Origin of the sequence: Paraburkholderia sp. (assembly GCF_028283785.1) — a bacterium.
GTDB lineage: Bacteria > Pseudomonadota > Gammaproteobacteria > Burkholderiales > Burkholderiaceae > Paraburkholderia.
In genome coordinates, this window is record NZ_JAPWKB010000005.1 from 115,344 (window position 1) to 173,014 (window position 57,671).

The window sequence follows — 57,671 nt, forward strand, 5'->3', positions numbered from 1 at the left end:
TCACCGGCACCGAGCGCAAGTCCGGATCGTCGTACAACGCGGCGCACAATTGCGGCCCCGTCATCACGGACATCATGCAGTCGCTGAGGATCAGGTCGGGCCGGTTGTCGCGCACGAGTTGCAGCGCCACCGCGCCGTTCGACGCGGTCATCACTTCATAGCCCTGTTGCTCCAGCAACAGGCGCCAAACGGTCAGAATGTCGAATTCGTCGTCGACGACCAGGATGGTTTTCATGTCGGGCTAACCATCTGAGCGTGTTTTAAGGGTGGCGGGCAAGCCGTCGGTGGACGCGGGATCGACGTCGCTGTCGGCGTTGCCCAGACTGTCGATCACGTCGAGGCCGCCGGAGTCGATCACCAGTTCGCGCAACGATGCGTCGTGCGCGCTTTCCCGGACCTTGACCACGGCGATCGTATGACGCAACCGCGAACCGCTTTGCAGGTAGCGCAACAGCACGAGGTTTTCACTGAGCGCCGACAGACGCACGCCGCGCGCGCTGCCTGCATCGCCGTATAGCGGCAGTTCTTCCGTCATCAGGATCGTCACGCCGAGTTCGCGCAACTGGTTGCTGAACGCGTTCAAAAACAGACCGAAGCGCGCCGGACGCAGCGCGGAGTCGCGAAAGCCGTCGAGCCCGTCGATCACGAGACGCGTCGCGCCGGATTCGCCGACGGCTTGCACGACGGTCGCGGCTATCTCGTCGATCGACAGTTCGATCGACGGATGCCACTGGATCAGCAGACGGCCGTCTTCGATCGCGGCCGCGAGCGGAATCGACACGGCTTCGGCCTTGCCGGTCAGACGCTGCGGCGACTCGTAAAAGCCGAGATACACCGCCTTTTCGCCCTGTGCGAGCCCGGCCGCAAGAAATTGCAGGCACAGCAAGGTCTTGCCGACGCCCGACGGACCCATCAGCGTGGTCGTCGAGCCTTTGACAAAACCGCCGCCGAGCAGCGCATCCAGACGCGGCAAGCCGAAGCCGAGCCGCGTATGCAGTTCCATCGGCGCGGCGGACAACGTGTGTCCGGCTTCGAGCCGTGGGAACACCGACAGCCCGTGCGACGAAATCCGGAAGAAATGCTTGCCGAGCAGGTGATCGCGGCCGCGCATCTTGTGCACTTCGAGTTCGCGGGCGCGACGCATGCCGTCGGAGTACCTGCTCAGCTCGATCAGGCCATCGACCAGCGTATGTTCAGGCCGCGCCTCGTTGCCGGACAGCGGCGCGAGCAGCAGCGTCGTGCAGTCGAGCGCGGCGACCAGCGCATTCAGTTCGTGGATGAATTTCGACAGCACGAGATCGGTGCCGCTGAAATCGCGCGCGCTGCGAAAGCCGTCGATGATCATCATCCGCGGCCGGTATTCGGACAGGTTCGCGGCGATCAGCTTCAAAAAGCCGTCGAGACCGTCTTCGATCAGTTCGTGGTAGCCGGACACGAACAGCATCTGCTCGGCGACCGCCGCGTCGTTGAAGAACGACAGACTTTTGAGGTGGCTTAGGAGTTTGTCGTGCGATTCCGCGATCAGCGTCAGATACAGCACGCGCTCGCCCTGGCGAATCCGGTGAAAGCCGATCTGACTGGACAGGATCGTTTTGCCCGCGCCCGCCATGCCCTCGATCAGATACAAACCGCCGCTGACAAGCCCGCCGCCCAGCACATCGTCGAGACCGGGAACCCCGGTGTCGATGTCGGCTCGTGCTGAAACCGCAGAGGCGTGGATCGTCATGATGGCGTGTCGAAACCTGGAATCGTGGCTGGGTTGGCGAAAAGGCCGTCAACCGGCCAATCGGCAATATTTAGCAAGCCATGTGCCCGGGCAGAAACCATGCCAAAACCGCGCTCGCGACGCGTTTTCCGGGTTTGAGTCGGGTTTGAACACAATTTCGACACGTCGAAGCCGTCCGGATTTGTAGTTCTGACTTAACGAAAACGACGCATCCGCTTTTACACAAAAAGCGAACTTTTACAGACGGGAAAGAGTTTTGGCCCGGCAAAAGCCGCGCGTCGTGGAATCGCGGGGAGCTGGAAACGTCAGCGGGACGGCCGTTTAAAGCGGATTGCTGCATCGCGCCATCCGGCAAACCGTCGTGCGGCACGCAGTTTGCTCAGCCTGCTTGCCGAACAATTCCAACGAGAGAACTGCCATGCGCTTCCACACACTTGAAAACGACTGCCCCGCCGCCGACGTCCCGGCTTCCCTGCTTGCCGCCGACAGCGACGAGACCCGCGCCGTCGGCGCTGCGTCGGCTGCGGACGGCGACGCAGCGAAACCGGTTCGCGCGTTATCGATGATCACTTTCGGCTTTGCATGGCTGTTCGGCCTGGAGCCGTTCCTGTCGTCCGGCGATCCGTTTCCGGCGCGCCGCCGCAACGATATTCACTGAAACGCGGGCAGCATTGCGTCGTCGCGCCGGCCGTCCCGGCGACTTTCCGGACGATGATTTATTGCGGTGCCGCAGAACCCGAAGCGCAGCAGGACCGAATGCAACAGGCAGCGGAGCGAAGTACCCACAATAAAAACGGGGAACACCACGACAAATGGACGGTAAGGTCACGCGTGGCAATACGGACTCAAAAAACGTACGGTGCTGCCGATAAACAGGCTGGTAGGTTTATCGCATGACCGACCCCACCCGGACAGGTGACGCAACGCGGCGGACGGCGCCGCAGAGTACAACCGGGCGACACCTGCGCCGGAGCATTGATTGCGAGTGACCAGCGGCGAATCGGAGCATGCTTCGATTCGCCCCGGATCACCATCGAAAACCACGCCGAAGACACCGCTCTTCGTGCGCCACGGCAGGTCACATTCGTGACGTCCCTCTGCCGAACCTCGAAACCACCCTGAAAACCCAAGCCACGCTCCGCGACACGACGGCGCAGCCACGTCACGCGACACTTGCAGCACGCTCGCAGCACCTCCTTAGCTACCCGAACCAAGCCGGACACGCCGTGCTTCACCATCTCGTTAAAAAAAGTCCGGAGGATCGCTAACAGCCGTCAAACCCTTTCCCGACAACGCACCGAAAACTCAGACGAAAAGCTAAACACCGAAACTGGGCCGACTTTCCGCTCGGCGCCCCTGAACTTTCACCACCACGCGCCGATAACACTACCAAGCAGGGCACAACCTCGATCACGCACCCGCGACCGACATCACCGCCCAACAATCAGGAAACCCGGAGAACCCCGATGGCAGTCAACCCGCACGCAACCGACGAACGCACCAACCTGACAAGCACCAACCGCTTCGAACTGTTGCTGTTCCGACTCGGCTCCGTGCCCGGCAGCGACGCTCACGAGTTGTACGGCATCAATGTCTTCAAGGTTCGTGAAATTTCGACGATGCCCGCCGTCACGCCGATCGCCGGTTCGTCCGACTACGTGATGGGCGCCGTCAATATTCGCGGCCAGATCATTCCCGTGATCGACTTGCCGCGCCTGATGGGCTGCGAGCCGACGCGCGGTCGGAACATCCTGCTCGTGACCGAGTTCGCGCGTTCGACGCAGGCGTTCGCGGTCGAGGAAGTGGACGACATCGTGCGGCTGGAGTGGAACCAGGTGTTGTCGGCGGAAGGCGCGGTCGGCGGCAGTCTGGTGACCAGCATGGCGCGTATCGACGGTAATACCGGCGACTCGCGGCTCGCGCAGGTGATCGACGTCGAACAGGTGTTGCGCGACGTGTTCCCGGCACAGCATCCGAGCGTCGATCCGGCTTCCGTCGGCGAAACGCTGCTGCTGCCGCGCGGCTCGAAAATCCTCGCCGCCGACGACTCCGGCTTCGCACGCACGCTGATCGAACAGGCGCTGACGGCGATCGGCGCGGATTACGTGATGACGAAAACCGGCGAAGAAGCATGGAACGCGTTGCAGGATGTCGCGAAAGCCGCCGAGGAAGACGGCACGCGCGTGCGCGACAAGATCGCGCTGGTGCTGACCGACCTCGAAATGCCGGAAATGGACGGCTTCATGCTGACGCGCCGGATCAAAGGCGACGAACGCACCCGCGATCTGCCGGTGATCATCCACTCGTCGCTGACGGGCGCGGCCAACGAGGCGCATGTCCGCAACGCGGGCGCGAACGGCTACGTGGCGAAATTCCAGGCGAGCGAACTGGCGGAAGTGATCCGTCGCGCGCTTGCCGAAGTACCGGAACAAGCAGCGGCCTGAACGGAATAAGGGATTCGTTCCCGGCGTCTTCGACAACGCCGGGAACGGTCGTGGCAAAAAGGGCGGGTCTTCGATCGCGAAGGCTCGCCCTTTTTGCGTTATCGGGCGGTTCGAGGTTGCTCGTGTTCGCGCGTCGCGGCAATCCGGGCGCGTGCCGGAAAGCTGCTGAAAGAGTGGGCGTGCGGCGCGGTGCAAGTGCACCGTGCTACGCTTTCCGCGCGCCAGGCCGCCGCGCGCTGCGGCGGTTTGCGCCGCGAAGCCGTCATTCCAGAACCGCCCACCCGCCCCACTCGTCTCCATGCTCAAAAACCTCTGGTACGTCGTCGCCCCGTCCACGCAACTGACCGATGCGTTGATGCCGGTGCGCCTGCTCGGCCAGCCGTTCGTCGCGTTTCGCGATGCCGACGGCCGGCCCTGCGTTCTCTCCGACATCTGCGTGCATCGCGGCGGATCGCTGTCGGCGGGGGCGAAGGTCGGCGGCAGCGTCCAGTGTCCGTATCACGGCTGGCGCTTCGGCGGCGACGGCGTCTGCACCCACATTCCCGCGCAACCGGATCTGCGGATTCCCGCCAAGGCGCGCGTCGATGCGTATCCGGTCGAAGAGCGCTACGGCTGGATCTGGGCGTTTATCGGCGATCTGCCTGAAGCCGAACGCCCGCCGCTGCCGCAATTGGACTGGGTCGACGATCCGGCCGTGCGGGTCGTACGCGGCCATTTCGACTGGGACGCGAGCTGGGATCGCGTGATCGAAAACGGACTCGACTTCGCGCATGCGCCGTTTGTCCACGGCTCGACGTTCGGCGACCCGGATCATCCGGAAATCGACGCGTTCGAGATCGACAATCAGACATGGAGCGCGGTCGCGCGGATGACGATGCGCCGTCCGGTGCGCCGCGGCTGGTTGCGTCGTCAACCGACCGGCGAACACGTCGACGTCGCGACGACGCCCGGTTACCACCTGTCCGGGCCGTGCGCGACGCTGGAACTCAAGCCGCGCGACGGCTGGACGATCCATATCGTGTCCGCGCACGTGCCCGTCGATGCGAACCGGACGCGGACCTGGTGGATGATGGGACGCACGTTCCTGCGCTCGCCGCTGTTCGACCGCAACACGATCGCGCGCAATCTGCGGATCTTCGAACAGGATCACGAAGTCCTCAAACGCGTGCGGCCGGAGCGCGTGCCGGATTCGTGGCAGCAGGAAGTGTCGGTGAAATCCGACGCTCTGCAGATCGCGTTCCGCAAGCGCGTGAAAGAACTGGAAACGCGCGGCTGGCGGATCGACGAAGACCGGCTCGCGCGGGATTACACCGGCCGCGTCGCGTGTGCGGTGCCGGGCCCGGCGCGCCGCCAGGTCGTCAACTGGGCGATCGATCCGATCCCGACGCGGCCCGGCTCATCACGGGATGAGCATATTCAGAGCGAGCCTACATAACGCTTTCGATATAAACAAAATAACGTATACAAATATTTCCGGACAAATTGGCCTTCGAATATCGGGCTAGATCAGGACCGTTGTGCCGGTTTCGGCATCGCGGATTCCCGGCTGGCATCAATCGATTCATCCGAATCACATAAAACCCGACATTCCACTCGTTCACGGAGATCCCATGAAGGCCACGATGACTCGCGCGCTCAGCCAGTCGCTCAAGAACACAGTTGCCCGCTCAGTTGGCAAGTCATTCGGCAAGTCGCTGGTGCCGACTTCCCTCGTCGCCGCGTTGTGCGCGACGCTCGCGTTCAGCGCCGGCGCGGCCAGCGCCGCGACGACCGCGCCGATCGGGATCGCGTTCGTCTACCTCGGCAACCCCGGCGACGCCGGCTGGACCTATGCGCATGAACAGGGCGTGAAGGCGATCGAAGCGAAATACGGCGACAAGATCAAGGTGACGCGCGTCGAGAATGTGCCGGAATCGGCGGATTCGGAGCGCGTGTTCCGCGACCTCGCGAACAAGGGCAACAAGATCATCGTCGGCACGAGTTTCGGTTTCCAGGATTTCGAACTGAAGGTCGCGAAGGATTTCCCGGACACCGTGTTCGAACACGCGACCGGCTACAAGAAGGCGCCGAACTTCGGCACCTATGACGTCCGGACGTATCAGAGCGCGTATCTGGCGGGCGTGGTCGGCGGGTATACGTCGAAGAGCGGCGTGCTGGGCTTCGTCGGCTCGGTGCCGGTACCGGAAGTGGTCCGCAACATCAATGCATTCACGATGGGCGCGCGCTCGGTGAATCCGAACGCGAAGGTCAAGGTCGTGTGGATCAACAGCTGGTTCGATCCGGGCCTCGAAAAGCAGGCAGCCGAAACGCTGATCGGCCAGGGCGCCGACGTGCTGATCCAGAACACCGACTCGACCGCGACCATGCAGACCGCCGAACAGAAGCACGTTCACGCGTTCGGCTGGGATTCGAACATGAAGAAGTTCGGTCCGCATGCGCATCTGGGTTCGTGCGTCAGCTATTGGGACGTGTACTACTCGCATCTGGTCGATCAGGTTCAGTCGGGCAAATGGACCAACGCGCCGGTCTGGTGGGGCATGAAGGAAAAAGCGCTGGATCTGGAAGACATCAACAAGGACGCCGTGTCGGCAACCGCGCAGAAGGCCGAAGCGCAGAAGCATGACGACATCCGCACCGGCAAGTTCGACGTGTTCGCCGGTCCGATCAAGGATCAATCGGGCGCGATCAAGGTCGCCGCAGGCAAGTCGCTGAGCGACGCGGAACTGTCGCGACTGAACTGGTTCGTCGAAGGCGTCGACGGCACGCTGCCGAAGTAATCTGACGGACGGGCATTCCCCGCCAGCACAATCATCAGAATAGACACACGAGGAGACAGCATGAGCCTGACCATCGCGCCGACGGATTCCGACGGCACGCCGACGTACCCGCCACAAGGCCTGACACCGACGCGCGAGCAGATCGTGCGTCATCTTGGGCATGCGAGTCGGGTGGCGGAGCGGGCCACGTTGATGGGACACCATCCGTTCGGCGCGATTCTGGTTGGGCCGGATCAGGAGACCGTGTTGATGGAGCAGGGCAACGTCGACACGGTGAATCATGCGGAGTCGGTGCTGGCGCGGGTGGCCGCGATGAACTTCACGGCGGAGTATCTGTGGGGATGCACGTTGTACACGACGGTCGAGCCGTGTTGCATGTGCGCGGGCACGGCGTACTGGGCGAACATCGGCCGGGTGGTATACGGGATGACCGAAGAGCGGCTTCTGGCCGCGACCGGCGACCACAGCGAAAACCCGACGATGAGCGTCTCCTCGCGATATGTATTCGATCACTGCCAGAAGCCAGTCGAACTGATCGGCCCGATCGAGGAAGTGGAAGAAGAAGTCATGAGCGTGCAGCGCACCTTCTGGACAAAGCGAACCCAGTAAAAAGCAGCCCAAAAAGACCCAAAAGACCCCAAAGACCCAAAAGCCGCCCCACCCGTCCTACGAAGAGTCGGTTGGTTCCAGGCGGCTTTCTTTTGCCTACTTTTCTTTGCCAAGACAAAGAAAAGTAGGTGCGGTCCCGCACAGGGACGATGCGTGGGGTGGCGACGCGAACGCGGGACGAGCGCCAGAGGCGAGAAAACCGACCCAGCGCAGAGAGAAACGCGCGACGCCAGCCCCAAACAAAAAAACAAAAAACAAAAAATCCAACCCATGCTCCGCTGCGTGGAATCCCATTCCGAAATACAATACCGCCCGTACCAAATAAAAACGCCACCCACCGCGCCGTACCACAAGCGCGGCGCGCGTCGTGCAAAAAAGCATCAAGCCAAGCCGTTCGGCAATCAGCAAAAAAAGCAGATCAGGGAGAGTAAGACAATGGTCCTTCGCGACCAGGCACAGCAGCGTTACGACTTGCCGGCGGCGATCCACGCCACGCCGCGCACGCGCCACGCCCACGCGCGCCGCATTCGATGATCTACCCGTCCGTCCGCGACTGGCTGTTCTCGGTCAAAACCTTCGCCGCCGCGATGCTCGCGCTGTACATCGGGCTGAAGATGGAACTGCCGCGCCCTTACTGGGCGATGGCCAGCGTCTATATCGTGTCGAACCCGTTCGTCGGCGCGACCCGTTCCAAGGCGCTGTATCGCGCGCTCGGCACCGCGCTCGGCGCCGCCGGCGCGGTGCTGATCGTGCCGCCCTTCGTCGAATCGCCGTTCCTGTTTACGCTGATCGTCGGTGCATGGACCGGCACCCTGCTGTTTCTGGCGATGTCCGATCGCACCGCGCGCAGCTACGTATTCCTGCTGGCCGGTTATACGCTGCCCCTGATCGCTTTCCCCGCCGTCACGAATCCCACCGCCGTGTTCGACCTGGCGATCGCGCGGACCGAGGAAATCACGCTCGGCATCGTCTGCGCGAGCATCGTCGGCAGTGTGGTGTTGCCGAGCCGCCTTGCGCCGACGCTGATCGAACGCACCGACGCATGGTTCCGCGACGCCGCCTTCTACGCGCGCGAAACGCTGTCCGGGCGGATTTCGGGCAAGCAGATTTCGGCGACGCGGCAACGGCTTGCGGCTACCGTCAACGGCCTCGAATTCCTGCTCAGCCAACTGTCTTACGACCACACCCGCCCCGACATCCTGGCGCGCGCACAAGCGCTGCGCGGCCGGATGCAGATCCTGTTGCCGGTGATGTCGTCGCTGGCCGATCCGCTGATCGCGTTGCTGGCGGATCAACGCCGCCGTCCGCCTGAAATGGACGCGCTGGTCGCCGACGTCATCAAATGGTTCGACCAGCCGATTCCCAACGCAAGGTACGGCGACCAGCCCGACGCCGATGCCGACGCGCTGCGCACGCGCATCAACGCGATGCAACCGACCACGCCGCAACTCGCCACCTGGGAAGGCGCGTTGATCTCGAACGCGCTGTGGCGGCTGCGTCAGCTGATCGACATCTGGCAGGACTGCCGGACCTTGCGCGTGATCATCACGCGCGAACAGGGTTCGTGGCGGCCGCATTTCCGCCACTGGCGGCTCGGCGGCACCGAACGCTTCTTCGACCGCGGACTGATGCTGTTTTCGACCGTCACCGTGGTCGGTGCGATTCTGGTCGCGTGCGGGATCTGGATCAGCTCCGGCTGGGCCGACGGCGCCGGCGCGGCGACGCTCGCCGCCGTGGCGTGCTGCTTCTTCGCGTCGCTCGACGAACCCGCGCCGCAGGTGTTCAAGTTCTTCGCCGCGACCTCCGTCAGCGTCGTGCTGGCCGGGCTGTACCTATTTGTCGTGCTGCCGCACGTCCACGATTTCCCGATGCTCGTGCTGCTGTTCGCGGGGCCGTTCATCCTGGTCGGCACGATGATTCCGCGTCCGCAGTTCAATATGGTGACGATGCTGACCGCCGTGAACACGGCCACTTTTATCAGCATCCAGAACGCCTACGACGCCGATTTCCTGGTGTTTCTGAACAGCAATATCGCGGGCGTCGCCGGTTTGCTGTTTGCATTCCTGTGGACCAAGGTGACCCGCCCATTCGGCGCGGAACTCGCGGCCGCCCGGCTGCTGCGCTCCACGTGGGCGGACGTCGCGCTGAGCGCATCGACTGCGCCGCTTCTCGATCAACGCAACTTCTACGCGCGCATGCTCGACCGGTTGATGCAGCTGATTCCACGGCTCGCCGCGACCGACGATCACCGGCATCCGTCGATCGAAAGCTTTCGGGATATGCGCGTCGCGCTGAACGCGCTGGATCTGCGGCGCTCGCGGCGCAAGCTGAGCGGCGACGTGCCCGACGCGATCGACCGCGTGCTGGCCGATGTCAGCGCCTATTTCCAGCACAACGTCGAGCGGCGCAGCCGCCAGACCGTGCCGCCGGAACTGCTGACGACCATCGACCGCGCGGTGGCCCGCGTGACCGCCGAAGGTCTCGCCCGCGAAGCCGCAGGCGACAATCTGCCGACCGATGCCGACACCGGCCCCGGCACCCTCGATTACACCGACGCCGACGCGCCCGGCGCGACCAGCAACACGCAACGCTGGCTGCGCGACGCGCTGCATGCGCTGATCGGGATGCGTCTGTCGCTGTTCCCGGCCGCATCCGGCGCGCCGCTTCCGCCGAACGGAGGGACCGCCGCATGAAATCCCAGCCCGTCTATCCGATGTCCCTTCTGTCTTTAGCGTTACACACCCCCCGATGATCGGCGAAATCGATATCTTTGGCGTCTTTGTCCCCGCCGTGCTCGTGCTGATGCTGGTCGCGTACCTGATCAATATCGCCGTGCGCGCCGTGCTGGGGCGTGTCGGCCTGTACCGTTTCGTCTGGCATCGTTCCATTTTCGATCTCGGCATCTATGTTCTGGTGCTGGGCCTTGTCGTTGTCGTCTCGCATCGATTCTTAACGTGAAAAAAACCTGGTTCTCCGTCGGGCAGATTCTTCTGACCCTGATCGTCGTCGCGATCGCCGCCGTCGTGCTGTGGAAGATGGTCGACTACTACATGTACACGCCGTGGACGCGTGACGGTCACGTGCGCGCCGACGTGATTCAGGTCGCGCCCGACGTGTCCGGGCTGATCACCCGCGTCGATGTGGTGGACAACCAGCAGGTCAAGCGCGGCCAGATCCTGTTCGTGATCGATCAGGCGCGCTACGCGCTGGCGCTGCGTCAGGCGCAAGCCACGGCATTGCAACGGCACGCCACGCTCGATCAGGCACGCCGCGAAGATGCGCGCAACCGCACGCTCGGCAACCTGGTCGCGGCCGAAGTCGGCGAAGAAAGCCGCTCGCGCGTACAGACCGCCGAAGCCGCGCTGGCCGACGCCGACGTCGCGATCGACACCGCGAAGCTGAATCTGCAACGCACGACCATCGTGAGTCCGGTGGACGGCTATCTGAACGACCGCGCGCCGCGCGTCGGCGAATTCATCGCGGCCGGGCGAGCGGTGTTGTCGGTGGTGGATATGAACTCGTTCCGCGTCGACGGGTATTTCGAAGAAACCAAGCTGCGCGGCATCGATATCGGCCAGGCTGTCGATATCAAGGTGATGGGCGAGCCGAAAGTGTTGCGCGGTCACGTGCAGAGCATCGTCGCTGCAATCGAGGACCGCGACCGCAGCCAGAGTTCGAATCTGCTGCCGAACGTGAATCCGGCGTTCAGCTGGGTCCGGCTCGCACAACGGATTCCCGTGCGCGTCGCGCTCGACAAAATCCCGAGCGACTTCCGGATGATCGCCGGACGCACGGCGACGGTATCGGTGCGCGGTCTCGGACCGTCGATCGGTCATCAACCGGCGTCCGGCGCGGCCGCGTCGGGCGGCGCGAGCGCGAGCGCGGCTCAAGGTGCGAGCCAGCCTGCGACGATGGAATCGCCGGCGTCCGCCATGCGCGCGCCCGCGTCCGCCACCCACGCAACGTCGGGCGCTGCGCAATGAAGCGGACCGCCCTGCTGTCGAACCCGCCGGCCGGCGCAGCGTCGTCTGCACGCCGGTCGCGACCATCACGAACGGCACGAACGCCGTGGATGCCGGTCGCCGCGCTTGCGCCGCTGCTGGTTGCATTGAGCGCCTGCACGACCGTCGGGCCGAACTATTCGCTGCCGAACGACGCCGCCGTCAACGCGCCTTACGCGAACGCGCCGATCGTCGGTGCGGACAGCGCGCCCGTCACGCAACAGCCGGTGCCGGCGAACTGGTGGCAACTGTACGACGATCCCGCGCTCAACGAACTGGTCACCGACGCGCTCGCGTCGAACACCGACCTGCGCGTCGCCGCCGCCAATCTGGCGCGCTCGCGCGCCGCGCTGCAAGTGGCGGATTCGCAGGGCGGATTCTCCGGTAGCGCGTCGGCAACATTCGAGCGCGCTCAGGAATCGGCCGAGCAATATCTGGAATTCAGCAAGTTGCCGGTCGACAACCTCGGCGACGTCAACCTCAGCGTGTCGTACGAATTCGATCTGTTCGGCAAGCTGCGACGCGGCGTCGAAGCCGCGCGAGCGGACTCCGACGCGGTCGTCGCCGCTGGCGATCTGGCGCGCATCACGGTCGTCGCCGATGTGGTTCGCGCGTATATCGAATCGTGCTCGGCCGCCGAAGAACTGACGATCGCGCGGCAATCGCTGGCGTTGCAGAAGCAGCGCGTGTCGCTGTCGCAGCGTCTGCGCGACGTTGGACGCGGCAATCAGACCGAAGTGACGCGCGGACAGACGCAAAGCGACACGCTCGCCGCCGATATTCCGCGCTTCATCGCGCGCCGCCAGATCGCGCAATATCAACTGGCGATGCTGCTCGCGCGCGCGCCGGCCAATTTGCCGCCCGCCGCGCTGAGTTGCACGAAGCTGCCGCAGTTGCGTCAGCCGATTCCGGTCGGCGACGGCGCGGCGCTGCTCAAGCGCCGTCCCGATGTGCGCCAGGCGGAGCGCCAGCTGGCGGCCGCAACCGCGCGGATCGGCGTCGCGACCGGCGCGCTGTATCCGTCGATCTCGTTCGGTGCATCGACGGGCCTGGTCGGTTTGCTCGACGACTTAGGCACGTCGCCGACCGCGCGCTGGAGCTTCGGTCCGCTGCTTAGCTGGACCTTCCCGGCAAACGGTCAGCGCGCGCGCGTGCGTGAAGCGGAAGCATCGACCGCGGGCGCGCTCGCGCACTTCGACGGCGTCGTGCTGAACGCATTGCGCGAAACGCAGACCAGTCTCGCGACCTACGCCGCCGACGCGCAACGCGCCGATGCGCTGCAATCGGCGCACCGCTCGGCCATCCAGTCCGCCGACGAAACCCATCGTTTCTATCGCGCGGGCCGCGAATCGTATCTGTCCGATCTGGACGCGACGCGCACGCTGACGTCGGTCAGCGCGCAGGTTGCGGCCGCCGAAGGCCAGGTCGCCGTCGATCAGGTCAATCTGTTCCTCGCGCTCGGCGGCGGTTGGGAAAACAGCGCGGCGACGCCGGGCGCGGCGGCAGTTCCTGCCGCGGCTTCCGCTGCGGTTTCCGGCGCAGCCGTCCAGACGGGCGAATCGCCTGCCGTCACAAAAGATTCAGCAAAATAATATCGATCAGGCGTGCGATTAATCGTTCGCCTGATTACCGCGCAATTCACGCTGTTATAGCGGTATTTGCGCTTTCTGGATTAAGCATTACGCGGTGGATAATTGCCTGTTTAGCGGGCAATTCACCTGCGACGCGTTATTGCGATTCACCGCCATTACCGCCCGGCACAAGCGGTATTCAATGGCCCATTCAGCATCGATTCATTCTCCCGGAAAGAAAAAGTAATTGATTTTCCTTATGGGACGGGCGATTCCAGTGTATTCTTTCGCCATCACAAACGTATGACGAATTATAAATAATGGCTCAAGAAGCATTCTTTATGGCACGTCACAGCGCAGTTGCGTTGCTGGTGATGACCCGTAAATCGTTATTCGAAAGAGTGGGTGCCGCGGTCGGAACCGACCGGAATCAACTCGAAGACCGTTTAACCAAAGTCGAGCAACTGGTGCTCGACGTACGCGCGTGCCGCGTCGATTCGTTCGAAATGCCCACCAGCCTCGCCTACGTCACGATTTCCGCCGGTTGACCCGCGACATTCCGCTTTCGTCGCCTTCCGCTCGTACCCGGCCTCTCGTCTCAACCTTCCAGCATCACCCGCCCTTCTGTCCCGCTTCACGTCGTTCCGCTCGTCTCGCCTGACTTCCCGCCGCGTTAGCACCTTGGCGCGCCGCGATCCGTGACACCGCTGTTCAGGCGATGTGTTCCGTTTCAGCACACGTGATACACCCGGCGCGCCGTCGCGACACACATTTCCCGTTGCGCCTGCACACGCTTGCATCGATCCGCGCGCGCCGCCGGTTCCGTCAACACGTGGCCACGCGTCGCGCGTCATCGCGGCCGCGCACCCCGCCGCCGTCCGCAAGCGCGCTGGCACGCATCTCGCACTCATCGTTCCCGCCTGCATTGGCAACCGCTGCGGCGGTCATTCCACAACATGCGAGGAGCACGCACATGAATCATGCAGAAATGCAGTATCTGCCGACTGAATTCCCGTTCAAATCGCAGTACGACAACTTCATTGGCGGCAAGTGGGTCGCACCGCTCGACGGCGAGTATTTCGACAATATCTCGCCGATCACCGGCCGGCCGTTCACGAAGGTGGCGCGGTCGAAAGAAGCGGACATCAATCTCGCGCTCGACGCCGCGCACGAAGCGCGCGTCGCCTGGGGCAAGACCTCGGTGACGGAGCGCTCGAACCTGTTGATGAAGATCGCCGATCGCATCGAAGCCAACCTGCAACGCCTCGCAGTCGCGGAAACCATCGACAACGGCAAGCCCTTGCGCGAAACGATGGCCGCCGATATCCCGCTCGCAATCGACCACTTCCGCTACTTCGCGAGCGCCGCGCGTTCGCAGGAAGGCTCGCTCTCCCAGATCGATAACGACACGGTCGCGTATCACTTCCATGAACCGCTCGGCGTGGTCGGCCAGATCATTCCGTGGAATTTCCCGATCCTGATGGCGACGTGGAAGCTTGCGCCCGCGCTCGCGGCCGGCAACTGCGTCGTGCTGAAACCGGCCGAACAGACGCCCGCGTCGATTCTGGTGCTGGTCGAACTGATCCAGGATCTTCTGCCGCCCGGCGTGTTGAACGTGGTCAACGGCTTCGGACTCGAAGCGGGCAAACCGCTGGCGTCGAGCAAGCGGATCGCCAAAATCGCGTTCACTGGCGAAACCACCACCGGCCGCCTGATCATGCAGTACGCCAGCCAGAACATCATTCCGGTCACGCTGGAGCTCGGCGGCAAGAGCCCGAACATCTTCTTCGCCGACGTGATGAACGCCGACGACAGTTTCTTCGACAAGGCGCTCGAAGGCTTCACGATGTTCGCGCTGAATCAGGGCGAAGTCTGTACGTGTCCGTCGCGGGTGCTGATCGAGGAAAGCATTTACGACCGTTTCATCGAACGGGCGTTGAAGCGCGTCGCGGCGATCGGTCAAGGGCATCCGCTCGATCCGAAGACGATGATCGGCGCGCAGGCGTCGCAGGAACAGCTCGAAAAAATCCTGTCGTATATCGATCTCGGCAAGCAGGAAGGCGCGCAATGCCTGACCGGCGGCGAGCGAAACGCACTGCAAGGCGAACTCAGCGAAGGCTATTACGTGAAGCCGACCGTGTTCCGCGGTCACAACAAGATGCGGATTTTTCAGGAGGAAATCTTCGGACCGGTGGTCTCGGTGACGACGTTCAAGAACGAAGCCGAGGCGCTCGATATCGCCAACGACACGTTGTACGGTCTCGGCGCGGGCGTCTGGACGCGCGACGGCACGCGCGCATATCGCTTCGGACGCGAAATCCAGGCGGGTCGCGTGTGGACCAACTGCTATCACGCGTATCCGGCGCACGCGGCATTCGGCGGTTACAAGCAATCGGGCATCGGACGTGAGAATCACAAGATGATGCTCGATCACTATCAGCAAACGAAGAACCTGCTGGTCAGCTATAGCGACAAACCGCTCGGGTTCTTCTGACGCGTTCTGATCGAGTCTGATGTCTTCTGATCCCGTCTGATTTCTGGACGTGTTGTGCGGCGGATCGCGCAAGCGATTCGCCGCGTTACTTTCCGAGGCACCGTCATGGGCGACACCGACAACGCAGTGACCCAGCGCGTGGTGGCGACACCCGCCGCGATCGCGCTGATCGAAAAACTGAAAGCGCAGCACGGCGACCTGCTGTTTCACCAGTCCGGCGGCTGCTGCGACGGCAGCGCGCCGATGTGTTTTCCGCTGGGCGAATTCATGGTCGGCTCATCGGACGTAAAGCTCGGCGAGATTGGCGGCGTGCCGTTCTACATGAGCGACTCGCAATTCGAGTACTGGCAGCACACGCAACTGATCATCGACGCCGTGCCCGGCAACGGCGGGATGTTTTCGCTCGAACGTCCGACCGGTCTGCGCTTTCTGACGCGCTCGCGCCTGTTCGACGACGTGGAGTCGGCATGGCTCGACGCGCATCCGGTCGAGCGCGTCACGAACTGACGGTGATCCAGGTGGTAGAGTGTGTCGATCTACGGAATGCCGTGCGGACCGGATGGGCGTCGAACCCGCGCATCCGGACGTCGTGTCTTCGCAAAGCGCTGCCATGAAGTGGCGCGCGAAGCTCACGAGCCGCCACGGCCAACGGAGGAGACGCATGGATTTCAACCGCGCTGTTGCGGGCCGCACGCTTGCGCTATCGGGCGCGAGTACGGGCGCGAGCATGACGCTCGACGTCATCCGTCAATCGCACGAGCGTTCGCGCAGCTTCGGCCTGTCGGACGGCATGCGGCCGGATTATCGTCTGCTCGACACCGCCGACCTCGCCATCAAACGCGACCAGAACCGCTGCCTGTGCGCGCATGCGCTGCCGGTGATGGAAACGCTGTATGGCCAGATCGCCAACACGCACAGCATGGTCGCGTTGACCGACGCGGACGGCCTGATCCTCCACTCGCTCGGCGACGACGATTTCCTGGCGCGCGCCGAACGCGTGGCACTGCAACCCGGCGCGCTGTGGAGCGAAGCGCATCAAGGCACCAACGCCATCGGCACGACGATTGCCGCCGGTCTCGCCACCACCGTACTCGGCAACCAACACTATCTGCGCGTGAACCGCTTTCTCGCGTGTTCGAGCGTGCCGATCCTCGATCCGTTCGGCGCACTGCTCGGCGTGCTCGATGTGACGGGCGACAGCCGCAACCATCATCAGCACACGATGGCGCTCGCGAAGATGTCCGCGCAAATGATCGAAAATCATCTGTTCACGAGCGCCTTTCCCGACGCGTTATGCATTCATTTTCACGGCCGGCCCGAGTTTCTCGGCACGTTGATGGAAGGCATCGCCGCGTTCACGCCGGACGGCCGCTTCGTCTCGGCGAACCGTAGCGCGCAGTTCCAGTTGGGTTTGTCGCTGGCGGCGTTGCGCGCGCATACGATGTCGTCGCTATTCGATCTGTCGCACGGCGAACTGCTCGCACAGATGCGTCACCGTGCAGCGCGCGAACAGCCGATGTCGCTGTGTCTGCACAGCGGCGTCAGCGTATTCGCGAACGTGATGTGGCGCCGCGCAACTTCCGTGACGCTCGACGAAGCCACGCCGCGCGAGCCGCATCCGGTTGCGCCGGTACGATCGGCGGTTGCGGCTACGTCGTCGGTCAAGCTGTCCGGCTTGCGCTATCTGATGACAGGCGACGAACGGGTCGCCACGCTGGTCGAACGCGTGCGCAAAGTGATCGGCAAGGACATCGCGCTGTTGATCGGCGGTGAAACCGGCACCGGCAAAGACGTGCTGGCGCGCGCGGTCCATCGCGATTCGCCGTGCGCGGACGGCCCGTTTATTGCCGTCAACTGCTCCGCGATTCCCGATTCGCTGATCGAAGCCGAACTGTTCGGTTACGACGAAGGCGCGTTCACCGGCGCGTCGCGACGCGGCGCGCCCGGCAAGATCCTGCAAGCCGACGGCGGCACGCTGTTCCTCGACGAAATCGGCGATATGCCGCCATCGCTGCAAACGCGTCTGCTTCGGGTGCTGCAGGAACGCACGGTGACGCCGCTCGGCAGCACGCGCGTGATTCCCGTCGAGTTCTCGCTGATTTGCGCGACCAATCGCAATCTGCGCGACGGCATCGAGCGCGGCGCGTTTCGCGAAGACCTGTATTACCGGATCAACGGCATGAACGTGACCTTGCCGCCGCTTCGCGAACGCACCGATCTCGCCGCGATCGTCGACAAGATCCTGCGCGCGGAGCGAAGTGGCGAAACGCCGGGCGCGGCGGCGGTCACGTTGTCGCCGGAGGTGATGGCGGCTTTCGTCCGACATCGGTGGCCGGGCAACGTGCGTCAACTCGCGAACGTGCTGCGGACTGCCTGCGCAATGCTCGACGACGGCGAAACCGTGATACGCGACGAGCATCTGCCGCAAGACTTCTTCGACACGCCGGGCGCTCGTCGCACGGACGTCGATGCCGGCGATACCGCGCCGGACCTGGCCGCGTCGCCTGTCTTGCAGAATGCGACAGCGCGGCTCGACGAACTCGCGCTGTCGGCGGTGGCGTCGGCGCTGGAAATGCATCGCGGCAACGTGTCGGCGGCGGCGCGGATGCTGGGCGTCTCGCGCAACACGTTGTACCGGAAGATGAGCGCGTTAGGCGCGAAGCGCACGCGTTGAGCCGCGTGCGGATAACGACGCCTACACCAACGCCTACAACGACGCCTTCAGCAACACCGGATCGTTGCGCCAGACGTCCGGGAACATCTTCTTCAGATAATCGACCTTCGGCATGTCGTTGACGACGATGTACGGATAGTCGGGATGCAGCACCAGGAAGTTCTGGTGATACGCCTCAGCCGGATAGAAACCCTTGTAATCCTCGACACGCGTGACGACTTTCGCCGGAAACACGTGCGCGCTGTCGAGTTGCGCGATATACGCCTGCGCGACCGTGCGCTGCTCTGGATTCATCGGGAAAATCGCCGACCGATATTGCGTGCCGTGGTCCGGTCCCTGATAGTCCAGTTCGGTCGGGTTATGCGCGACCGAAAAGAAAATCTGCAGCAGACGTCCATACGTGATCTGGGTCGGATCGAACGTAATCTGCACGGATTCCGCATGTCCGGTGTCGCCGCCGCTGACGGTCTCGTACTGCGCCGTTCCCGCCGATCCGCCGCTGTAGCCGGACGCCACCTGCCTGACGCCGCGAACGTGCTCGAACACGCCCTGCACGCCCCAGAAACAGCCGCCCGCGAACACCGCCGTCTCGCTGTGCTTCGTCGCGACCACTTTCTCGTCCTGCGCGGGCGCCGGAATTTTCGTCGCGTCTTCCGCCGAATTGGCGACGCGCTGCCACACCGCCGCGCTCAGCGCGAGCACGACGACGCCTGCCAGCTTTGCCTTCGATGATCGCGTCCAGCCGGATGTGCCGTGATTCGATAGAGCCATGATTGCCGTCCTTCAAAGGTTCGTTGATTCGTTACTGCATGATCGATGCGCGACGCTCGATGCACGACATCAAGCTCATGTACGTAGCGCCACGCGTGGCCGGATTCACGGCCGGTCAGCCGAAGGTGAACGCATACGCCTCGACGCCGGAATCCAGGAATTCGATGGCGAACGTGTGATCCGCGACGTCGCCGGTTTGACGGACCAGTTGATACAGCCGCTGTTGCGTGACCGTGCCGCTGCCGTCGGCGGCGATGTCGGTGCCGTGCGCGTTGCCGGGCGCCGCGCCGTCGATGCTCACGCGAAACCGCACCGGCTTGCCGTCGGCGCCCGGACCGAGCACCAGATGCAGATCGCGCGCATGAAAGCGGTAGACGATCTGGCCGTTCCGGGCGGCGAGCGTCGCGTGTTCGGCGCCCACGTTCCATGTACCGGCCAGTCCCCAATCGTTCACCGACGGCTGTTGCGGCGCGCGATACGCATGCGCCTTGTCCTGCGCTTCACCGCCCGGCGACACGAAATTCTCCGCGCGCTGATAGCCGATATAGGTTTCCGGCGACTGCATGTCGGCGTTATCGGCGGCGGCCTGCACGCCGGTGACTTTCATCGCGCCGCCGGTCGCATTCGTCAGACCGGTCGGGACTTTCGATACGTCCGCGTGACCGGCTTCGGCCAGCAGTTGCTGGATCACTTTCTCCGATTCCGCGTAATCGCCTTCACCGAAGTGGTGATAGCGGATCTGTCCTTTCGCATCGATGAAATAGTGCGCGGGCCAGTACTGATTGTTGAAGGCGCGCCAAATCGCGTAGTTGTTGTCGATTGCGACCGGGTAATCGATGCCCAGGTCGTGCGTCGCCTTTTTCACGTTGTCGATATTCCGCTCGAACGCAAATTCCGGTGCATGCACGCCGATCACGACCAGCCCGTCATCCTTGTACTTTTGCGCCCACGCATTCACGTACGGCAGCGAACGCAGACAGTTGATGCACGAGTACGTCCAGAAATCGACCAGCACGACCTTGCCGCGCAACGCCTGAGCGGTCAGCGGCGGCGAATTCAGCCATTGCACCGCGCCGCTCAACGGGGGCAGCGTGCCTTCGACCGGCAGCGCGGCCGGTGCGCCGCCGACGGCCTGCGCAGTGCGCATCATCGCGCCGCCCGACGCGCTCATCGTCGCGTTGCTGTCGGTCGGGATCGGCACGGCGGAATTGGCCGTCATCGCGGCCGTGTCGGCTTTCATCGACGGACCACCTGGATCCTGCGCACCGCTCGCATGGCCGGAGAGCCTATCGACGAGTTTCTCCTCGATGCCGCCGGTCGCGACGGTCGAGACCTTGGCCAGCACGCCGGTATCGAGCCCGAGGCTGATCGCGGCCACGCCGCACAGCATCGCCGCGCCGATCCCGCGCCGGACCCATTCGCCCGCGCCCAGCGAGCGCTTCATCGCGGCAAACACCCGGCCGCCGATCAGCAGCGCCACCGCCAGCGACGTCGCCGCGCCGGCCGCATACGCGATCAGCAGGAACGTCGTGCCGACGCTCGCGCCGCGCAATGCCGCGCCGGTCAGCACGAGACCGAGGATCGGTCCGGCGCACGGCGCCCACAGCAGGCCCGTCGCGATGCCGAGCACGAACGACGACCCGGCGCGCGCCGGTCGGCCGTCGGCCTGCGCGAATTCGGTCAGCCGGTTGCCGGCGCTGACGAACGGCTTCATCAGATGATCGGCGAGGCGCGGCAGCAGCAAGGTCAGCCCGAACACCGCGAGCAGCACGATCGCGGCCCAGCGTCCGACCTCGTTCGCCTGGGTCACCCAGCCGCCGCCGACAGCGGCCAGCGTCGCGACCAGCGCGAAGGTCAGCGCCATGCCCGCGAGCAGCGGCAAACCGCTGCGCGTGAAGGGTTGATCGGCCCGCGAGAAGACGAACGGGAGCACAGGCAGGATGCACGGGCTGAGAATCGTCAGTGCGCCGCCGAGATAGGCAAGGACAAGGAGAAGCATGATGGCGTCGGGTTCGTGGATGGGCGTGATGTCGGAATCGGGGCGTGCGTGACCTTCAGGACGTTCGGCGCGCTCAGGCGGCCGACGGGCGGAACGTCATCGCGAGGCCGTTCATGCAATAGCGCAGGCCGGTCGGTTTCGGGCCGTCGTCGAAAACGTGACCGAGATGACCGCCGCAGCGCCGGCAATGCACTTCCGTGCGGACCATCGCGAACGAGCCGTCTTCGCGGGTCGCGACAGCGTGGTCGAGCGGTGCGTAGAAGCTGGGCCAGCCGGTATGGCTGTCGAATTTGGTCCGCGACGCGAACAGGTCGAGCGTGCAGCCGGCGCATGCAAACACGCCCGCGCGGTGCTCGTCGTTCAACGGACTGGTGTAGGGACGCTCGGTGCCTTCTTCGCGCAACACTTCATACTGGGCGGAGCTCAGACTTTTGCGCCATTGCGCGTCGGTGTAGCTGACCTCGAATTTCGCCGCTGCGGCGCTCCCGGTGTCACCGGTCGCACCGTTCGAATCGGCGGCGGCCGATGGCGTGGCGGCCAGCGCGCGCCAGCCGGTAAGGGCGGCGGCGGAAAGCGCGGTGAGTGCCGCGCCGCCCGTGAACAGAAACTGTCTGCGGCCTGCCATGATCGTGTCCTCGAAGAAGCGTTGGAAAGTGAGGCGATCGTAGTCCTCGCGTGGTGTCGAAGTCCTCACGGAAACTTAAATTAAATGTGATAACTCGCGCCGCCGGAATCGCGCAAAATGCCCCTAATCCCGTCATCGGCCCGCATAGGGCGAGCCCAACCCGCCAAACCCGTATGGATCAACCGAAACGCGTTCTGATCGTCGAAGACGACGTCGATATTGCGAATGTGCTCAGTCTGCATCTGCGCGACGAGCGCTACGAAGTCGTGCACAGCGCCGACGGCAACGAAGGCTTGCGCCTGCTGGAACAGGGCGGCTGGGACGCGCTGATCCTCGATCTGATGCTGCCGGGCGTCGATGGTCTGGAGATTTGCCGGCGTGCGCGCGCAATGACCCGTTACACGCCGATCATCATCACCAGCGCGCGGTCGAGCGAAGTGCACCGCATCCTCGGTCTCGAACTCGGCGCGGACGATTACCTCGCCAAACCGTTCTCGGTGCTCGAACTGGTGGCGCGCGTGAAAGCGTTGCTGCGGCGCGTCGATGCGCTCGCGAAGGATTCGCGGCTGGATGCGGGCAGTATCGAGCTCGACGGCCTGTCGATCGATCCGGTCAGGCGCGAAGCGTCGGTGGACGGCAACCCGCTCGATCTGACGCCGCGCGAGTTCGATCTGCTGCATTACTTCGCGCGGCATCCAGGCAAGGTGTTTTCGCGGATGGACCTGCTGAACGCGGTGTGGGGCTATCAGCACGAAGGCTACGAACATACCGTCAACACGCATATCAACCGGCTGCGCGCGAAGATCGAAGCCGACCCGACGCAACCGGCCCGGATCCTGACCGTCTGGGGTCACGGCTACAAGCTCGCCAGCCACGCGGGCGGCGCACCGGCAGCGCACGATCGGGGCGCATCGTGAACCTGACACTGACCCAACGGCTGTCGATCGTCTTTTCCGTGCTGCTGCTCGCGTGCTGCGGCGCGTCGGCGTGGCTGCAAATCCGCTCCAGCGATCTGCATCAGAAAGAGGTGATTCAGGATCTGTCGCGCGATCTCGCCGCGCATATCGCGGGCAATTCGGCGTTGATGGACACGAACGGTTTCCGGCCCGACGCGGTGCGGCGGTTGTTCGGTCAATTGATGGTGGTGAATCCGAGCGTCGAGGTGTATCTGCTCGACAGTCAGGGCAATATCAAGGGACACGACGCGCCGGCCGGTCATCTGAAGCGCGAACACGTGGACGTTCAACCGCTGCGCCAGTTTATCGCCGGTGACGCATTGCCGATTCTCGGCGACGACCCGCGCAGCGCCGACGGCAAGAAGGTGTTCAGCGCCGCGTATATCCGCACGCCGGACGGCGCGCGCCCCGGCTACATCTACGTGGTGCTGCTCGGCGAAGCGCACGACGAACTGGCCGCGCGCGTGGCCGCCAGCTCGGTCTTGCGCAACACGTTGTGGTCGATGGCGCTGGTCGCCGTGCTGGGGTTGCTGGCCGGGTTGATGGCATTCGGTTTCATCACGCGGCCGTTGCGCCGTCTGACCGATGCGATGCGCCGTTTCGACGCGAACGGCGAGCCCGACCGTCAACCGGGCGTACCGCGCAGCGCGGCGGCCGGATCGCGCGACGAAATCGCGGTGCTCGAAAACACGTTCTCGCAAATGGCAACGCGGATCGGCGAACAATGGCGCGCGTTGACGCAGCAGGATCAGCAGCGCCGCGAGCTGGTCGCCAATATTTCACACGATCTGCGCACGCCGCTGACGTCGCTGCATGGCTATCTGGAGACGCTGTCGCTGAAGTCGGACACGCTCGAAGAAACCGATCGCAAGCGCTATCTGGCGATCGCGCTCGCGCAAAGCGTCAAGGTGGGCAGTCTCGCGCAGGCGCTGTTCGAACTGGCGCGGCTCGAACATGGGATCGTGCAACCGGCGCTGGAAGATTTCTCGCTGGTCGATCTGTTGCAGGACATTTTCCAGAAGTTCGAACTCCCCGCCGAAGCGCGCGGCATCCAGCTGCGCGCGGGGATTCCGCAGCGCTTGCCGAACGTGACGGCGGATCTGGGGATGATCGAACGGGTGCTGACGAACCTGCTCGATAACGCGATTCGTCATACGCCGGCGGGCGGCGTGATCAATGTCGATCTGGCGCATCGCGACGGCCGGGTGTCGGTGACCGTCAGCGATACCGGCTCGGGCATTCCGCCGGAGCGGCGCGCTGCGTTGTTCCAGCGGCCGTTCAGTTCGGCCGGCGCGCATCGCAGCGGCGGGCTCGGACTGTTGATCGTGCAGCGGATGCTGCAACTGCATCGCAGCGAGATTCACCTGGTCGATCGCCCGGGGCCGGGCACGGTGTTCCGCTTCGATCTGCCGGTGGCGGGAAGCGTGGTCGCCGGGTTGGTGGCGGGGCAAACGAGGGGGTAGCGGCCGCATCCGCGAGGATGTGCCGCCTTGGTTCCCTATTTCCGCAAGCCCGCCAGAATCCGCTTCTCCAGCGCCGAATAATCACCGCCGAAGTGATGATCGCCCTGCGTCTTGATCACGTCCACGCCGGTATTCGTCAACGCCGGACACAGCGTTTCCTTCTCGTTTTCGCCGTAGAAGCATTGCACGATCTTGACCGGCAGCTTCGAGAATTCCGGTTTGACCGGCAACGCGTTGTCGCTGGCGGGCATGCCGAGCCAGCCGCCCACGCGTATCTGGAAGTCGGCGTCGGGCGCGAAGCCCAGCAGCGAAATCAGCGCAACCTTGTCGCGGACCGCGTCCGGCAGACGGTTGTACGCGAACGGCATCACGTCGGCGCCGAACGAATAACCGACCAGCGCGACACGGCTCGCATGCCAGCGCGACGCATACGTCTGGATCACGCGCGCCAGATCGTGACTGGTCTGCGCGGGCGTCTTCTCGCTCCAGAAATACCGCAGGCTGTCCCAGCCGACCACCGACACGCCGTCCTTGCGCAAATTCTCGCCGATCGTCTTGTCGAGGTCGCGCCAGCCGCCGTCGCCGGACATCACGATGGCGAGCGTGCCGTCCGGATGCAACGCCGGCAATTCGACCAGCGGCAAGTCCGACACGTCTTCCTCGTTCGACGTCGCCTGATGCAGATGCGGCGTGATCAGCGCGACCAGCTTCGCCGGTTCGGCGTCGGCGGCCATGTTGGCGGCGGTTTCGACGAAACCCGGCAAACCCTTGCCGCGGCTCACGGTCGGATCGGGCGGGCACGGCTGAAAACGCGGATCGGCATCATGCGCGGCATCGACCGACACCGCGCCCGCGATCGTGTTCGACGGCGCCTGCGCCAGCACCTGCATCGCCAGCGCGGCGCCAGGGCCGGTGCCTGCGACGATCGGCGCGAAATACTGGCTCGATTGCGACTGGCGTTCCAGTTGATGGCTCACCGCTTCCGCATCGCCCACCAGTTGATGGCAGGTTTCCTTCTTCGCCACCAGATTCGCCGCATAACGCGCCGTGTCCACGCCGACCACCATCGCGCCGGCATGCGCGAGCGCATCGGCGGTTTGCCGGTCGGCCGTGCCCCAGCCGGTTTCGCGCGAAAACAGCACGACGAAGCCGCGCATCGCACCAGCCGGTTTCCATACCGACACATCGCCGTATCGACCGCCGGACACCGTGGTCGCGCCATCGGCGGATTTCGGTGCTTCGGCGGCTTGCGCAACCGGTGCGGCGAGCGCGGCCGGTTTGACGTTTTTCGTCGATGCCGACCCGACGTTCTGTGCGGCATCTGCCGCGACCATCGTGCCGATCGCACCTGCAACAGCGCACGCCACCACGCTCGCGGACGCCGCGAGCTTACCAATCCAATGCAATTTCATGAACGCCGGCCTCCCGCCAGCAACGACAGATCGGCGAGGGTAAAAAACACGCCGACAGAGCCGGAAGCCGCCAGATAGCGCGGCTCCCAGTGCGGCTGGAACTTGCTTTTGAAAGTCCGCAGTCCGCGAAAATTATAAAAACGGCCGCCGAAACGCCACATCATCCCCGCCAGTTGATGCCAGCGCGACGACAGCGGCGTCGGTTCCACGCCGGACAACGGCGCAACGCCGAGACTCAGCGACCGGAATCCGGCTTCCTTCAGATGCAGCGCCAGTTGCGTGAACAGATACTCCATCGCCACCGACGACGCTTCCGCCAGATGACGCATCACGCCGACCGTGGCTTCAGTGTTCATATCGGTGGTCATGAAGGTCAGAAACGCGACCGGCACACCCTGCTGACGCACCAGCATCACCGATTGCGCAAGCAGGTAATCGTCGGTGAACGCGGCGACCGAGAAACTCTTCTCGCGCGCGTCGCGCGTGCCGAGCCAGCCGTCGGAAATGGCGCGCAGCGTCGGCAACGCGTCCTGAACCTGCGCCGGTTGCAGCACTTCGACCGTCAGACCGTCGCGCTCGCCGCGCTTCAACGCATAACGCAGATGCGCGCGGTGCGAACCCTTCAGGTCGAAATCGTCGAGCACGACATGCGCTTCCTCGCCGAGCTTCATCAGCGTCAGACCGGCGTCCAGATACAGCGGCAGCGCGTTCGCGCGCACCTGATAGAACGCGGCGCGACCGCCGTGCGCATGCGCCATCGCGACGAACTGGGCGATCAACGCCGCCCATTCCGAACGCGGACCGACCGGATCGTGCAGCGCGGCCCACGTGCGGCCATGCTTGGCGTACATCAGAAACGCTTCGCGCGACTCGGAAAACAGGAAACTCTTGTCGCCCATCAGCGCGAGACCGGCATCGCTGCGCTCCTGCGCGCGGACGATCCGCGCGGCATCGCACAAGTCCTGCTGCGCGGGCTTCACGAAACGGCCCGGCGCGGGACGCAGCAACTGCCAGCACGCCAGCATCGCCGCCAGCACGGTCGCGGCCAGCGTCGCGCGCAACGCGCGCGGCGCGCGTTCGTCGAACGCGAATTGCCACCAGAGGTCGCGCGTGTACGGAATATCGCGGAATGCGAACAGCATCACCCACACCGCCAGCATCAACACCATCGCGACCGACACCAGCCAGCCCGGCGTAAAGCGCCATGCGAACAGCGACGAGCGACGGTTGAAGCGGCCGCGCGTCGCGAGCAACAGCACGATCAGCATGCCGAGCACGCTCGCTTCGACGAACGCCAAACCCTTCGCGAGCGACAGGCCGAGGCTCAACGCGGCCAGCGCGAGCGTCAGCCACCACGCGGCGTCGAGGCGGCGCATCAGCCCGCGCGCGACGAACAGCAGCAGCACGCCGACCAGACTGCACAGCATCTGCGAGCTTTCGAGCACCCACAACGGCAGCATGTCGCGCAGAATCGCGATCCGTTGCCAGAACGCGGGCGTCGCGCTGGAAATCACCAGCATCCCGCCGACGACGAAGGTCACGAGACCGAGAAACAGCGGCGCCAGCGACGACACGCGCGCGGCCCGATGCAATTGCAGACGGTCGTGCAGCGCGCGGCCTTCGAAACCGGCCAGCAAACCCGCCGACACGATCAGCGGCACGCCGAAGTAGATCGCGCGGTACGCCAGCAGCGCGGCGACCATGTCGTGCGTCTGCAAGCTGCCGCCGAGCGTGAACATCATCGCGGCTTCGAACACGCCGACGCCGCCGGGCGTATGGCCGATCATGCCGAGCAGCATGGCCGCGCCGTACACGGTGATAAACGTGATAAAGCTGACGTTTTCGACGTGCGGCATCACCGCCCACAGCGCGAGCCCGGCCGCGACGACGTCGATCACCGCCAGCGCGACTTGCGCGACGAGATCGCGTCGCGCCGGAATATCGAACGAAAGCCACGTCCAGCGGGTGCGAATTTCGCGCGTTTCGCGACGGCAACCGGCTGCCGCCAGCGCCAGCAACGCGAGCAGCACGATGCCGGCAACCTTCAGCACGACCGGCGGCAAATGCAGCAGCGGCGCGAGCATCGTGCTTGCGCAGACCATGCCGAGCGCGGTCATCAATACCAGCGCGAGCGCCAGCGAAACACTGGTGAACACCGTCATCCGGCCGATCTGCGCGGGCGTCACGCCCGAGCCGCCGTACACGCGCGCACGCACCGCGCCGCCTGTCAGCGCGCCGAAGCCGGTGGCGTTGCCGAGCGCGGAACCGGTCGTCGCACCGATCCACAGCGCGCCGCGCGATACCGTCGTGCCGACGTAGCGCAAGCCGACTGCGTCGCGCCCGACCAGCGCCACGTAGCTCAACGCGGTCGCGCCGAGCGAGCCGACCCATTCGAGTGCGGACAGATTGCGCAGATCGCGCATCACGGAGCGGTAATTGACGACTTCGGACAGATGCTGAAGCACCAGCAGCAGCAATCCGCAGACAAGCAGCGCGAGCAGCGGCGATACGAGGCGTTGATTGCAGGCGGCTTTCGACGCGCGATCCAGCAACGCGATGACACGGCTACGGTTGTCGGTGTTTCGGTCAGACATGTGTTCTTGCGGGTCCTGCGAGGGCTGGCCAGGGACGCTGACCAGAGGCGCATCGAGTGCGTGCGACGTCGTACTCTTTGACGATTACAACGGGATAACGGTTTTTTTGAGAAAAGGTTGACAGTGGACCGTTTAGTTAAGGGGCGACACCCCAAACTTCGCCCTTCCCGCTGCTATCTCGCGGCAACCCGCAGACGGGCCTGCGTCACGACATCGCTTGTGCGCCCGAGCTGACCCCTTCCGCGATAAAGCGTTCCAGCAGCCAGCGGGTCGCCGGGCCTTTACGCGACTCGAGCTTGTAGATCATCGAAAACGGGTAACGCAGATGGGTGCGGTCGGCCAGCGGCAGACGCACCAGCGCGCCGGTTTTCAGGTCGTCTTCGACGATATGCGCGGGCATCGAGCCCCAACCCAGTCCGGCGAGCAACAGACGGTGCTTGGCGTCGAGATCGCCGAGCCGCCAGGTTTGGGTCGCGTACACGCCGAAATTGCGGCCTTCGGTCATCCGGCTGCGGTCGGACAGCACCAGCTGGGTGTGCTCGCGCGCGGCGGACACCGGAATCGAGTCGCCGAATTGCGCCAGCGGATGACACGGCGCGGCCACCACTTCGAGCCGCGTCGCGCCGGCGGCGGCGGCTTCGATCGAATCCGGCCAGCTTTCCTGCGGGCCGGAAATGCCCAGACCGCTTTCTTCGTCGACGACCAGTTTCAGCACGCCGCCGAGCGCTTCCATTTGCAGCTTCAGCGCGACCGTCGGAAATTGCCGCGCGAACGCCTGAAGCACAGCCACCAGTTGCGCCGACGGATACATCACGTCCACCGCCAGCGACACCTCGCCTTCCAGACCTTCGGTCAGACCCGCCGCGCGCGCGGTCAGTCCGCGCATCAACAGATCGACGCGGCGTGCGTCGGTCATCATCGCGCGCCCGGCTTCGGTCAACACGGGACGCCGCCGCGCGCGCTCGAACAGCGCGCAACCCAACTGCGTCTCCAGCGTCGCGATCGTATAGCTGACAACGGATTGCGCGCGGTCGAGCGTCTCGGCCGCGCGCGAAAAACTGCCCGCTTCGGCAACGGCCAGAAAGACCCGCAACTGGTCCAGCGTAGGGGAACGATCACGCATGAGTATCGAAAATTTAGATATTAACGATCAAGTTTAAGCCATTGTTTCTGCGAATTGGCGTCCGTATAGTGCGACGCACACTCAGTGGAAACCCTTTATGACAACGCCCTCTGCCGCGACTGACGCCGCTTCCAGCCCGCCCAGGTACACGCGCATCGCGATGAGCCTGCACTGGGTGATCGCCGCGTTGATCGTGTGGGGTTTCGCGCTCGGCTGGATCATGACCGACATTCCGGGCTTCACACCGACCAAGCTTCGCTACTTTTCCTGGCACAAGTGGATCGGCGTGACCGTCCTCGTGCTGGCCGTGCTGCGCGTCGTCTGGCGCGCGCTGAATCGCCCGCCCGCGCTGCCCGCAGGCATGCACGACTGGGAAAAGCGCGCCGCGCACGCCGGTCACGCGCTGCTCTATCTGCTGATGCTGGCGATTCCCGTCACCGGTTATTTCTACAGTTCGGCCGCCGGCATTCAGGTGGTCTATCTGGGCGTGTTGCCGCTGCCCAAGCTGATCGGCGCCGATCCGGCCATCGCGCTGGTGCTGAAGAAAACCCACATCTATCTGAATTACACGCTGCTCGCGGTGGTCGCGGGTCACTTGCTGGCGGTCGTCAAGCATCAGGTGATCGACCGTCAGAAGCTGTTGTCGCGAATGCTGCCGTTTGGCCGCTGAGCGCCGCTGAACCCTTTTTCTTCGAGGCTCACCATGTCGTCTTCCCCACGCATCCGCACACTGCTCGCGCCGGTCGGCGTCATCGCCACGGTTGCCGCCATCGCGTTCAGCGCGCCGTCGTTCGGCGCCGCGGACCCGGCCAAAAACACCGTCACCGCGACCTTCAAACAGATGAACGTGCCGGTGGACGGCACCTTCAACAAGGTCAACGCAACCGTCCAGTTCGACCCGGCCAATCTGGCGGCCTCGAAAGCGCAACTCGACGTGGACGTCGCGAGCTTCGATCTCGGCAGCGCCGATTACAACGCGGAAGTCGCGGGCAAGGACTGGTTCGATGCGAAGGATTTCCCGCACGCGACCTTCGTTTCGACGTCGATCAAACCGGCGGCGAACGGCAGCTTCGCGGTCAGCGGCACGCTGACGATTCGCGGCAAGAGCAGCGCGGTCGTCGTGCCGGTGCAGTACCACAAGAACGGCACGTCGCAGGTATTCGACGGCACGTTGCCGGTCAAGCGCCTGCAATACGGCATAGGCCAAGGCGACTGGAAAGACACGTCGATCGTCGCCGACGACGTCCAGCTCAAGTTTCACATCGTGTCGAACGGCCACTGAGCGTCGCACCGGCACGCACCGCATTCCCGGGCAGCATCGCGCCGCCCGTCTCTATCACGTGATTTCCCAAGGAGTCTGAATTGAAGAAGCAACTGATTGCAGCAGGCGTGTTCGCCATGATCGCGGGTTCGGCAATGGCCGCATCGACCACGTACAACCTCGACCCGACGCACACGTACCCGAGCTTCGCGGCTGACCACTTCGGCGGCGTGTCGATCTGGCGCGGCAAGTTCACCAAGAGCAGCGGCGTCGTGACGCTGGATCGCGCGGCGAAGACCGGCACGGTCGACGTGACGATCGACGCAGCGTCGATCGATACCGGCAATGCGCCGCTCGACAAGCACGTGAAGTCGGACGCGTTCCTGGACGTCGAAAAATTCCCGACCGCGACGTTCAAGAGCAAGACCGTCAAGTTCAACGGCGACGTGCCGTCGGAAGTGGACGGCGATTTCACGCTGCACGGCGTGACCAAGCCGCTGACGCTGAAGCTCGATTCGTTCAAGTGCTTCATCAACCCGATGCTCAAGCGTGAAGTGTGCGGCGCGGAAGCCAGCGCAACCTTCAATCGCGCCGACTTCGGCGTGAACTACGGCGCGAGCTACGGTTTCAACATGACCACGCAGTTGCAAATTCAGGTTGAAGGCGTGAAAGCGGACTAACTCCCGCTGCTCCGCTTGAGCTGTCAGACGGCCGGTTGCACGGCTGTCGGCACGCTACAACGCCGCGCCGCCCCGACAGGGCCGGCGCGGCGTTGTGCATTCCGGCCCCCGTTCGCGAAAAGCGAAACATTCGTGACAGTCACAGAATCGTCACCAAGATTCAAGACAATCTGGGTTTTCCGCGCTGCTGCCGAATGACGATGTCCGACATTCGCTGCCACGCCGGACACCAATGCACTGATATTCATGGACGCAATGCTGCCCCTTCTGACCACCCATCGCGGATTCCGCCTGAAAGCCAGCGCCGAGCCGACGCCGGACGGCCTGCACGCCGCCGATCTCGTGATCGAAAAGCCGGGTCGCCCGGCACAGAGTTTCAGCGGCCTCGACTTCTTTTACGACGGCGAGCAGGCGCTCGCCTATGCGACGGCATGGGGACGCATCTGGGTCGATATGAAAGCCTGACGACACGCCGCCGATGAACCTGAATCTGGCGCCTGCAACCTACGGAGCCGACCGCTCAGGGCTCGTGTGCGGCTTCGCGTTTACGCCGGGCCGCTCCGGCACGCCGCTCGACACCGAGTCGGTGATCGAATGGCTCGCGCGCGATCTCGAACCCACCGGCCGGCCGTCGCCCGCTCGCGACGGCGAATTCCTGTGGCTGCACTTCAACCTCGCGCATGTATCCAGCGAGCGGTGGATGCACGCGCATCTGAATCTGCCGGAGAGCTTCTTCGACGCGCTGCGCGAAGGCTCGCACTCGACGCGCATCGAGCATGAACACGGTGCGCTGCTGGCCGTGGTCAACGACGTGATGTTCGATTTCGAGCACACGCCGTCGGAAATCGCGACGCTGTGGGTCTATACGCACGAACGCATCATGGTCACCGCGCGGCTCAAGCAGTTGCGCTCGGTGGACCGTTTGCGCGCCGCCGTGCGCGAAGGCGAGATGTTCGCCAGCCCCGCCGAACTGCTGATTCATCTGTTTCGCGATCAGGCCGATCTGCTGGTGCAGATCGTGCGCCGCAGCAGCATCGAGGTCGACCGGATCGAGGATCAGTTTCTGTCGCCGCGCAACTTCGAAAGCCGCCGCGATCTCGGCGCGATGCGGCGAGTATTGGTGCGTCTGCAACGTCTGCTCGCGCCGGAACCCGGCTCGATTTTCCGACTGCTGATCCGCCCGCCCACGTGGCTGTCCGCGCAGGATGTCCAGCATCTGCGCGATTCGACCGAAGAGTTTTCGCTGGTGCTCGGCGATCTGGCCGGGCTCGCCGAACGCATCAAGCTGCTTCAGGAAGAGATCGCCGCGCGACTCACCGAGCAATCGAACCGCACGCTGTTCACGCTGACGCTCGTCACCGTGCTCGCGCTGCCGATCAACATCATCGCCGGGCTGTTCGGGATGAACGTCGGCGGGATTCCGCTCGCCGAAAGCCGTCACGGATTCTGGGTGATGGTGGCCACCGTCGTCAGCTTCACGCTGCTCGCCGGATGGTGGGTGTTCCGCCGACGCGGCGGCCGCTAGCGGCAATCCACTGCCAGGCCCTTACGCGACCTTCATAAATATTACACAGGTCGCTGGGTATCCTTCGGCGTCATCGAGCCGGGCGTCGCGAGCGCCGCGTTCCACGCGGCATCATGCGACGTCACCCCGGCAAACTCCCACGATCCGATCGAGGCACCCATGTTCGCCAGGCCAGCGCATTGCCGCGCGCCGCTGCGCAAACGTTTGCTTTCACCGTTGAAAGGCGCATGCGTCGAAAACGGCACGCAGCTTTGCGCGTGCCTGTTGCTGTGCGCGTCCGTCGCCGCCTGCCACGACGACGCTCCGCCCGTCCGCCTGACGCCCGCCGCCGAAGCGCAACAACGCGCGCTGTCCGCACCGGACGCGGCGTCGCAGCCGATCACGTCTTCCGCTGTGTCCCCGACCGCCCCGGCCGATGCATCCGGCATCGCCGCCGACACGGCCGATGCCGCGTCCGCGTTGCCGCCGCTCGTCACCCCCGTGATTCACACCGCCGATTGAAGGTAGCAGACGTCAACCGAAGTCAACCGCTGCACACAACAAGGACTGAACCGACATGACCTCGAAGAATCGCCGTGAGTTTTTGCGTAACGCCGCGCAGCTGGCGGGTTCCGCCACCGCGCTGTCGATGCTGCCCGTGGGCATCCGCAACGCGCTTGCCATTCCCGCGAACAACGCGACGGGCAGCATCCGCGATGTCGAACACATCGTGATCCTGATGCAGGAAAACCGTTCGTTCGACCACTACTTCGGCTCGCTCAAAGGCGTGCGCGGTTTCGGCGACACGCGGACGATTTCGCTGCCCAACGGCAAGCCGGTCTGGTATCAACCGCTCGCCGCCGATCTTGGCTACGTGCTGCCGTTTCGTCCGACCGCGCCGAACCTCGGCCTGCAGTTCCTGCAGGATCTCGCGCACGACTGGACCTCGACCCATGCTGCGTGGAACGGCGGCCGCTACGATCAGTGGGTGCCCGCCAAAGGCACCACGACGATGGCCTACCTCACCCGCGACGACATTCCGTTCCACTATCAGCTGGCCGACGCATTCACCATTTGCGACGCCTATCACTGCTCGCTGATGGGCCCGACCGACCCGAACCGCTACTACATGTGGACCGGCTGGGTCGGCAACGACGGCAACGGCGGCGGTCCCGTGATCGACAATGCGGAAGCCGGTTATAGCTGGTCGACGTTTCCCGAACTGCTGCAGAACGCGGGCATCACGTGGAAGATCTATCAGGACGCGGGCACCGGTCTCGATGCGAACGGTTCGTGGGGCTGGACCCAGAACGCGTATATCGGCAATTACGGCGACAACTCGCTGCTGTACTTCAACCAGTATCGCAACGCGCAACCGGGCAATCCGCTGTACGACAACGCGCGCACCGGCACCAATGTATCGGCCGGCGGCACGTACTTCGATATTCTGAAGAAGGACGTGCAAAACAACACGCTGCCGCAGGTGTCGTGGATCGTCGCGCCGGAAGCGTATTCCGAGCATCCGAACTGGCCGTCGAACTACGGCGCGTGGTACGTCGATCAGGTGTTGCAGGTGCTGACGTCGAATCCGGAGATCTGGAGCAAGACGGTGCTGCTGATCAACTTCGATGAAAACGACGGCTTCTTCGATCACCTGTCGCCGCCGTTCGCAGCGGCGTCGGCGGCAAACGGTCTGTCTACGGTCGACGTCACCCACGACATCTACGCAGGCGATTCCGCCAATCCGTCGGGTCCGTACGGACTCGGGCCGCGCGTGCCGATGCTGGTCGTGTCGCCGTGGTCGAAAGGCGGATACGTGTGCTCGGAAGTGTTCGATCACACGTCGGTGATCCGCTTTATCGACGCGCGTTTCGGCAAGCAGCATGCGCTCGCGGAATCGAACATCACGCCGTGGCGTCGTGCCGTGTGCGGCGACCTGACGTCCGCGTTCAACTTCAAGAACCCGAACGACGCCTTCCCGACGCTGCCATCCACCGCTGCGTACGCGCCGCCCGATCAGACGCGTCACGCCGATTACATTCCGCTGCCGCCGGTAGTTCAGGCGGTGCCGAAACAGGAACCCGGCGTGCGCCCTTCGCGCTCGCTCGACTACGAACTGTTCGTGCAGGCTCGCGCGGTGACGCAAGGCAAGCTGCCGATCCGGCTGATCAACACCGGCAAACTCGGCGCGGTGTTTCTCGTCTATTCGGCCAATATCCTGCAAGCGCCGCGCAGCTATACCGTCGAAGCGGGCAAGCGTCTCGACGATCAACTCACGCTGAATCTGGACGGCACATACGATTTCACCGTGCATGGGCCGAACGGTTTTCTGCGCCGCTTCGCCGGTCAATTCGTGGCGACCAGCTGGTTCGGACACGACACCGCGCGTCCGGACGTCTCGGAAAGCTACGACGTCGCGAACGGCAATCTTCAGTTGCGACTCGCGAACTCCGGCAGCGACCGTTGCCGCTTTACGATCGCTAACGCGTACGACACGAATGCGACGATCCAGCATTCGGTGCGCGGCGGCGACGACGATCAGGTGTATCTCGACCTGCGCAAATCGTACGGCTGGTACGACCTGCTGATCACCGTCGATACCGACGCGCATTTCACGCGCCGTATCGCCGGCCACGTCGAAACGGGCCGTAGCAGCATGAGCGATCCGGCCTTGGGATCGTAAGTTTTAGCCCTTGATACAAGGGCTTTTGTTCGGGTGGATAAAAAAACGGCGCGATGTGATAAACACATCGCACCGTTTTTATCGACTGCGTTGAAACAGGCTTCCGGCGTCCCGCTTACTGCGAGAAATCCAGCGCCGCGGTCAGATCGCCCATCGACTTGCCGCCTGCCGCGACCAGTGCGTTGTCGCGCGAGACCAGGCCGGCCAGCTTCGGCAGCGCGTAGCGCGTCGTGATCAGACGCAGGATCGACGTCGTGTCGTATTGCGTGTGATCGACGAAGCCCTTCTTCGCGTACGGCGAAATCACGAGTGCCGGAATCCGCGTGCCTGGACCCCAACGGTCGCCCTTCGGCGGCGACACGTGATCCCAGAAACCGCCGTTTTCGTCGTACGTCACCACCACGACCATGTTCTTCCACTGCGGGCTGGCTTGCAGATGCGCAATCACGTTCGCGATGTGCGCGTCGCCCGACGCCACGTCCGTATAACCGGCGTGTTCGTTCAGGTTGCCCTGCGGCTTGTAGAAGCTGACGGACGGCAGCGTGCCGGCGTCGATCGTCTTGATGAACTCCGCGCCGTCCTTGCCGCCGTCGAGCAGGTGCGTCGCCCGATTGGTCGTGCCCGGTGCGAGGTCGGCGAAGTAGTTGAACGGCTGATGGTGCGTCTGGAAGTTCGGCGACACGTTCACGCCATAGGTCATGTTCGCGCGATCGGCCAGCGCCGCCGCCCACGAACCGCCGTACCATGCCCACGACACGCCCGCGTTGTTCAGCAGATCGCCGATATGCTGCTGCGTTTGCGGCGGCAGCACCGACGCCGACGTCGGATCGGCCAGCGTCGCGTCGCCGCCCGAAGCCGGCGACACCGAGCTCGGTTGATACGGCGGCTGCATCGTGTTGATCGCGTAGAAGTCAGGCGTCAGCGCGCCGGAATTCTTGAACTTCGGAATGCCCGTGATCGCCGAGGCCGGCGAATTCGACGCCAGCGTCAGCGACACGCCGTCCGGATCCACCGACGAGATCGAACCCTTCGCGACGCTGGTATCGGCGTTCGCGTAGAACGGCGTACACGCGCACACGAGCCATTGGTGGTTCAGGAACGAACCGCCGAACGCGCCCATGAAGAAGTTATCGGCCAGCGTGAATTGCTGCGCGATCTTGTACAGCGGCAGCTTGTCGGCGTTGGTGTTGTAGTGGCCCATCACGAGACCGCCCGAATCGGCCCACGCGGCGAACATGTCGTTCTTGCCGCCGTGAATCTGCATCTGGTTCTCGTAGAACCGGTGATACAGATCGCGCGTCGTCACCGACAGTGCCGTGTTGAAACCCGCGGCGTCGTCGATCGCGAAGGTTGCGTTCGCAAGGTTGTCCGTCATCGCTTCGGTGACGGCGGGCGTGATGCCGGTCGCGGTCAGACCGCCCCAGATCTTCGGCAACGTGCTCAGCACCGTTCCGTCGCGATCGAGTTGCTGCGCGCTCGCGGCCGTCACGCTCTGCAAGCCGTTGGCGTTCGGGAAATTGCCGTACAGATTGTCGAAGCTGCGGTTTTCGGCGTAAATGACGACGATGTTCTTCACCGACGTCAGGTCAGTCTTCTTGTCGGCGTTGCCGCCGCACGCGTACAGTCCGAAAGCGATCGACGCTGCAAGCGGAATGGCGAGCGCGAGTGTTCTGTTATTCATCGAATGGTCTCTGTCGTTGGGGAACCGGTGTTTTACAAATAGCCCGAATCAATCTTTCTATCGGATTACCGGTGGCGAAGTATCGCAATGCCATTTGACAGATCGATGTAATGTCCCTTTCATCGCGTAAGCATTCGTGCCGTTTCGTAAAATGTTTGCAAGCTTGCGGCGATGTCATGTCGCAGTCACATTTTCGACTTACGCTTCGGCTTCCTTTCTCTGGCCTTACGCTCATGCTGCGCTTTGCCCGATCGCTGATGCCCGCTCGTCATTTCGTCACTCCCACGGTTCGCCGGTCGGCCGCAGCGTCGGTCTTGATGACCGGCGCGGTCTCGATCGCGCTGCTCCAACTCGCGGGCTGCGATTCGCGCGCCGCGCAATCGAGCCCTGCCGCCTCGACGCAACCGCCCGCGATTCAACAGGTCGCCGCACCCGTGTCGGGCCAGACGCGCGCGCAGGTGTTCAGGCAGGTCAAACAGATGACGGTACTCGGCGAGAAGCTGTTCTTCGATCCGTCGCTGTCCGGTTCGGGCAAGCTCGCGTGCGCGTCGTGCCATAGCCCGCAACATGCGTTCGGGCCGCCTAACGCGCTGTCGGTGCAACTCGGCGGTTCGGATATGCGTCGGGCCGGATTCCGCGCGGTGCCGTCGCTGAAGTATCTGCAATCGGTGCCGCAATTCACCGAGCACTTTCACGACTCCGACGACGAAGGCGACGAAAGCATCGATGCCGGTCCGACCGGCGGTCTGACGTGGGACGGTCGCGTCGATCATGGCGCGGATCAGGCGAAGATTCCGCTGACCTCGTCGTTCGAAATGGGCAGCACGCCCGCGAAAGTGGTGGCCGCAGCGAAGGCCGCGCCGTATGCCGACTCGATGCGCGAAGCCTTCGGCGCAAACATCTTCGACGACGACGCGAAAGCATTCAACGCGATCCTGCGCTCGCTCGAAGCGTTCGAGCAGGCGCCGCAAGCCTTCTATCCGTACACCAGCAAGTACGACGCGTTTCTTGCCGGCAAGACGCAATTGACCGCCGCCGAAATGCGCGGCCTTCAGCTGTTCAACGACGAGAACAAAGGTAATTGCGCGTCGTGCCACATCAGCCAGCGCGCGAAAGACGGCACGCCGCCGCAGTTCAGCGACTTCGGCCTGATCGCGATCGGCGTGCCGCGCAACCGCGCATTGCCGATCAACAAGGATCCGAAGTATTACGACCTCGGCGCATGCGGCCCTGAACGTCAGGACCTGAAAGGCGACGCCGAGTATTGCGGGATTTTCCGCACGCCGTCGCTGCGTAACGTCGCGACGCGCAAGGTGTTCTTCCATAACGGCATCTATCACTCGCTCGACGAAGTGGTTCGCTTCTACGTGGAGCGCGATACGAATCCGGAGAAGTTCTATCCCGTCGTGCACGGCAAGGTCCAAAAGTACGACGATCTGCCGAAGCAATACTGGACGAACCTGAATACCGATCCGCCGTTCGATCGCAAGAAGGGCGACAAGCCCGCACTGGACGAAACCGAAATCAAGGACGTGGTGGCCTTCCTGAACACGCTGACCGACGGTTATCAGCAGACGAAATAAGCGTCGCCGCCTGATTTTTTGCCTGACTGCGACCCGCGACGTCGATGACGCGCGGGTCGTTTTCATTTGACGCCGACGGCGCTCACGCTGTATTTACCGACCGCCCTCACGCGCTGTGACAAACCGTCGCAGCACGTGAGGGCACGCGCTTTCCGCGACTTTCCCGCGCTTCCCAAGCCTTACTCAAAGGCCACCCCATCGATTTCCACAACGCGTCGCAAATCGCATCCCGTCGCGATACGCGATGCGATTTGCCGCATCCGCGTTCCGGGTCGAATTTCCCCGCTTGCAGCGTCGCCGAAATCCGATTATCTTCTCAACTACGATATGTAATGTCGTAGTTCAAATGAAATTCAGACGGCGCACGGTGCGCCACGCAAACCGCATTGGAGAGATGAAATGAAATCGTTCAGGTCAGTCCTCGTCGCAACGTCCGCAGCGCTTGCCGTTCTCGTCGCGACACCCGGCGCATGGGCGCATGGCGTCGAAGGCGCGCGCGAGCACATCACGCCGGCGTTCCAGACGCCGATCGTCAACGTGCCGGGCAAAACCATGACGGCGGTTGTCGTGGATTACAAGCCGGGCGGCGTGTCGCCGTCGCATCGTCATGGACAGGCATTCGTGGTCGGTTATGTGCTGCAAGGCGCGATCCGCAGCCAGGTCGACAACGGCGAATCGCGCGTCTACAAGGCCGGCGAATCGTGGACCGAAGCGCCGGGCGCGCATCACATGGTCAGTGAAAACGCCAGCAAGACACAGCCCGCAAAACTGCTCGCCATCTTCGTCGCGGACGACGGCGACAAAGACCTGGTGATGTGGGACAAGAAGTAAGCGCTATTCGCGTCGCGTGTCGCATTTCGCATGTCGCGATGCGCCGAACGAGGTCACTTCCAATTTTTTAAAGGCATGTCATGAAGCTGTTTCACGTCGACTCCAGCGCGAAGCGCGAGCACTCCAATTCGCGTGCGTTGTCGCGCCAGTTCATCGACACTCTGCGTCGGCAAGGGGTCGATGTGGAAGTCGATTATCTCGACGTCACCGTCGATACCCCGGCGCATGTGACCGAAGCATTCGCGATCGCGACTTACCGCGCGGAAAGCGAGCGAACGGCCGACATGAAAACGACGCTCGCCGCCTCCGACGCGCTGTGCCGGCGCCTGCTCGAAGCCGATGCTTTGCTGTTCGCTATGCCGATGTACAACTGGTCGATGCCGTCGGTATTCAAGGCATTTATCGACAACGTGACGCGTACCGGTCTCACGTACAAGTATTCGGCGGACGGGCAGATCATCGGTCAGTTGAGCCGCCAGAAAGTGTTGTTCCTGACCACGCGCGGCGCGGACTTGCGTGCGGGCAGTCCGTTCGCGTCGATGGATGCGTTGACGCCTGCGCTGAAGGCGTCGTTCGGTTTTATCGGCGTCGGCGAACCGACCTTCGTCGATGCGCAGCCGCTGCAATTCTCCGACCCGCAATCGCGTGCCGAAGCGTTGGTTCGCGCCCAGCACGAACTCGCCGACGTCGCCGCGCAATGGGCCGTCTGGGAACGCGAACGGATTGCCGGAAAAGAATTGATCGACGCGTGATACGCGTTTCGATCAGTAAAACGCGCCGCAGATTGCGGCGCTTTTTTATGGGTGTTTGCGGAGCGTGTCTGGACCGTGCGGGCATAAAAAAAGCGGCGCATGCGCCGCGATTCAAACCTCGCACTCACCGCGAACCGCTATTCGGCATCAGCCGATGCGCCGCGATCGCGCCGCCGGTTTGCCGACCGGCCCTTCAGCCACTTCACCACTTGCGGACCGTGCGTGCGCGGCGCCTTGGCCGTCACGCGCGACGATAGATCCGCCAGCGACTGCGCTGCCAGCGATTCGCGCATGCGCTTGTCGGCCTGCTGCATGACCGCGTGAATCGAACACACACCGCTCGTCGCCCAACCCGGCACGCTCTCGCCGAATACCGCGCAACGCCCGCGAATTTCCTTGCACTCGAACAGCGGCTTGTCGCCGTCGATGGCGATCACCACGTCGAGCACCGAAATCTCGCTCGCGGGACGCGCCAGCGCGACGCCGCCCTTCGCGCCTTCCGTTGCGATCACGAGGCCCGCCTTGTGCAGCTTCGTAAACAGCTTCGCGACGTAATCTGCGGGAACGCCCTGCAATTCCGCGAGATCGCGCACGCTCGCCTCGGGCGCGCCATCAGACGGCTCCGTCAGATACAGCAGGCAATGCAGGCCGTATTCGACCCCCGAACTGATATGCGACATGTTCAACTCCGACTTCAATTATCTAAGTTAGAGTACGCGTTTTCAGGCAACGGCGCAACGCCGGAAACAATGCTTCGACGCAGTCCTCGATGCGCGCCGCGCTCCCGCAGGCCCGCTCAAAAATCGCACGCACGTTCGATGTCCGACGACCCGCTTGCAGAGGGATTTGTTCTATTTCCTGCAAAGGCGATTCTCAAACGACACCCTTAACTAACTGGTGAGTACAGGGCAAAATGTCGCGCTTGAGCAGTGCGCGCTTCGGCCGCATTGAGAAATCCGATGTACTCGCGGTCCGCAGTGGACAGATGCCGCCGCGCCGGTCCAACAGGTCAAACGCCTGTTCGACATATGCACGCACACGGTCAGGGCATTTACCTGCCCGCTGTCCTACACTGATTGAACCCGCGACGTCCCCACACAAGAGCCATGACCCACACTCCTCAAGGCGAGCCGCCGGCTTTGCCCCCGAGCGCGCCATCCCGGCGTCAGTTCCTGATGCGCGCGGCGGTCGCCGTTGCGTTCGGTGCGAGCCTGACGGCCGCCGGTCTGCGTTCGCCGTTGCTGTCGAAAGCGTTCGCGGACGGCACGCCCGGCGCGGCAACCGATGCCGGCTTCGACACGTTCATGAAGGTCTCGCTGTATCTGACCGGCAAGACGTCGCTCGACACGGATCTCGGTCACGCGATCTACACCGGTCTGATCGACGACGACGCAAACTTTGTCAGCCAGTTGAATGCATTGAATGCGCTGCTGGCCGCCACGCCCACCCCGGCAGGCGACCTGCAAAAAACTCTCGACGACCAGCACGCCGACCTCGCGACCGTTCCGAAACGCATCATGCCCGCGTGGTATCTGGGCGTGGTGGGACGTGGCGCGAAGGCACGCACGGTCGCTTACGAGCACGCGCTGATGTATCCGCCGATCGCCGACGTGATCGTGATGCCGAGCTACGCCCGTGGCGTGCCCGGCTACTGGGCGCAGCCGCCGAAATTCTCCCATTCCTGATCAGAGTCATCCATGCCATCGAATCAATCTGCCGACGTCGTGATCGTCGGCGCGGGTATTGCTGCCGGACAGATCGCGCAGAAGCTCGCCAAAGCCGGCATCGATGTACTGATGCTCGAAGCGGGTCCGCGTATCGAGCGCTGGCGCGTCGTCGAAAACTATCGGAATTCGGCGTTCAAGTCGGATTTCCAGTCGCCGTATCCGCCGTCGGAACACGCGCCGCATCCGCAATATTCGCCGAGCAACGACTACCTCGTGCAACGCGGTCCCGAGCCGTATAAGGCCGGTTATCTGCGCGTGGTGGGCGGCACGACCTGGCACTGGTCCGCGCAATCGTGGCGCCTGCTGCCCAGCGACATGAAGCTGAAGACCCTGTACGGCGTGGGCCGCGACTGGCCGATCAGCTATGACGACCTCGAACCGTATTACTACGAGTCGGAAGTGGAAATGGGCGTGGGCGGTCCGGAGGATCTCGGTTCGCCGCGCTCGAAGCCGTATCCGCATCCGCCGCTGCCGTTGTCGGATTTCGATCGCCGCTTCAAGGAACTCGTCGAACCGGCCGGTTATCACCACGTGACCGAACCGGCCGCGCGCAACACCGCGCCGTTCGACGGCCGTCCGGCCTGCTGCGGTAACAGCAACTGCATGCCGATCTGCCCGATCGAAGCGCAATACACCGGCGAAACCGCGATCCGCAAGGCCGAAGCCGCGAAGGCGCGTCTGCTGCCGAACGCCGTGGTCTACAAGATCGAACACGACGCGCAAGGCCAGATTGCGGCCGTGCATTACAAAGACCCGAACGGCACGGAAACGCGCGTCACCGGCAAGCTGTTCGTGCTCGCCGCGAACGCGATCGAAACGCCGAAGCTGATGCTGATCTCGCAAAGCGACAAGTATCCGAACGGGATCGGCAACAGCTCGGACCAGGTGGGCCGCAACCTGATGGACCACCCGGGCACCAGCGTCACGTTCCTGTCCGCCGAACCGGTGTGGCCGGGCCGCGGTCCGATGCGTCTGTCGTGCATCAACAATCTGCGCGACGGCCCGACCCGCTCGGAATACTCGGCGATGAAGATCAACGTCGGCAACTATTCGCCGATGCGCGCAGTCACCGACTATCTGCTGTCGAAAGGCGTATACGGCGCCGAACTCGACGAGAAGATTCGCGACTACGCGTCGCGCTGGGTGGTCGTGAACAGCTTCTTCGACATCCTGCCGGACCCGGAAAACCGCATTACCGCGAGCACCGAGTTCAAGGACAAGCTGGGTATCGCGCGTCCTGAAGTGCACTACCGGATCGACGCGTACATCGACCGCGCGGCGAAGGTCGCGCGCGATCACTACGCGAAGATCGCGAGCCTGTTCGGCGGCACGGATATCCGTTACGACGACAAGTACTTCAACAACAATCACATCATGGGCACGCTGATCATGGGCGACGATCCGCGCGATTCCGTGGTCGACAAAGACCTGCGTTCGCACGATCACCGCAACCTGTTCATCGCGTCGAGCGGCACGATGGCAAGCGCGGGCACGGTCAACTGCACGCTGACGCTGTCCGCGCTGTCGATGCGTCTTGCCGACAAGCTCATCGAAGAAATGAAGCATGCGTAACGGAGCCACGATGCAAAACACACTCCAGCACCGCGTGCGCGCCGGCATCGCGAAATGGCTGCCGGTCGCGGCGCTTGCGATCAGCACGTTCGGCGCGGCGAGCGCCGCGCATGCCGCGAATCCGACCGATGCAGACCTGATCAAGCACGGCGAATATCTCGCCCGCGCCGCCGACTGTATCGCGTGCCACACGTCGAACAAGGCGCAGCCGTATGCCGGTGGCGTGCCGTTCAAAACGCCGTTCGGCACGATGTATTCGAGCAACATCACGCCGGACCCGGTCAACGGAATCGGCTCGCTGAGCGAAGCGGATTTCATCAGCGCCGTGCGCGAAGGCAAGTCGAAGGACGGCAAGCGTCTGTATCCGGCCATGCCGTACACGTCGTACACGCAGATGACCGACGACGACGTGCGCGCGATCCGCGCGTACCTGCTGACGGTCAAGCCGATCGCGCAGCAGCCGCCCGCGAATGCACTGCCGTTCCCGTTCAATCAGCGCTGGGCGATGATGTTCTGGAATCTGTTCAACTTCTCGTCGGGCCGGTATCACGCCGACACCACGAAGAGTGCCGAATGGAATCGCGGCGCCTACCTGGTCGGCGCGCTCGAACACTGCCAGGAATGCCATACGCCGCGTAACGTGATGCAGGGTCTTGGCAGCAAATCGCTGGCGGGCGCGCAACTCGGCAACTGGACGGCGTACAACATCACGTCGGACAAGATCGCGGGGATCGGCGGCTGGAGCGACGACGAGCTGACCGCGTATCTCGCCGACGGCGCTGCGCCCGGTAAAGCCAACGCGGCCGGCCCGATGGCCGAAGTGGTCGAGAACAGCACGCGCTTTCTAACCCCGGCCGACCTGAAGGCGATGGTCGTGTATCTGCGTGACGTGCCTGCGCAGAACAACGGCGAGACGAAGCCGCGCTTCGCGTACGGCGAGCCGATCCAGAGCGTCGCGCAGATTCGCAATCAGGCGCTCGACGTAATGGGCGGCGGTGCCACGCCCAACGGCCGCACGCTGTTCAACGGCAACTGCGCGAGCTGTCACGGCTGGAACGGCGCGGGTATCGGCGGCAAGGAAGCGGGTAACTATCCGTCGCTGCTGAACAACTCGGCCGTGGGTGCATCGACTGCGAACAATCTGACGATGGTGATCCTGCATGGCGTGAGCCGTGAAACGAATCATCAGCACATGATGATGCCGCAGTTCGCCGACCAGTTGACCGACGACGAAGTCGCGAAGCTCGTCAACTTCACGACGACGCAGTTCGGCAATCCGGCGGCCACCACCACCGCTGCCGACGTCGCGAAGATGCGCTAAAGCGCGTCGAACCGCGCGCTTACGATGCGCGCCAGTTGGGTTGTTGCCGTCGTAAGCGAGAAAGGCCGACCGGTTCAGGTCGGCCTTTTTCTTTTTGGGCGTGCATGACACGCGCCTGTCTGTTCCGCTTTTGTAGAAGATATCCAGTTGTCATTGAATCTGAAATTTCCGTCGCGCACCGTGTTTCTCGCGTTGTGCGCAACCGCCGCCAGCACACCGGTTTTCGCACAGAACAGCGTGACGCTGTACGGCATGGTCGATGAGTCGATCGTGTATTCGAACAACCAGAGCGGGCACGCGAACGTCTACACGCGTCAGGGCAACCTGATGGCGTCGCGCTTCGGTTTGCGCGGCACTGAAGCGCTGAGTTCGACGCTCAGCGCGATTTTCGATTTGCAGGAAGGCTTCGATCCCGATAACGGCGCGCTGGGATCGTCGGGTCTCGCGTTCAACCGGCAGGCGTTTTTCGGCTTGCAGGACACGCGCTACGGCACGGTCACGGCCGGTCGTCAGTACACGTCGTATTACCTGTTGCTGTGCTCGCTCGGACCGAACAACTTTCTGACCGGCGCCACCGGCGCGCATCCGGGCGATATCGACGGCCTCGACACGACAATCCGCTCGAACAACTCGGTGATGTACACGTCACCGACGCTCGGCGGCTGGCAAGCGAGCGCGCAATACGGCTTCGGCGGCGTGGCGGGCAGCATGGAAAGCGGCAGCACGATCAGCGCGGCGCTGCGTTACGACGGTGGTCCGTTGTCGGTTGCGGCGGGCTATCTGCGGATGAACAGCGTGTCGGACACGGCGACGACGACCCAAAGCGCGAGCGCGTCGTACGGGACGTCGGCGGTGAATGCCGGTTATACGTCGGCGCGCGCGGTGCAGCACGTCGCGGCGGTGGGCGTCTATCGTATCGGCGCAGTCGAACTCGGGTTGAACTACTCGAACGTCAAGTATCTGCCGGGCGGCGAATCGCTGTTTACCGATACCGCCGTGTTCAATACCTACGGCGCGTTGGCGCGCTATACGTTCGATTCGAATGTCGACGTGGCGGCGGGTTACAGCTATACGCGTGCATCGAAAGCCAATGGTATCGACGATTCCGCGCGCTACCAGCAGGTCTCGCTGAAAGAGGCGTATCACATGTCCAAGCGCACCACGTTCTACGCGTTGCAGGCGTATCAGCACGCCAACGGCAAGACGCTCGGCGCGGCGGGCGTATCCGACGTGATCGACGCGAATGCGGTGATCGGCGATTCGCAGAACTCGACGGCGTCGTCGACGGGCAATCAGTTCGTGGCGATGCTCGGCATGGCGATCAGTTTCTGACTAACGCTGCACACAAAAAAGCCCCGCGACAAGCACTTCTCGCGGGGCTTTTTTTAGTGCGTGGGTCTATCGCGACATCATGTGCGCGCCGACGTTGTGCATCACCCACAACGATCCACCGATCAGGATCAACGCGGTCAACACCGTGAAGCCGAACGCCATCACATTCCAGCGTTGCGCGGACGATGTGTTCATATGCAGGAAGTACATCAGATGCACGACGATCTGCACCAGCGCGAGTCCGGAAATGGCGAGCACGGCATTGAAACCGCTGAGCGCGTTGGTCAGCACGACGCCGAACGCCGCCGCCGTCAGGATCACCGACAGCACGAAGCCGACCATGTAACTGCTCACGCTGCCGTGACTGCCGCCCGCGTGGGAATGATGGGCATCGGCCATTACAGTACGCTCCCCAGATAGACGAAGGTAAAGACACCGATCCATACGATGTCCAGGAAGTGCCAGAACAGGCTCAGGCACGTCAGACGACGCAGCGTGCGCGCGTCGATCGTACGGCTACGCAGCACGTGGGCGGCCATCACCGCCATCCACAGCAGCCCGAACGCAACGTGCAAGCCGTGCGTGCCGACCAGCGTGAAGAACGACGACAGGAACGCGCTGCGGTCGGGTCCGTTGCCTTCGGCGATCAGCACCGCGAACTCACGCATCTCCAGCACCAGAAACACGACGCCCAGCACGAAGGTGACCGCCAGCCAGGTCAGGCACGCGACTTTCTTGCCCTTGTGCGCGCCGATCATCGCGAAACCATACGTGATGCTGCTGAACAGCAGCACCGCCGTTTCCATCGCGACGCCCGGAATTTCAAACATCTCGCGCGGATTCGGGCCGCCCGCGAACTGCGTGCCCATCACCGCGAACACCGCAAACAGCGTCGCGAAGATGATGCAATCGGTCATCAGATAGAGCCAGAATCCAAATACCGATTGTGACGGCAAGTGGTCCGCTCCGTGGTGCGCGTGGGCAACACTCGTCTTTTGCAACATCAGTCAGTCTCCATCGCGGTCACCTTGGCCGCATGCCGTTCTTCGATCAGTTGAACCGTGTCGGCCGGAATGATGTAGCCGTCGTTATCACCGAAACCGTGCACGATTACCGTCGCGATTACGCCGGTCAGCGCCGCGATTGCCAGCCAACCGATATGCCAGACGGCGGCAAAACCCAGCACCAGACTGAACATCGCGATCACGAAGCCCGCGCTGGTATTCGACGGCATATGAATGTCGCGATAGGTCGGCGTGAGACCCCACGTGCCGCGCGCTTTCATATCGGCGAACGCATCGAGCGCGCGCACGTCCGGAATCACCGCGAAGTTGTATGCCGGCGGCGGCGAATGCGTCGCCCATTCGAGCGTGCGGCCATTCCACGGGTCGCCGGTGAGGTCGCGGTTTTCAGGCTTGTTGCGGTTGCGAATACTGACGGCCAGTTGTGCGACCTGATGCACGACACCGAGCGCGACGAGCACGACGCCACACGCGGCGAGCATCATCCACGGATGCCACGCCGGGTTGTCGTAGTGATTCAGACGACGCGTCGCGCCCATGAAACCGAGCACATACAGCGGCGCGAACGCGACGCACATGCCCGACAGCCAGAACCAGAACGCGCGCTTGCCGAGCTTCTCGTCGAGCTTGAATCCGAACACTTTCGGGAACCAGTAATGCAGACCCGCCAGATAGCCGAACACCACGCCGCCGATGATCACGTTGTGGAAGTGAGCGATCAGGAACAGCGAGTTGTGCAGCACGAAGTCGGCGCCGGGAATCGCCATCATCACGCCCGTCATGCCGCCGATCGGAAACGTGACCATGAAGCCGAGCGTCCAGTACATCGGCGCGGTAAATTCGATCCGGCCTTTGTACATCGTGAACAGCCAGTTGAAAATTTTCACGCCGGTCGGAATGGCGATGATCATCGTCGCGATGCCGAAGAACGCGTTGACGTCGGCGCCGGAGCCCATCGTGAAGAAGTGGTGCAGCCACACCAGGAACGACAGGACCATGATCGAGCAGGTTGCGTAGACCATCGTCTTGTAGCCGAACAGCGGCTTCTTCGCGAATGTCGCGACCACTTCCGAATAGATGCCGAACGCGGGCAGAACCAGGATGTAGACCTCGGGGTGACCCCATGCCCAGATCAGGTTCAGATACAGCATCGCGTTGCCGCCGGCGTCGTTCGTGAAGAAGTGCATGCCGAGGTAACGGTCGAGCGCGAGCAGCGCCAGCGTGACGGTCAGGATCGGGAACGACGCTATGATCAGCACGTTCGAGCACAAGGCCGTCCACGTGAACACCGGCATCTTCATCCACGTCATGCCGGGCGCGCGCATCTTGACGATCGTGACGAAGAAGTTGATACCCGTCAGCAGCGTGCCCACACCGGACAGCTGCAAGCTCCACAGGTAGTAATCGACGCCGACGCCCGGACTAAATTCGAGCTCCGACAGCGGCGGATACGCGAGCCAGCCGGTGGCCGCGAAATCGCCGATCACCAGCGAGATATTGATCAGGATTGCGCTGATCGCCGTCATCCAGAAACTCAACGAATTGAGAAACGGGAATGCGACGTCACGGGCGCCGATCTGCAACGGCACCATCAGGTTGAACAGACCCACCATAAATGCCATCGCCATGAAGAAAATCATGATGACGCCGTGCGCGGTAAAGATCTGGTCATAGTGATGCGGCGGCAGGAAGCCCGGCGCGTCGTAGGCGAGCGCGAGCTGGGCGCGCATCATCGCGGCGTCGGCGAAACCGCGCACCAGCATGATGAACGCGACGATCAGATACATCACGCCGATCTTCTTGTGATCGACCGACGTGATCCACTCGTTCCACAGATAACGCCATTTGCCGGCATACGTGATGCCGCCCAGCACGCCGAGCGCGATCAGCGCCATGAACGCGGCCGCGCCCATGATGATCGGCTGATCGAACGGAATCGCCGATAACGTGAGTTTTCCGAACATGGTTACTTTTTCACCTCACAGTTGGCGTCCGTCAGATCGAGGACGTTGCCGTTGTTGTAACGGGCCACGACGTTGCGGAACAGGTTCGGATCGACCGACGAGAAATAGCCGACCGGCGCCTTCACTTCGCGCTTCGACACCGCGTTGTAGCGGTTCATATCCAGGTGATCGGGAGACGCGCGCACCTTCGCCACCCACGCATCGAATGCGTCGGGCGTGGTGGCCAGCGTGCGGAATGTCATATCGGAAAAGCCCGCGCCGCTGTAGTTCGCCGACATGCCTGCGTAGTCGCCCGTCTGGTTGGCGATCAGATGCAGACGCGTCTGCATGCCGGCCATCGCATAAATCTGGCTGCCCAGTTGCGGGATGAAAAACGAGTTCATCACCGAGTCGGACGTGATCACGAAATTGACGGGTGTATCGACCGGAAACGCAATCTGGTTGACCGTCGCAATACCCAGTTCTGGATAGATGAACAGCCACTTCCAGTCGAGCGCGACCACTTGCACGGTGATCGGTTTGACGTCGGATTCGAGCGGCTTGTATGGATCGAGCGCGTGCGTGGTGTTCCACGTCAGCACCGCGAGAAACAGGATGATCAGACTCGGAACGGTCCAGATCACGATTTCGATCGCTGTGGAATGCGCCCATTTGGGCCGGTACTCGGCGCGGTGATTACGCTCGCGATAGCGCCATGCGAACAGCAGCGTCAACACGATCACCGGAATCACGACGATCAGCATCGCCCAGCTCGCGGTGACGATCAGCGACTTCTCGGCTGCGCCGACGCTGCCCTTCGGATCGAGCAGATCGAGCGTGCAGCCGCCCAGCAGCGAAGTCAGGGCAACGCCCGGCGCCAGCGCCGCTCTCTTCAGCGACGTCGCTCTCATGGCCGTTGCCCGCCTTGAACCTCTGTCACACATCTTTTCATTCGACGCCCCCCAATTAACAGTGGAGCGCATCATGGCGGCCCGACGCGGATTTGTTAATGCGCGTCCGTTCAAAAAAGACTTTTCGAATTTGTTGGCGTGTGGCATGACGTCACTGGCCGGATGGCCAGGTCCGTTTAGCCCGCAGACGACAAAAAGCCCCGCGAGAATCGCTTCTCGCGGGGCTTTTCGTGGAGTGCGCGGCGCGCTGAACTGCGCCGTGCGACCGGCGAACCGGTTTTAACGCGACATCATGTTCATCGCGACGTTGTGCAGAACCCACAGCGTGCCGCCGATCAGAATGACCGCCGTCATCACCGTGAAGCCGAAGGCCAGCACGTTCCAGCGCTGTTCCGACGACGTGTTCATGTGCAGGAAGAACACCAGATGCACGACGATCTGCACCAGCGCGAGGCCGGAGATCGCGAGCAACGCGTTTTCACCGGTCAGCACGCCGGCCATCACGAGGCCGAATGCGCCTGCCGTCAGGATCACCGACAGGATGAAACCGACCATGTAGCTGCCGGCGCTGCCGTGGCTCTCGCCTGCGTGAGAAGAATGGTGTTGTGCCATTTAAATCACACTCGCAAGGTAGACAAAGGTAAACACGCCGATCCAGACGATGTCCAGAAAGTGCCAGAACAGGCTCAGGCACGTCAGGCGACGCAGTTCGCGTTCGCCCAGTTCCGGGGCGCGGATCGCTTGCACGGCCAGCACCACCATCCAGATCAGACCCAGCGTCACGTGCAGGCCGTGGGTGCCGACCAGCGTGAAGAACGACGACAGGAACGCGCTGCGATCCGGGCCGGCGCCTTCGGCGATCAGGTGCGCAAACTCGCGCATTTCCATCACCAGGAACGACACGCCCAGCAGGAACGTCAGGGCCAGCCAGCCCAGCAGCGCACCCTTCTTGCCCTTGTGCGCGCCGATCATCGCGAAGCCGTACGTGATACTGCTCAGCAGCAGCACGGCGGTTTCGAGCGCGACGCCCGGGATTTCGAACAGGTCCTTGCCCGACGGACCGCCCGCGAACTGATGGCTCATCACCGCGAACACGGCGAACAACGACGCGAAGATCACGCAGTCGGTCATCAGGTACAGCCAGAATCCGAACACCGAATGCGACGGGACGTGGTCCGAGTCGTGGTGGTGCGGATCAGCAACAGTGGTTTTCTGCAACATCAGTTCTTCTCCAGCGCAGCAGCGATCCCTGCCGCATGCCGTTCTTCGATCAGTTGAACCGTATCGGCCGGAATGTAAAAGCCTTCGTTTTTGGCGAAGCTATAGCCGATCGCCGTCGCGAGGACGCCGACGAAACCGAGAATCGCGAGCCACCAGATGTGCCAGATCGCAGCGAAGCCCAGCACCAGGCTGAACACGCCGATGAAGAAGCCAGCGCTCGTGTTCGACGGCATGTGGATATCGCGGTAGACCGGCGCGACTTCCGCGTCGTGTTGGCCACGTTCCTTCATGTCGTTGAATTCGTCGAGGCTACGCACATGCGGAATGATCGCGAAGTTGTACGACGGCGGCGGCGAGTGCGTTGCCCATTCCAGCGTACGGCCATCCCACGGATCGCCCGAGAAATCGCGGTTTTCCGGCTTGTTGCGGTCGCGGATGCTGACCACCAGTTGCAGCACCTGGCAGATGATGCCGAGTGCGACCAGCACAGCGCCCACTTCGGCGATCAGCAGCCACGGATGCCATGCCGGATTGTCGTAGTGGTTCAGACGACGCGTCATGCCCATGAAGCCCAGCACGTACAGCGGCGTGAACGCAACCCAGAAACCGATCTGCCAGAACCAGAACGCAGCCTTGCCCAGCTTTTCGTTCAGCTTGAAGCCGAATGCCTTCGGGAACCAGTAGTTGAAACCGGCCAGGTAACCGAACAGCACGCCACCGATGATCACGTTGTGGAAGTGAGCAATCAGGAACAGCGAGTTGTGCAGCACGAAGTCGGCGCCCGGGATTGCCATCATCACGCCCGTCATACCGCCGATCGTGAACGTGACCATGAAGCCCAGCGTCCACAGCACGGGCGTCGTGAATTGCAGACGGCCCTTGTAGATCGTGAACAGCCAGTTGAACACCTTCACGCCGGTCGGAATGGCGATGATCATCGTCGCGATACCGAAGAACGCGTTGACGTCGGCGCCCGAACCCATCGTGAAGAAGTGATGCAGCCACACCAGGAACGACAGGACCATGATCGCGCAGGTTGCGTAGACCATCGTCTTGTAGCCGAACAGCGGCTTCTTCGCGTACGTCGCGATCACTTCCGAGAAAATACCGAACGCCGGCAGGATCAGGATGTACACCTCAGGGTGACCCCATGCCCAGATCAGGTTCAGGTACAGCATCGCGTTGCCGCCGGCATCGTTCGTGAAGAAGTGCATGCCGAGGTAACGGTCGAGACCGAGCAGCGCCAGCGTGACCGTCAGGATCGGGAACGCAGCCATGATCAGCACGTTCGTGCACAACGCGGTCCACGTGAAGACCGGCACCTTCATCCACGTCATGCCAGGCGCGCGCATCTTGACGATCGTGACGAAGAAGTTGATACCCGTCAGCAGCGTGCCCACACCGGACAGCTGCAAGCTCCACAGGTAGTAATCGACCCCGACACCCGGACTGAACTGCAGCTCCGACAGCGGCGGATACGCGAGCCAGCCGGTTTGCGCGAATTCACCCACGACCAGCGAGATGTTGATCAGGATTGCGCTGATCGCCGTCATCCAGAAACTCAGCGAGTTCAGGAACGGGTACGCAACGTCGCGAGCACCGATCTGCAGCGGCACGATGATGTTCATCAGGCCGACCATGAACGCCATCGCCATGAAGAAAATCATGATGACGCCGTGCGCGGTAAAGATCTGGTCGTAGTGGTGCGGCGGCAGATAGCCGGGCGCGTGGTACGACAGCGCGAGCTGGGTACGCATCATGATCGCGTCCGCGAAGCCGCGGAACAGCATGATCAGTGCGACGACGATGTACATCACGCCGAGCTTCTTGTGGTCGACCGACGTCAGCCACTCAGTCCACAGGTAGCGCCACTTGCCGAAATACGTGATCAGACCGAACACCGAGGCGCCACCGATCGCAATCATCGCGGCCGTGACCATGATGATCGGCTCGTGGTACGGAATCGAGTCGAGTGAGAGTTTTCCAAACATACGTTATCCCTTCACCCCACAATTCGCGTCCTTGGGATCCATGACGTGACCATTGTTGTAACGGGCGATGATGTTGTGAAACAGCTTCGGATCAACCGAAGAGAAGTAGCCGACAGGCGCCTTTTCTTCCGGCTTCGACACGACGTTGTAGCGGTTCATGTCGAGGCTGTCCTTCGATGCACGGACCTGCGCAACCCACGCGTTGAATTCTTCCGGCGACTTCGCCAGTGCGCGGAATTTCATGTCCGAGAAGCCCTTGCCGCTGAAGTTCGCCGACGTGCCGGCGTAATCGCCCGCTTCGTCCGCGATCAGGTGCAGGCGCGTCTGCATGCCGGCCATTGCGTAGATCTGGCCGCCCAGTTGCGGGATGAAGAACGAGTTCATCACCGAATCGGACGTGATCGTTGAAGTTGACCGGCGTGCCCACCGGGAACGCGATCTGGTTGACCGTTGCAATACCGAGGTCCGGATAGATGAACAGCCACTTCCAGTCGAGTGCGACGACTTCGACGTTGATCGGCTTGACGTTCGATTCGAGCGGCTTGTACGGATCCAGCTCGTGCGTCGTCTTCCACGTCAGAACGGCGAGGAAAATGATGATCAGCGTCGGAATCGTCCAGATCGCGACTTCGATTGCGGTCGAATGCGACCACTTAGGCTGGTAATCGGCCTTGGTGTTGCTCGCGCGATAGCGCCATGCAAACAGCAACGTCAGTGCGATCACCGGAATCACGACGATCAGCATCGCCCACGTCGACGTCGCGATCAGCGACTTCTCCGCCATGCCGATGCTGCCCTTCGGATCCAGCACGTCGAGCTGACAGCCCGAAAGCAGTGAGGTTAGACCGATGGCGAGCAAGCTCACCGATCCTTTCAGGGTCTTCAATTTCATTTCCCCTGCCCACCGTTAGCTACTGCAATGAACCTCTTCATTGGACGGTCCCCCGGTTATTAACGGGACGCATGATAAGGGCATTGAACTGTTTCGTTAAGTGGTCGTCTCGAAAAAGATTCTTGCAGTTTCCATGCGTGCGACATGTCGTCGCACCCTGTGACATTGATTTCATTGCGATGTCAGTCCGAAATTGAAAATCGAGTTGCACATGTTGAGACGCACCACAGGCCGCGAGGCATGCAGTGCGTTCAGCGTGATGCGCTGTCGACCCTTGAAGGTAAAGGCTTGGCGCCGATCCGGCGGAGGCTCGCGCCGTCCCGCTCAGCCCGGCGAGTGCATCGTGTTCAAGGTGGTGCGTGCTTGCAGATGGTCGGCGTCCGCAGGCGGTTCATCGGTGCTGCCCGGCAAACCCGAACGTTGCGTTTGCGCAATAAGCGCTCCGGCCGACGGGTCTATGGCATCCGTGAACGGCTTGGGATTGATACCGATTGCCAGCACCAGCAGCGCGAGCACGCCGAGCAGCGCGAATTCGCGGCGGCCCAGATCTTTCAGCGAGCCGACACGTACGTTCGCGATTGCGCCGAACACCACGCGCTTGTACATCCACAAGGTATAGGCCGCGCTCAGGATCACCGTGGTGGTCGCAATCGCGCCGATCCAGAAGTTGAAGCTGATCGCGCCCATCAAGACCATGAATTCGCCGACGAAGCCCGACGTACCCGGCAAACCGACGTTCGCCATCGAGAACAGCATCATGAAGGCGGCGAACTTCGGCATCGTGTTCGCCACGCCGCCGTATGCATCGATAGAGGCGGTCCTGGTGCGGTCGTAGAGCATGCCGGTGGACAGCAGCATCGCGCCCGACACGAGGCCGTACGACATCATCTGGACGACTGCGCCTTCGGTGCCGATCCGGTTGAACAGGAACAGGCCGAGCGTGACCAGGCCCATGTGCGACACCGCCGAATACGCGAGCACGCGGCGCATGTCGGTTTGCACCAGCGCGAGCAGGCTCGCGTAGACGATCGCGATCAGCGACAGCGTGATCATCGCGGGCGCGAAGAAGTGGCTGGCGTGCGGCGTGATGGGCAGCGCGAAACGCAACAGCCCGTAGCCGCCGATCTTCAGCATGCCCAGCAGCACCGCGACGCCGGTCGGGCCGTCGGTGTGGACGTCCGGCAACCAGGTGTGCACCGGCCACATCGGCACCTTGACCGAGAACGCCGCGAGGAAGCCGACGAACAGCAGCATCTGCGGCCAGATACCCAGTTGCAGCTGGCTCCAGCGCGCGATGTCGAAGCTATGCGACTGGCCGAACAGGTACAGCATCGCCGCGAGCATCAGCAGCGAGCCGATCAGCGACATGAAAAAGAACTTCACCGCCGCATACGCGCGACGCTTGCCGCCCCACGTGCCGATCAGGATGTACAGCGGGATCAGCGTGGCTTCGAAGAAGATGAAGAACAGCATCCCGTCCATCGACGTGAACACGCCCTGCATCATCCCCGACAGCAGCAGGAACGAGCCGAAATACTGCGCGAGTCGCGTGTTGATCGATTCCCACGACGCGATCACGACGATCACCGTCGTCAGCGCGGTCAGCACGACGAGCCACAGCGAGATGCCGTCCACGCCGAGGTGCCACGCGATGTCGAACGACGGCAGCCATTTGACGTTTTCGACGAACTGCATCGTCGCGAGACTCTTGTTGAAGGTCGCGACGAGCGGGATCACCGGCAAGAGGCCGGCCAGCGAGCCGATCAGCGCCAGCCAGCGCGTGCGGTTTGCCGCGCGGTCGGAACCGACGCGCAGCATGACAACGCCGGCCACGACGGGAATCCAGATCAGGAGGCTAAGTAACGGTGCGGATTGCATTGAAGTTCTTATTCGTGAAACACAAAAACGAACAGGGTCATCGCTTACAGAATCGAAAGCTTTGGCGAAAAATGGCTGCCTTTCGGGAAGCTGCGACGTTATGCCACCCTTGACGAAAGGTCGAGGGTTAACGAGGATAACCGCGTCTTAAAAATTTTGCAGCGCCGCAAACACTCTAGAAAGATTTCCCAAAAGATTGTTGCAACAGACAATTTTACGTGGTTGGCATGGAAAATGCCCACCATTGCGTCGCACAATTTCCGTGTGCTAACTTTTGCAGGGCGGCGGAAAGGTGAAGAAAGCGAAATTTTTTCGCTCACTTTTGACGAAAAATCCCACAATGTGGAATGTTTTCAGGCAGAAACGAGCCCGCTGTTGCAGCTCGCCAGAGACAAATTGACGCAGCAAACCAGCGTCAATTCAAGGTAAATCCGGGCTCGAAGGTCCGAAAAACTATCGTACGGTCCGGGGCAATGCCGGACATGCGACGACGGTTGCGCGTCGCGTCGGCATCGCGCGTCGCGAATGCGCGCGCGTTTTCCTGACGCGCAAACGCGTCGGTCGCCAGTCGGCGCTGTCGCGCACTTCACGTTCGTCGTCGTATGTCGCGCCGCCGTCGAGCTGCGCACCGCCGTTGCCATCACGCAACGCGCGTCGCGGGTCCAAACCCGCAATAAATGACGTCAGCCAGTCCATCTGTTTCATCTCCAATCGTTAGATGTTTTCACTGCACTCTCAGGTCGGCCTTACGGTAGACGACCAATAAACGCGCCGCAAACAATCAAATTTTCAATAGACATCGCGAACGTAGCGCTTGTCGCGCGCCAGCTGGCTGACATACGCATTCGCCTGTTCGGCGCTCATCGCACCGTGCATCGCGACGACATCTTTCAACGCGGCGTCGACGTCTTTCGCCATCCGGCTCGCGTCGCCGCACACGTAGAAATGCGCGCCCGATTCGAGCCAGTCCCACAGTTGCGCGCCCTGCTCGCGCATCCGGTCCTGAACGTAAATCTTGTCGGCCTGATCGCGTGAAAACGCGAGATCGAGTTGCGTCAGCAGACCTTTGCCGCGCATCGTTTCGAGTTCGTCGCGATAGTAGAAATCTGTCGCCGCATGCTGCTCGCCGAAGAACAACCAGTTGCGCCCGGTATCGCCGCGTGCGAGACGCTCGTGCAGGAAGCCGCGAAACGGCGCGACGCCGGTGCCCGGTCCGACCATGATCATCGGCGCGTCACCGTTGCGCGGCGGCCGGAAATGCGCGGATTTCTGCACGAAAACAGGCACATTCGCGTCGCCGGCGCGATCCGCGAGGAACGTGGACGACACGCCTTTGCGATGTCGCCGGCCGTTGTTGTAGCGCACCGCCGACACCGTCAGATGCACCTCGCCCGCATGCGTTTTCGGGCTCGACGCGATCGAATACAGACGCGGCTGGATGCGCTTGAGCACGCCGACCAGATCGCTCGCGGACAACGCCACCGGATACTCGTGCAGCACGTCCGCAAGCTGTTGCCCCCACAGCCATTTCTTCAGATCGCTCTTGCGATCGTCGATGAGCAGCGCACGCAATGTCGCGTCGTTGCTGCGCGACGCGATCAGCGACAACGCCTCCGGACTCGGCCGCGCGATTTCGAAGTGCTTGCC

The 57,671-nt window shown here is 62.9% G+C and carries 50 protein-coding genes and 1 pseudogene (2 of these 51 cut by a window edge); 30 read left to right on the plus strand and 21 right to left on the minus strand.

The features are described 5' to 3' along the window. Nucleotides 1-235: the 5' portion of a response regulator gene (locus PW947_RS04595; protein WP_299629893.1), read on the minus strand. 116 nt of this gene lie to the left of the window's left edge; only the first 235 of its 351 coding nucleotides appear in the window; the start codon lies at nt 233-235; the stop codon falls past the left edge of the window. 6 nt (nt 236-241) lie between these two features. Next, entirely contained in the window at nt 242-1,726 is a 1,485-nt protein-coding gene (locus tag PW947_RS04600) for an ATPase domain-containing protein (protein ID WP_299629894.1), read from the minus strand. Nucleotides 1,727-2,144: 418 nt separating this feature from the next. Between PW947_RS04600 and PW947_RS04605 the strand changes: the two genes are divergently transcribed. The 14 genes from PW947_RS04605 (at nt 2,145) to PW947_RS04670 (ending at nt 18,296) form a co-directional block, all read left to right on the plus strand. Beyond that, nucleotides 2,145-2,384 (plus strand): hypothetical protein, encoded by a 240-nt coding sequence (locus PW947_RS04605; RefSeq protein WP_299629895.1) that lies wholly within the window; start codon nt 2,145-2,147, stop codon nt 2,382-2,384. An 808-nt stretch (nt 2,385-3,192) separates the two neighbouring features. After that, on the plus strand, nt 3,193-4,170 hold the full coding sequence (locus tag PW947_RS04610; protein ID WP_299629896.1) for a chemotaxis protein: 978 nt from the start codon (nt 3,193-3,195) through the stop codon (nt 4,168-4,170). A 298-nt stretch (nt 4,171-4,468) separates the two neighbouring features. After that, the gene (locus PW947_RS04615; protein WP_299629897.1) at nt 4,469-5,605 is read left to right on the plus strand and encodes an aromatic ring-hydroxylating dioxygenase subunit alpha; all 1,137 of its coding nucleotides are present in this window, start codon (nt 4,469-4,471) and stop codon (nt 5,603-5,605) included. A 175-nt stretch (nt 5,606-5,780) separates the two neighbouring features. Next, a complete protein-coding gene (locus PW947_RS04620) occupies nt 5,781-6,947 on the plus strand; it encodes a BMP family ABC transporter substrate-binding protein (RefSeq protein WP_299629898.1) in 1,167 nt (388 codons plus the stop codon). A 60-nt stretch (nt 6,948-7,007) separates the two neighbouring features. Next, nucleotides 7,008-7,556 (plus strand): nucleoside deaminase, encoded by a 549-nt coding sequence (locus tag PW947_RS04625; protein ID WP_299629899.1) that lies wholly within the window; start codon nt 7,008-7,010, stop codon nt 7,554-7,556. A 282-nt stretch (nt 7,557-7,838) separates the two neighbouring features. Next, complete coding sequence (locus PW947_RS04630; protein WP_299629900.1) at nt 7,839-8,090, plus strand: hypothetical protein; 252 nt, start codon at nt 7,839-7,841, stop codon at nt 8,088-8,090. Then, nucleotides 8,087-10,249 carry an FUSC family protein gene (locus PW947_RS04635; protein WP_299629901.1) on the plus strand — a complete coding sequence of 721 codons (2,163 nt, stop codon included), beginning with the start codon at nt 8,087-8,089 and terminating at the stop codon, nt 10,247-10,249. Before PW947_RS04630 ends, PW947_RS04635 begins: the two co-directional genes overlap by 4 nt. A 55-nt stretch (nt 10,250-10,304) precedes the next feature. Next, the gene (locus PW947_RS04640; protein ID WP_299629902.1) at nt 10,305-10,514 is read left to right on the plus strand and encodes a DUF1656 domain-containing protein; all 210 of its coding nucleotides are present in this window, start codon (nt 10,305-10,307) and stop codon (nt 10,512-10,514) included. Then, nucleotides 10,511-11,539: an efflux RND transporter periplasmic adaptor subunit gene (locus PW947_RS04645; RefSeq protein ID WP_299629903.1), complete on the plus strand. Its 1,029-nt coding sequence runs from the start codon at nt 10,511-10,513 to the stop codon at nt 11,537-11,539. Before PW947_RS04640 ends, PW947_RS04645 begins: the two co-directional genes overlap by 4 nt. An 89-nt stretch (nt 11,540-11,628) precedes the next feature. After that, the gene (locus PW947_RS04650; RefSeq protein WP_299630573.1) at nt 11,629-13,149 is read left to right on the plus strand and encodes an efflux transporter outer membrane subunit; all 1,521 of its coding nucleotides are present in this window, start codon (nt 11,629-11,631) and stop codon (nt 13,147-13,149) included. Nucleotides 13,150-13,469: 320 nt separating this feature from the next. Continuing rightward, on the plus strand, nt 13,470-13,676 hold the full coding sequence (locus PW947_RS04655) for a hypothetical protein (protein ID WP_299629904.1): 207 nt from the start codon (nt 13,470-13,472) through the stop codon (nt 13,674-13,676). A 425-nt stretch (nt 13,677-14,101) separates the two neighbouring features. After that, nucleotides 14,102-15,622, plus strand: a complete 1,521-nt coding sequence (gene adh / locus PW947_RS04660) for an aldehyde dehydrogenase (protein WP_299629905.1) — start codon at nt 14,102-14,104, stop codon at nt 15,620-15,622. 105 nt (nt 15,623-15,727) lie between these two features. After that, nucleotides 15,728-16,129, plus strand: coding sequence for a DUF779 domain-containing protein (locus PW947_RS04665; RefSeq protein WP_299629906.1), 402 nt, complete (start codon nt 15,728-15,730; stop codon nt 16,127-16,129). A gap of 220 nt (nt 16,130-16,349) precedes the next feature. Further along, nucleotides 16,350-18,296: a sigma-54-dependent Fis family transcriptional regulator gene (locus PW947_RS04670; protein ID WP_299630575.1), complete on the plus strand. Its 1,947-nt coding sequence runs from the start codon at nt 16,350-16,352 to the stop codon at nt 18,294-18,296. 33 nt (nt 18,297-18,329) lie between these two features. Here PW947_RS04670 and msrA read toward each other — a convergent pair whose 3' ends face one another. The 3 genes from msrA to msrB all read right to left on the minus strand — a co-directional run bounded on the left by msrA (nt 18,330) and on the right by msrB (nt 21,691). Continuing rightward, entirely contained in the window at nt 18,330-19,067 is a 738-nt protein-coding gene (msrA, locus tag PW947_RS04675) for a peptide-methionine (S)-S-oxide reductase MsrA (protein WP_299629907.1), read from the minus strand. 115 nt (nt 19,068-19,182) lie between these two features. Next, on the minus strand, nt 19,183-21,066 hold the full coding sequence (locus tag PW947_RS04680; protein WP_299629908.1) for a cytochrome c biogenesis protein DipZ: 1,884 nt from the start codon (nt 21,064-21,066) through the stop codon (nt 19,183-19,185). Nucleotides 21,067-21,139: 73 nt separating this feature from the next. Continuing rightward, a complete protein-coding gene (msrB, locus tag PW947_RS04685; RefSeq protein ID WP_299629909.1) occupies nt 21,140-21,691 on the minus strand; it encodes a peptide-methionine (R)-S-oxide reductase MsrB in 552 nt (183 codons plus the stop codon). Nucleotides 21,692-21,864: 173 nt separating this feature from the next. Between msrB and PW947_RS04690 the strand changes: the two genes are divergently transcribed. Next, entirely contained in the window at nt 21,865-22,608 is a 744-nt protein-coding gene (locus tag PW947_RS04690) for a response regulator transcription factor (RefSeq protein ID WP_299629910.1), read from the plus strand. Then, nucleotides 22,605-24,110, plus strand: coding sequence for a HAMP domain-containing sensor histidine kinase (locus PW947_RS04695; protein ID WP_299629911.1), 1,506 nt, complete (start codon nt 22,605-22,607; stop codon nt 24,108-24,110). The genes PW947_RS04690 and PW947_RS04695 overlap by 4 nt, the downstream gene beginning before the upstream one ends. Before the next feature lie 35 nt (nt 24,111-24,145). Here PW947_RS04695 and PW947_RS04700 read toward each other — a convergent pair whose 3' ends face one another. The 3 genes from PW947_RS04700 to PW947_RS04710 all read right to left on the minus strand — a co-directional run bounded on the left by PW947_RS04700 (nt 24,146) and on the right by PW947_RS04710 (nt 29,239). After that, nucleotides 24,146-25,522 (minus strand): AcvB/VirJ family lysyl-phosphatidylglycerol hydrolase, encoded by a 1,377-nt coding sequence (locus PW947_RS04700; RefSeq protein WP_299629912.1) that lies wholly within the window; start codon nt 25,520-25,522, stop codon nt 24,146-24,148. Beyond that, on the minus strand, nt 25,519-28,116 hold the full coding sequence (gene mprF / locus PW947_RS04705) for a bifunctional lysylphosphatidylglycerol flippase/synthetase MprF (RefSeq protein ID WP_299629913.1): 2,598 nt from the start codon (nt 28,114-28,116) through the stop codon (nt 25,519-25,521). The genes PW947_RS04700 and mprF overlap by 4 nt, the downstream gene beginning before the upstream one ends. A 205-nt stretch (nt 28,117-28,321) precedes the next feature. Then, nucleotides 28,322-29,239 (minus strand): LysR family transcriptional regulator, encoded by a 918-nt coding sequence (locus PW947_RS04710; protein WP_299629914.1) that lies wholly within the window; start codon nt 29,237-29,239, stop codon nt 28,322-28,324. 97 nt (nt 29,240-29,336) lie between these two features. On the opposite strand from PW947_RS04710, the gene PW947_RS04715 reads away from it, so the two are divergent. From PW947_RS04715 to PW947_RS04745, 7 genes are all read left to right on the plus strand, one after another. Next, nucleotides 29,337-29,909, plus strand: a complete 573-nt coding sequence (locus tag PW947_RS04715) for a cytochrome b (protein ID WP_299629915.1) — start codon at nt 29,337-29,339, stop codon at nt 29,907-29,909. 33 nt (nt 29,910-29,942) lie between these two features. After that, nucleotides 29,943-30,521, plus strand: a complete 579-nt coding sequence (locus PW947_RS04720; RefSeq protein ID WP_299629916.1) for a YceI family protein — start codon at nt 29,943-29,945, stop codon at nt 30,519-30,521. A gap of 80 nt (nt 30,522-30,601) precedes the next feature. Continuing rightward, nucleotides 30,602-31,180: a YceI family protein gene (locus PW947_RS04725; RefSeq protein ID WP_299629917.1), complete on the plus strand. Its 579-nt coding sequence runs from the start codon at nt 30,602-30,604 to the stop codon at nt 31,178-31,180. 255 nt (nt 31,181-31,435) lie between these two features. After that, nucleotides 31,436-31,645 carry a hypothetical protein gene (locus PW947_RS04730; protein WP_299629918.1) on the plus strand — a complete coding sequence of 70 codons (210 nt, stop codon included), beginning with the start codon at nt 31,436-31,438 and terminating at the stop codon, nt 31,643-31,645. A 13-nt stretch (nt 31,646-31,658) separates the two neighbouring features. Beyond that, complete coding sequence (locus tag PW947_RS04735; RefSeq protein ID WP_299629919.1) at nt 31,659-32,705, plus strand: transporter; 1,047 nt, start codon at nt 31,659-31,661, stop codon at nt 32,703-32,705. A 159-nt stretch (nt 32,706-32,864) separates the two neighbouring features. Next, nucleotides 32,865-33,206, plus strand: coding sequence for a hypothetical protein (locus PW947_RS04740; protein WP_299629920.1), 342 nt, complete (start codon nt 32,865-32,867; stop codon nt 33,204-33,206). A gap of 55 nt (nt 33,207-33,261) precedes the next feature. Next, nucleotides 33,262-35,367, plus strand: a complete 2,106-nt coding sequence (locus tag PW947_RS04745) for a phosphocholine-specific phospholipase C (protein ID WP_299629921.1) — start codon at nt 33,262-33,264, stop codon at nt 35,365-35,367. Between the two features lie 115 nt (nt 35,368-35,482). Here PW947_RS04745 and PW947_RS04750 read toward each other — a convergent pair whose 3' ends face one another. Next, the gene (locus PW947_RS04750; RefSeq protein WP_299629922.1) at nt 35,483-37,048 is read right to left on the minus strand and encodes an acid phosphatase; all 1,566 of its coding nucleotides are present in this window, start codon (nt 37,046-37,048) and stop codon (nt 35,483-35,485) included. Between the two features lie 317 nt (nt 37,049-37,365). On the opposite strand from PW947_RS04750, the gene PW947_RS04755 reads away from it, so the two are divergent. The 3 genes from PW947_RS04755 to PW947_RS04765 all read left to right on the plus strand — a co-directional run bounded on the left by PW947_RS04755 (nt 37,366) and on the right by PW947_RS04765 (nt 40,214). Beyond that, complete coding sequence (locus PW947_RS04755) at nt 37,366-38,631, plus strand: cytochrome c peroxidase (protein ID WP_299630576.1); 1,266 nt, start codon at nt 37,366-37,368, stop codon at nt 38,629-38,631. 399 nt (nt 38,632-39,030) lie between these two features. Further along, nucleotides 39,031-39,462, plus strand: a complete 432-nt coding sequence (locus tag PW947_RS04760) for a cupin domain-containing protein (protein ID WP_299629923.1) — start codon at nt 39,031-39,033, stop codon at nt 39,460-39,462. Between the two features lie 80 nt (nt 39,463-39,542). Next, nucleotides 39,543-40,214 (plus strand): NAD(P)H-dependent oxidoreductase, encoded by a 672-nt coding sequence (locus PW947_RS04765; protein ID WP_299629924.1) that lies wholly within the window; start codon nt 39,543-39,545, stop codon nt 40,212-40,214. Between the two features lie 137 nt (nt 40,215-40,351). Here PW947_RS04765 and PW947_RS04770 read toward each other — a convergent pair whose 3' ends face one another. Further along, nucleotides 40,352-40,894, minus strand: a complete 543-nt coding sequence (locus PW947_RS04770; RefSeq protein ID WP_299629925.1) for an Rrf2 family transcriptional regulator — start codon at nt 40,892-40,894, stop codon at nt 40,352-40,354. A 426-nt stretch (nt 40,895-41,320) separates the two neighbouring features. Here PW947_RS04770 and PW947_RS04775 point away from each other — a divergent pair, with 426 nt between their 5' ends. The 4 genes from PW947_RS04775 to PW947_RS04790 all read left to right on the plus strand — a co-directional run bounded on the left by PW947_RS04775 (nt 41,321) and on the right by PW947_RS04790 (nt 46,166). Further along, the gene (locus PW947_RS04775; RefSeq protein ID WP_299629926.1) at nt 41,321-41,899 is read left to right on the plus strand and encodes a sugar dehydrogenase complex small subunit; all 579 of its coding nucleotides are present in this window, start codon (nt 41,321-41,323) and stop codon (nt 41,897-41,899) included. Between the two features lie 12 nt (nt 41,900-41,911). Continuing rightward, nucleotides 41,912-43,513 (plus strand): GMC family oxidoreductase, encoded by a 1,602-nt coding sequence (locus PW947_RS04780; RefSeq protein ID WP_299629927.1) that lies wholly within the window; start codon nt 41,912-41,914, stop codon nt 43,511-43,513. Nucleotides 43,514-43,523: 10 nt separating this feature from the next. Then, nucleotides 43,524-44,834: a cytochrome c gene (locus tag PW947_RS04785; RefSeq protein ID WP_299629928.1), complete on the plus strand. Its 1,311-nt coding sequence runs from the start codon at nt 43,524-43,526 to the stop codon at nt 44,832-44,834. A 180-nt stretch (nt 44,835-45,014) separates the two neighbouring features. After that, nucleotides 45,015-46,166 (plus strand): porin, encoded by a 1,152-nt coding sequence (locus tag PW947_RS04790; RefSeq protein ID WP_299630577.1) that lies wholly within the window; start codon nt 45,015-45,017, stop codon nt 46,164-46,166. A gap of 66 nt (nt 46,167-46,232) precedes the next feature. Here the strand turns inward: PW947_RS04790 and cyoD (PW947_RS04795) are convergent, their stop codons facing one another. The 11 genes and pseudogenes from cyoD (PW947_RS04795) to PW947_RS04845 form a co-directional block, all read right to left on the minus strand. Then, entirely contained in the window at nt 46,233-46,565 is a 333-nt protein-coding gene (gene cyoD, locus PW947_RS04795) for a cytochrome o ubiquinol oxidase subunit IV (RefSeq protein ID WP_299629929.1), read from the minus strand. Beyond that, nucleotides 46,565-47,170 (minus strand): cytochrome o ubiquinol oxidase subunit III, encoded by a 606-nt coding sequence (cyoC, locus tag PW947_RS04800; protein ID WP_299629930.1) that lies wholly within the window; start codon nt 47,168-47,170, stop codon nt 46,565-46,567. Before cyoC (PW947_RS04800) ends, cyoD (PW947_RS04795) begins: the two co-directional genes overlap by 1 nt. Next, nucleotides 47,170-49,152 carry a cytochrome o ubiquinol oxidase subunit I gene (cyoB, locus tag PW947_RS04805; protein WP_299629931.1) on the minus strand — a complete coding sequence of 661 codons (1,983 nt, stop codon included), beginning with the start codon at nt 49,150-49,152 and terminating at the stop codon, nt 47,170-47,172. Before cyoB (PW947_RS04805) ends, cyoC (PW947_RS04800) begins: the two co-directional genes overlap by 1 nt. 2 nt (nt 49,153-49,154) lie before the next feature. After that, nucleotides 49,155-50,042 (minus strand): ubiquinol oxidase subunit II, encoded by an 888-nt coding sequence (gene cyoA / locus PW947_RS04810; protein WP_299629932.1) that lies wholly within the window; start codon nt 50,040-50,042, stop codon nt 49,155-49,157. Between the two features lie 279 nt (nt 50,043-50,321). Then, on the minus strand, nt 50,322-50,654 hold the full coding sequence (gene cyoD / locus PW947_RS04815; protein ID WP_299629933.1) for a cytochrome o ubiquinol oxidase subunit IV: 333 nt from the start codon (nt 50,652-50,654) through the stop codon (nt 50,322-50,324). Beyond that, entirely contained in the window at nt 50,655-51,263 is a 609-nt protein-coding gene (cyoC, locus tag PW947_RS04820; protein WP_299629934.1) for a cytochrome o ubiquinol oxidase subunit III, read from the minus strand. Next, a complete protein-coding gene (cyoB, locus tag PW947_RS04825; protein ID WP_299629935.1) occupies nt 51,263-53,254 on the minus strand; it encodes a cytochrome o ubiquinol oxidase subunit I in 1,992 nt (663 codons plus the stop codon). Before cyoB (PW947_RS04825) ends, cyoC (PW947_RS04820) begins: the two co-directional genes overlap by 1 nt. Before the next feature lie 3 nt (nt 53,255-53,257). Beyond that, a pseudogene (gene cyoA, locus PW947_RS04830) lies at nt 53,258-54,146 on the minus strand (ubiquinol oxidase subunit II). Between the two features lie 324 nt (nt 54,147-54,470). Beyond that, nucleotides 54,471-56,024, minus strand: a complete 1,554-nt coding sequence (locus tag PW947_RS04835; RefSeq protein WP_299629936.1) for an NADH-quinone oxidoreductase subunit M — start codon at nt 56,022-56,024, stop codon at nt 54,471-54,473. 453 nt (nt 56,025-56,477) lie between these two features. Continuing rightward, a complete protein-coding gene (locus PW947_RS04840; RefSeq protein ID WP_299629937.1) occupies nt 56,478-56,729 on the minus strand; it encodes a hypothetical protein in 252 nt (83 codons plus the stop codon). A gap of 84 nt (nt 56,730-56,813) precedes the next feature. Next, nucleotides 56,814-57,671: the final stretch of a bifunctional nitrate reductase/sulfite reductase flavoprotein subunit alpha gene (locus PW947_RS04845; protein WP_299629938.1), read on the minus strand. It continues 3,279 nt past the right edge of the window; 858 of the gene's 4,137 nt are visible here — the last part of the coding sequence; its start codon lies off the right edge, out of view; it ends in the stop codon at nt 56,814-56,816.

What these genes read in the sequence shown, in the direction of transcription:
- PW947_RS04605 (WP_299629895.1), top strand. Translation starts at nt 2,145, where the DNA reads ATGCGCTTCCACACACTTGAAAACGACTGCCCCGCCGCCGACGTCCCG.
- PW947_RS04715 (WP_299629915.1), top strand. Translation starts at nt 29,337, where the DNA reads ATGACAACGCCCTCTGCCGCGACTGACGCCGCTTCCAGCCCGCCCAGG.
- mprF (WP_299629913.1), bottom strand. Translation starts at nt 28,116, where the DNA reads ATGTCTGACCGAAACACCGACAACCGTAGCCGTGTCATCGCGTTGCTG.
- msrB (WP_299629909.1), bottom strand. Translation starts at nt 21,691, where the DNA reads ATGGCAGGCCGCAGACAGTTTCTGTTCACGGGCGGCGCGGCACTCACC.
- PW947_RS04735 (WP_299629919.1), top strand. Translation starts at nt 31,659, where the DNA reads ATGAACCTGAATCTGGCGCCTGCAACCTACGGAGCCGACCGCTCAGGG.
- cyoB (WP_299629935.1), bottom strand. Translation starts at nt 53,254, where the DNA reads ATGTTTGGAAAACTCTCACTCGACTCGATTCCGTACCACGAGCCGATC.
- PW947_RS04615 (WP_299629897.1), top strand. Translation starts at nt 4,469, where the DNA reads ATGCTCAAAAACCTCTGGTACGTCGTCGCCCCGTCCACGCAACTGACC.
- PW947_RS04625 (WP_299629899.1), top strand. Translation starts at nt 7,008, where the DNA reads ATGAGCCTGACCATCGCGCCGACGGATTCCGACGGCACGCCGACGTAC.
- PW947_RS04750 (WP_299629922.1), bottom strand. Translation starts at nt 37,048, where the DNA reads ATGAATAACAGAACACTCGCGCTCGCCATTCCGCTTGCAGCGTCGATC.
- PW947_RS04780 (WP_299629927.1), top strand. Translation starts at nt 41,912, where the DNA reads ATGCCATCGAATCAATCTGCCGACGTCGTGATCGTCGGCGCGGGTATT.
- PW947_RS04740 (WP_299629920.1), top strand. Translation starts at nt 32,865, where the DNA reads ATGTTCGCCAGGCCAGCGCATTGCCGCGCGCCGCTGCGCAAACGTTTG.
- adh (WP_299629905.1), top strand. Translation starts at nt 14,102, where the DNA reads ATGAATCATGCAGAAATGCAGTATCTGCCGACTGAATTCCCGTTCAAA.
- PW947_RS04655 (WP_299629904.1), top strand. Translation starts at nt 13,470, where the DNA reads ATGGCACGTCACAGCGCAGTTGCGTTGCTGGTGATGACCCGTAAATCG.
- PW947_RS04620 (WP_299629898.1), top strand. Translation starts at nt 5,781, where the DNA reads ATGAAGGCCACGATGACTCGCGCGCTCAGCCAGTCGCTCAAGAACACA.
- PW947_RS04700 (WP_299629912.1), bottom strand. Translation starts at nt 25,522, where the DNA reads ATGAAATTGCATTGGATTGGTAAGCTCGCGGCGTCCGCGAGCGTGGTG.
- PW947_RS04640 (WP_299629902.1), top strand. Translation starts at nt 10,305, where the DNA reads ATGATCGGCGAAATCGATATCTTTGGCGTCTTTGTCCCCGCCGTGCTC.
- cyoC (WP_299629930.1), bottom strand. Translation starts at nt 47,170, where the DNA reads ATGTTGCAAAAGACGAGTGTTGCCCACGCGCACCACGGAGCGGACCAC.
- PW947_RS04650 (WP_299630573.1), top strand. Translation starts at nt 11,629, where the DNA reads ATGCCGGTCGCCGCGCTTGCGCCGCTGCTGGTTGCATTGAGCGCCTGC.
- PW947_RS04610 (WP_299629896.1), top strand. Translation starts at nt 3,193, where the DNA reads ATGGCAGTCAACCCGCACGCAACCGACGAACGCACCAACCTGACAAGC.
- cyoD (WP_299629929.1), bottom strand. Translation starts at nt 46,565, where the DNA reads ATGGCCGATGCCCATCATTCCCACGCGGGCGGCAGTCACGGCAGCGTG.
- PW947_RS04710 (WP_299629914.1), bottom strand. Translation starts at nt 29,239, where the DNA reads ATGCGTGATCGTTCCCCTACGCTGGACCAGTTGCGGGTCTTTCTGGCC.
- cyoC (WP_299629934.1), bottom strand. Translation starts at nt 51,263, where the DNA reads ATGTTGCAGAAAACCACTGTTGCTGATCCGCACCACCACGACTCGGAC.
- PW947_RS04635 (WP_299629901.1), top strand. Translation starts at nt 8,087, where the DNA reads ATGATCTACCCGTCCGTCCGCGACTGGCTGTTCTCGGTCAAAACCTTC.
- PW947_RS04770 (WP_299629925.1), bottom strand. Translation starts at nt 40,894, where the DNA reads ATGTCGCATATCAGTTCGGGGGTCGAATACGGCCTGCATTGCCTGCTG.
- PW947_RS04670 (WP_299630575.1), top strand. Translation starts at nt 16,350, where the DNA reads ATGACGCTCGACGTCATCCGTCAATCGCACGAGCGTTCGCGCAGCTTC.
- PW947_RS04720 (WP_299629916.1), top strand. Translation starts at nt 29,943, where the DNA reads ATGTCGTCTTCCCCACGCATCCGCACACTGCTCGCGCCGGTCGGCGTC.
- PW947_RS04835 (WP_299629936.1), bottom strand. Translation starts at nt 56,024, where the DNA reads ATGCAATCCGCACCGTTACTTAGCCTCCTGATCTGGATTCCCGTCGTG.
- PW947_RS04765 (WP_299629924.1), top strand. Translation starts at nt 39,543, where the DNA reads ATGAAGCTGTTTCACGTCGACTCCAGCGCGAAGCGCGAGCACTCCAAT.
- PW947_RS04730 (WP_299629918.1), top strand. Translation starts at nt 31,436, where the DNA reads ATGCTGCCCCTTCTGACCACCCATCGCGGATTCCGCCTGAAAGCCAGC.
- PW947_RS04760 (WP_299629923.1), top strand. Translation starts at nt 39,031, where the DNA reads ATGAAATCGTTCAGGTCAGTCCTCGTCGCAACGTCCGCAGCGCTTGCC.
- PW947_RS04745 (WP_299629921.1), top strand. Translation starts at nt 33,262, where the DNA reads ATGACCTCGAAGAATCGCCGTGAGTTTTTGCGTAACGCCGCGCAGCTG.
- PW947_RS04775 (WP_299629926.1), top strand. Translation starts at nt 41,321, where the DNA reads ATGACCCACACTCCTCAAGGCGAGCCGCCGGCTTTGCCCCCGAGCGCG.
- PW947_RS04690 (WP_299629910.1), top strand. Translation starts at nt 21,865, where the DNA reads ATGGATCAACCGAAACGCGTTCTGATCGTCGAAGACGACGTCGATATT.
- PW947_RS04755 (WP_299630576.1), top strand. Translation starts at nt 37,366, where the DNA reads ATGACCGGCGCGGTCTCGATCGCGCTGCTCCAACTCGCGGGCTGCGAT.
- PW947_RS04785 (WP_299629928.1), top strand. Translation starts at nt 43,524, where the DNA reads ATGCAAAACACACTCCAGCACCGCGTGCGCGCCGGCATCGCGAAATGG.
- cyoB (WP_299629931.1), bottom strand. Translation starts at nt 49,152, where the DNA reads ATGTTCGGAAAACTCACGTTATCGGCGATTCCGTTCGATCAGCCGATC.
- PW947_RS04600 (WP_299629894.1), bottom strand. Translation starts at nt 1,726, where the DNA reads ATGACGATCCACGCCTCTGCGGTTTCAGCACGAGCCGACATCGACACC.
- PW947_RS04840 (WP_299629937.1), bottom strand. Translation starts at nt 56,729, where the DNA reads ATGAAACAGATGGACTGGCTGACGTCATTTATTGCGGGTTTGGACCCG.
- msrA (WP_299629907.1), bottom strand. Translation starts at nt 19,067, where the DNA reads ATGGCTCTATCGAATCACGGCACATCCGGCTGGACGCGATCATCGAAG.
- PW947_RS04680 (WP_299629908.1), bottom strand. Translation starts at nt 21,066, where the DNA reads ATGCTTCTCCTTGTCCTTGCCTATCTCGGCGGCGCACTGACGATTCTC.
- cyoA (WP_299629932.1), bottom strand. Translation starts at nt 50,042, where the DNA reads ATGAGAGCGACGTCGCTGAAGAGAGCGGCGCTGGCGCCGGGCGTTGCC.
- PW947_RS04665 (WP_299629906.1), top strand. Translation starts at nt 15,728, where the DNA reads ATGGGCGACACCGACAACGCAGTGACCCAGCGCGTGGTGGCGACACCC.
- cyoD (WP_299629933.1), bottom strand. Translation starts at nt 50,654, where the DNA reads ATGGCACAACACCATTCTTCTCACGCAGGCGAGAGCCACGGCAGCGCC.